The organism is Kitasatospora sp. NPDC096077 (assembly GCF_040303245.1).
Lineage (GTDB): Bacteria > Actinomycetota > Actinomycetes > Streptomycetales > Streptomycetaceae > Kitasatospora.
Genome location: NZ_JBEOSV010000077.1, coordinates 1 through 41,022 on the forward strand (window position 1 = coordinate 1; position 41,022 = coordinate 41,022).

Here is a 41,022-nt window from a genome sequence, read left to right on the forward strand (position 1 = left end):
GGCCTCGTACTGGACGTACTTGGGCGATTCGGGCGTGCGTCCAGGCGGGATGCCCGGCGTCGCGCGCCCGGCAAGATCGGCCGGACAGGGCCTAGGGTCGACGGCATGCGACTGAGCACCGTGATCCTCCCCATCCACCGGTGGAGCGAGGGACAGAAGATCTGGCGGCGGGCCGAGGACCTCGGTTTCCACGCCGCGTACACCTACGACCATCTGAGCTGGCGGTCGTTCCGCGAGGAGCCGTGGTTCGGGTCGGTGCCGACCCTGACGGCGGCGGCCTGCGCGACCGAGCGGCTGCGGCTGGGCACGCTGGTCACCTCGCCGAACTTCCGGCATCCGGTGACGCTGGCGAAGGAGCTGATCAGCCTGGACGACGTGTCCGGCGGGCGGATCACGCTGGGGATCGGGGCCGGCGGGACGGGCTACGACGCGACGGCGATGGGGCAGCAGGCGTGGTCGCCGAAGGAGCGGGCGGACCGCTTCGGGGAGTTCCTGCCGCTGCTGGACGAGCTGCTGACCAACGACGCCACCACCCGTGAGGGCACCTACTACTCGGCGGTCGAGGCCCGGAACATCCCCGGGTGCGTGCAGACCCCGCGGGTGCCGTTCTACGTCGCCGCGGCCGGTCCGCGCGGGATGCGGCTGGCGGCCGAGTACGGGCAGGGCTGGGTGACCTACGGCGACCCGAAGGGGCCGGCGGAGGTACCGGTGGAGCAGGCGCCCGGGGTGATCGCCGCGCAGATCGCGAAGCTGACCGCCGCCTGCGAGGCCAAGGGCCGGGACGTGGCGACGCTGGAGAAGATGCTGCTCCAGGGCTCGACCGCGGAGAAGCCGCTGGAGTCGCTGGACGCCTTCGTGGACTGGGCCGGGACGTACCGGGAGCTGGGGATCACCGAGCTGGTGATCCACTGGCCGGTGCCGGACTCGATCTACGCCAACGACCTCGCGGTGTTCGAGCGGATCGCGACCGAGGGCCTGGCGCAGCTCGGCTGAGCACGGTCGGACGTCGGCCGGGGGTCAGGGGTGCGGGGTCAGGGGTGCGGGCGGGTGCGCTGGGCCGGGAGGCTCGGGGCCGGGTCCGGGGTGCGGCGGGCGAGCTCGGCGAGGGTGTGGAAGAGGACCTCGCCGAGCAGGACCGGCTCGCGGGAGGCGGTCCGCGGGCCCGGGGCGTCCCGGGCGTCCTGGACGTCCTGGGCGGGGTCCGGAGGAGGGAGGGTCGGGTGCGGCTCGTCACGGAGTTGGCGAGTGGGCATGGCTCTTCCTGCCGACGGGGTGGCCGACCGGAGTCCTGCCCGCCGGGCCGCACCGACACCCCGGAGCGGGGCGAATCGGCCGGAAACGGCGGACGAAGGGCCGGAACCCGTCCCTACGGTCATCGCCGCCCGCGGCGGTGACCGGGCGGGCGCGATGGGCGAAGATGGACCGGTGACCGAACCCCGCACCGCTCCCCGTCTCATCGCCACCGACCTGGACGGCACCCTGCTGTGCTCCGGCGGCACCGTCAGCGATCGCACCGCCGCGGCCCTGGCGGCGGCCGAGGCGGCCGGGGTGCAGGTGGTGTTCGTGACCGGGCGGCCGCCGCGCTGGATGCAGCAGCTGAGCCCGCACATCGGCGGTCACGGGGTGGCGATCTGCTCCAACGGCGGCGCGATCGTGGACGTGCACCGCGGCGGCGAGCTGATCGAGTACTTCCCGATGGCGACGGAGACCGCGCTGGCCGTGGTCGAGACGCTGCGGGCCAAGCTGCCCGGCAGCGCGTTCGCCTTCGAGTACGCGGACGGCTGGGCCCGGGAGCCCGAGTACGCGGTGCCGATGTGGGGCGACGACGAGGTCCGCGCGATCGGCCCGGCGGAGGAGCTGCTCGGGCCCGACGGCCCGGTGCGGGGCCTGTTCAAGCTGCTGGCCAAGCACCCGGAGCTGGGCCCGGACGCCTTCCTCGCCGAGGCCCGGACCGCCGCCGGGCACCTGGCCGAGATCACCCGCTCCTCGCCGATCTCGCTGCTGGAGATCAGCGCGCCCGGCGTCACCAAGGCCAGCACGCTGGCCCGTTGGTGCGCCGAGCACGGGATCGACCGGTCCGAGGTGGTGGCCTTCGGCGACATGCCGAACGACCTGGAGATGCTGGCCTGGGCCGGAACCGCGTACGCCGTCGCCAACGCGCACCCCGAGGTGCTGGCGGCGGTGCCGCTGCACACGGTGAGCAACGAGGACGACGGCGTCGCGACGGTGCTGGAGGACCTGCTCCGGCTGCTCTAGGCCTCCGGCCGGTCCAGGACTCCGGCTGCTCCGGAACTCCGACTGCGCTTAGCCGAAGCGGCCGTTGACGTAGTCGGAGGTCCGCTGGTCGCGCGGGCTGCCGAAGACCTGCTCGGTCGGCCCGGCCTCGACGATCCGGCCCGGGGTGTCGTGGGTGGCCAGGAAGAACGCGCAGGTCTGCGAGACGCGCTGGGCCTGCTGCATGTTGTGGGTGACGATCACGATGGTGAGCCGCCCGCGCAGTTCGGCGATGGTCTCCTCGACCCGGCGGGTGGAGGTCGGGTCGAGCGCGGAGCACGGCTCGTCCATCAGCAGGATGTCCGGCGAGACGGCCAACGACCGTGCGATGCACAGGCGTTGCTGCTGCCCGCCGGAGAGTGCGCCGCCCGGGGTGTGCAGCCGGGTGGACACCTCGTCCCAGAGTCCGGCCCGGCGCAGGCTGGTCTCCACCAGGTCCCGGCGCTCGTCCTTGGAGACCTTGATCCCGGCCAGCTTGAGCCCGCTGGAGACGTTGTCCTGGATGGACATCGCCGGGAACGGGTTGGGCCGCTGGAACACCATGCCGATCCGGCGCCGCACCTCGGCGGGGCGCCGGCCGGGCCGGTAGACGTCGTCCCCGTCCAGCAGCACCTCGCCGGCCAGCGCGGCGCCGCGCACCATCTCGTGCATCCGGTTGAGGATCCGCAGGTAGGTGGACTTGCCGCAGCCGGACGGGCCGATCAGCGCGGTGACCTCCCCGGCCGGCATCGCCAGCGAGACCCGCTCCAGCACCTTGCGGCTGCCGAACCAGGCGGAGACGTCCCGGGTCTCCAGCCCGGGCAGCACCCCGTCCCGGGGGTCGGCCGCCGGGGGGACCGGCGGGAGGGTGAGGGTGTCGGCGGCCGGGTCGACCGCCGCGGAGTGCGGCTGCTGGGTGGTGTCGGTCATCGGTACGGTCCTCCGGGCGCGCGTCAGTAGAGGTTGGGCAGCAGGGCGGCGGCGTTCTCGTAGACCGCCCAGAGCAGCGCGCCGACCACCGGCGCGGAGCTCAGGTAGGCGGTCGAGCGCCGCCAGTACCGGGCCAGCAGCAGGGCCCCGGCCACCGCGCCCAGCAGGCCGAGCGACCACAGCTGCAGCGTGGCCAGCGCGCCCTTGTCCGCGGCCAGCGCCTTGTCGTACGGGACGGTGGCCGGGCGGCCGCCGGGGTTCTGCTGCGGGTCGCCCTCCAGTCGGGCGCCGATCATCACGGTGGAGCCGGGGATCCAGTCGGAGTCGCCGGTGACCAGGACCAGCCGGTTGCGGGCCGGGTCGGTGATCGGGTGGTCGCCGTCGCCGTACACGTTGACCACGTAGGTGGCCTTGCCCTGACCGGTGGTGGTCTCGATCCGGTCGCCGACCCGCAGCTTGGACAGCTCGGCGAACGGCGCACCGAAGGTGGCGCCCCGGCCGAACAGCACGGCCACCCCGCTCTGGCCGGGCAGCGCGGTGTCCCGGCGGTGGCCGGGGCCGCGCATCAGGTCCCGGCCGGTGGTGCCCTCGACCACCACGGCCTGGTGCAGCCCGATCGCCGGGATGTCCACCAGCGCCACCGGGTCGCCGTCGGCGGCCGAGCCGGTCGGGGCGACCGCCCGGGCGAGCTGGTCCTGGAAGGTCTTGTACGCCGTCGACTGGTAGTGCCGCTCCTGGATGTCCGAGAGCGTGAACAGGAAGCCGACGAAGCCGAGCACCAGCGCGGCCGCCAGGCTGACCGCCCAGGCGCCCTGGAGGAAGCGGCGCCGGGCCGGGCTGACCGCCGGGGCGGCCTTCGGCCCGGCGGCCGCGGGCGACTCCGCCCGGGCCGGGGCCTGCGGCTGGGCCGGGGCCTGGGCGAGCGACTTCTCCAGGACGGGAGCCGTCACGAGGCACCGCCCGAGCCCTTGCGCCGGCGCAGCAGCCGGCGGCCGAGCAGCGGCGGGACGAGCACCACGGCGAGCAGTTCCAGGGCGGTGAGGGAGGTCAGCATCCAGTCCTCCGGCTTGCCGCTCACGTCGACCACGTTGGCGGCGACGTCGGTGGAGCCGCCGCGGCCGCGCGCGACCACCTGGCCGGTCTGCGGGTCGACGGTGTCGGCGGAGCCGTCCCCGCCGTTCGGGTCGCCGGCCGCGGCGCCACCGGGCGCGTTGGGGTCGCCGGCCGCCGCGGCGCCACCGGCACCGCCGGCGTCGCCGTTGCCGCCCGAGCCACCGGAGCCGTTGCCGCCCGTGCCGCCTGACCCGCCCGAACCGCCGGCGCCGCCGCCACCGCCGCCGCCCGAGCCACCGGACCCGCCGGAACCGCTCGAACCACCGGACCCGCCCGAACCGGTCTTCACCGGCTGGCCGTTCTGCACGGTGCAGTCCAGCGGGGCGCCCTGCTTGTCACAGGGGCTCGGCTGCGGCGCGTTCTTGAGGACGGTCAGCTCGGTGCCCGTGAAGGTCGGGTTGTTGCAGTTGGCCAGGGTGTCGGGGTCGACCGGACTGGCGTTGCCGGGGATCGACTTGGTCTGCAGCAGCCCGCCGCGGACCAGGTTGCGCGGGATCGGCGAGTAGCCGAGGCCGTCCGCCTCGCCCTGGCCCTCGCAGAGCACGTAGGCGAGGAAGCGGCTGAGCGCGCTGCCCTTGTCGTTGTTGAAGCGGCCCGGCGGGGGCAGCGCGGCGCCGGCCCGCGGCACGATCACGTAGCTGTAGCTGGAGATCGGGTACGAGCGCGGGTCGTCCATGGTGTAGACGCCGTCGAGGTTCTGCTGCAGGTAGTTCGGGTCGCTGGACGGGGTGTTGTCGTCCACGCCGCGGATCTTGGCGGCGGTGAGCGCGATGGCCACGTTGGAGGCGGTCGGCAGCGAGTAGTAGCCGGCCGGGTTGAGCACCTTCACGACCGGCCAGTTGCTGCGCTTGGCGAAGGCGTACTCGTCGTAGCCGATGGTGCCGAGCCCGGAGGGCGCCTTGATGTAGCCGGCGACGACGTCGGAGCCGTTCTGGGCGACCATCCGGCCGGCCGGCGGGAAGAACTCGGTGTAGTCACCGCAGGTGGTGCCGTTGACCGAGGAGCAGTAGGCGTCCCACTGGTCCTTGTGGGTGTGCTCCATCCAGCGGGTGAACTGGGCGGTGGCGCCGGAGCCGTCCGAGCGGACCACCGGGGTGATCGGCAGGCTGGGCAGCTGCTTGCCGTAGTCGGCGGTGACCTTCGGGTCGTTCCAGTTGGTGATCTTGTTGGTGAAGATGTCCACGATGGTCTGCGGGGACAGCCGCAGGTCGCGGACCTGCTTGCCGCCGACCACCAGGTTGTACATGAAGGTCGTGCCGCCGGCGGTGATCGGGATGTAGGAGAAGCCGTAGGTGGGCTTCTCCGCGCCGCCGGTGCCGCTCTGCTGGCCCGAGGAGTTGACGCCGGAGTCCTGGGTGGTGCGGAACGGCACGTCGGTGGCGGTGAAGTCGTCCTGCCCGAGGGTCCAGGAGTTGCGGCCGGCCGCCGAGCCGATCGGGTTGAAGCTGATCTGGATGCCCTGCGGCCCGACGTCCTGGCGCCACTGGTCGATGGCCGGACCGGCCCAGCTGGAACCGTCGGCGCTCAGCGCGACGGTCGCCGCGAACGCCCGCGATCCCGGCCCCAGCATCGGGGCCGCCGCGAGCAGGAACAGCGACATCAGCAGGGCGAACCCGCGGGCCACGGGGCGGCTTGCGGCCTCCCACGACATGAGAACTCCTCTGGGACGGAGGGTGGTCGGTTGGGTCATCAGCTGTTCCCGGGGAGTGGGACGGTGGGGTGCGCGGAGAGCGGGACGGTGGGGTGCGCGGGGGTCGACGACGTCCGCGCCACGGCCGGCTGGACGGTGCCGGACGGCCGGGCGGCCCGGGCGTCGGCCTCGGCCCGGCGGGCCTCACGGTCGATCCGGCGCTTCTGGCCGCGGGTCAGCTCGCCGGGCTTGCGGCCGCCGATCACCCGGGCGGTGACGAACAGGATCAGCACCACGACCATCAGGGTCAGCCCGGCCGCGAAGGCGCGGGCGATCATGTCGGGGTAGGGCTGCTTGACGTAGTTCCAGATGTAGAGCGGCAGCGACACCTGGTGCTCGTGGAACGGGTCGGCGTTGAACTGCGAGGTGAAGCCCGAGGTCAGCAGCACCGGGGAGGTCTCGCCGACGCCGCGCGCCATGCCGAGCACCACCGCGGTCATCAGTCCGGGCCGGGCGGTCGGCAGCACCACGTTCCACACCGTCCGCCACTGGCTGCCGCCGAGCGCGTACGAGGCCTCCCGCAGCGTGCCCGGCACCAGCCGGATCACCACCTCGGCGGCCCGGGTGACGATCGGCATCATCATCACGGTCAGCGCCAGTGACGCCGCGAAGCCGCTCTTGTCGAAGCCGAAGGTGATGATGAAGATCCCGAGGATGAACAGACCGGCCACGATGGACGGCAGCGCGGTCATCGCCTCGACCAGGGTCCGCACCGGCCGGGCCATCCGACCGCCGACCTCGGACATGAAGACGGCCGCCGCGATGCCCAGCGGCACCGCGAACAGCGTTGCCATGCCCAGCTGTTCGAGCGAACCGACGATCGCGTTGAGCGCCCCGCCGGAGGTGATCGGGTTGAGCGGCCCGGTGCGCTCCATCGACTCGGTGAAGAAGTTGAGGTGCTGGGCGGCGTCCCAGCCGCGATCCGCCACGTAGTAGACCTGGTCGCCGATCAGCGCGACCACCAGCAGCCCGGAGCTCCAGGCCAGCACCGACACCAGCCGGTCGCGCACCATGAGCTTGCCCCACTGGAGCTGGCCGAGGGTGAAGTAGCCGGCCAGGAAGAGCACGTACCAGCAGACCAGGAAGCCGAACACGCCGCTGAACGGCAGCACCCGCTCGTACAGCATCCAGTTCAGCGCCAGCGAGCCGACCGCCGCGCCGACCACCGTGAACACGTCCTCGGGGGTGACCCCGCCGAGCCGCACCCTGGTCTCGGGGCGCGGCGACGCGGCTCCGGCGGGCGCGGCGGTGGTGGCGCCGGCGGTGGCACCGGCGGTGGCACCGGCGGTCGATGCGGGCGCGGCGACCGGCGGGCGGTCGAGCGTGGTCATCGGGTCGTCCCTTCCACGGAATGGGTCATGTCGGTGCGCCGCCTCAGTCCGCGGTGGAGGCCCCGGAGCGGGACCGGTTGATCACGAAGCCGGCCGCCACGTTGACCAGCAGGGTCAGCGCGAACAGCACCAGACCGGCCGCCATCAGGGCGGAGAGCGAGAGCGCGTCCGACTCGCCGAAGCGCAGCGCGATGAGCGCCGAGATCGAGTTGGCGCCGTTCTCCAGGACGTGGGTGATGGTCTTGAAGCTCGGCGAGATGATCAGCGCGACCGCGATGGTCTCGCCCATCGCGCGGCCGAAGCCCAGCATCACCGCGCCGATCACACCGCCCTTGCCGAACGGCAGCACCACCGTGCGCACCATCCCCCAACGGGTCGAACCCAGCGCGTACGCGCCCTCCCGCTCGCCCTGCGGGGCCTGGGAGAAGACCTCCCGGCTGAGCGAGGTGACGATCGGGATGATCATCAGCGACACCACCACGCCCGCGATGAAGGTCGAGGAGGTGTAGGAGGTGCCGATGTCCCCGGTGCGCACCTTCAGGAAGGGGATCGTGTCACCGAGGTGGTTGGTCAGCCAGCGGGCGAAGCCGATGATGCGGGGCTGGAGGAAGAACAGCCCCCACAGGCCGTAGATGATGCTGGGGATCGCGGCCATCAGGTCGACCAGGGAGACCAGCCACGAGCGCAGCCGGACCGGCGCGAACTCGGAGATGAAGATCGCGGTGAACAGCGCGACCGGGACGGCGATCACCAGCGCGATGACGGCGATCAGCAGACCGTCCGGCAGCACGGCGCCGATGCCGAAGTTGTGCGCGGCGGTCTGCCACTTCTGCTCGGTCAGGAAGGACCAGCCGACCGACCGGAGCGCGTCGGTGCCCCGCAGGATCAGGAAGAAGGCGATCAGCCCCATGATCCCGAACACCGAGAGCCCCGCGAGACGCAGCGCCCCCCGGAACACCCGGTCGCCGGGGGTCGCGGGGGCGGTGATGGTGCGCGGGACGTCCCGGTCGGGCCCGTGGTCGGGTCGGCCCGGCGCCCCGGCGGACGGTGCCGCGGGGTCGGCGGCGGATGTCATGGGTCTGCTCTCCGTGCTCGGCGGCGGGGGACGGACGGATCCGGTGCGTATCCATTCGGCCAGTCGGAGGTGGCCGGATCGGGTCGCCCATGTGTACGAGGGCCCAACGCGACGACTCTGTAGCGGAGTTGGGAACTCCGGAAGGACGGTGATCGCCTGCAAATGACATGTTCGCGGTGCAATTGACCATCAACTAGCCTTCCACGCACGGGATTTGGCGGCGATCGACCGTGTCCGGACCGCTGGCCGGTTTCGATCCGGAGATCAACGCGCGTGGATCTCGGTGCACTTGGCGGAGACGCGAAAGCACTCGGCGGAAACGAAAAAGACTCGGCGGGGCCGGAACGGCGGCCCCGCCGAGTCGTCATGCGGTCGGTCGGTACGTGGAGCTGTCCTACCTCAGCCCGTCACGGGCGGCGCCGGATCCTGGCCCAGCCCCGCTTCGTCTCCGCGAACAGCCGCTCCCCGGCCGGCGTACCGCCGAGGACCAGCGCCGCGGGACCACCGACCAGCAGCACCAGACCGCCGATCAGCGCGATCGGCAGCAGCAGCCGGGCCCCACCGGAACGGTCGGCCGCCGGAGTCCCGGCGGCCACCGGAGCGGCCGCCAGCGACTTGCCGGGCGCGCTCGGCGTGGCACCGGGCTTGGCACCCGCGGCGGTGGCCGCCGCACCGCCGGCCGCACCGCCCGCGGCGGTCCCGGCCGCCTCGGCGCCACCGGACCCGGTGCCGGAGCCACCGGTCGAGGCACCGCCGGTGCCACCGGCCGCCCCGCCCTCGCCGACCTGGGTCACCGAGGCGGCACCCTGGCCGCCACCACCCGTACCGGAGGCCGGGGTCGAGCCGTCACCGCCGGTCGCCGGCGGGTTCGGCGGCGCGGCCTGGTTGCCGGGCAGCTTGGCGTCCTGCGCCTCCAGGTGGCCGATGGCGTCCGCCGCCTGGGTCCGCTGGGCGGCGGTCAGCGCCAGGAAGCCCGGCGCCAGGTGGCCCGGCTCGTGGCCGTAGACCTGGCCGGTGGTGGTCACCGCGCGCATGAACCGGCTCATCGCGGCCACCTTGTCGGCCGCGACGTCCTTGGTCGGGAGCATCGCGTAGTCGACGGTGGTCAGCGGGTAGGCCTTCTGGTCGTGCGAGAACGCCGAGTCGGACACCCCGTAGGGCAGCGACTGCATCCCGGTGGCCGGGTCGACGGTCATGTCGGCGACGGCCGCCTGCAGGCCGGGGCCGTCCGGCGCCACGGCGCCACCCGCCGGGTTCACCAGCTGGGCCTCGGGCAGCGAATAGGCCTTCGCCTGACCGGAGTCCATGACGGCGAACAGCGTCCGCCGGCCCATGGCCATCGACGGACACAGATCGTGGGTACCGTCCGCCAGCTTGTCGGTGTTGACGCAGTTCGGCTTGTTCCACAGGACCTTGCGCACCACGTCACCCAGCCCGGTGGAGACGGGGTTCCACTCGTACGACTTCCACCGGTCGCTCGGATCGGTCGTCGCCCCGGCGTATCCGGAGGAGTCCTGTCGGATGAAGGAGTCGACCGGGTAGCCGGAGAACGCCGGGCGCAGGTAGAAACTGTCCACGTGCATGCCCCACGGATCGGGCTCACCGTCGAGGAACCGCACCGCATCCGGGTCGGAGGCGATCCAGGACGTCAGCTGGTAGGTCATGTCCGCCGCGCCGCCGAACAGCGTCGGACTGAGGTTGCTGTAGAGGCACCCCGTCGGCCAGGACATCCCGCTCCCGGCGGGCACCGGGTTGAGAGCCTTGAACTCAGGGTCGTCGAAGAAGCAGTACGGATTGCCCTTCACCGACGGGACGTCGCCCGGCGAGTTGTACGACTGCGTGAGCAGCTTGGCCATCAGTCGCGCGTTGAGCTTCATGCTCCTGATCTGCAGGTGCGTGTTCGGATCGTCCACGACGAAGACCACGGAGATCCCGGTACTCGCCACCGGTGCGTACACGTAGGGCCGTGGTGGCGGCGACTGGGTGTCCGGCCGGGCCGCCAGCGCCATGTCCTTGCCACCGGCCAGGAAGTCCGTGCGCGACGGGCCGTCGCCGTTGGCGAAGCCGTAGGACAGGGACATCGGGCTGTCGCCCTGACAGAGGCCGGTCTGCCACTGGTCCATCGCCCGCTTCAGCGGTTCGAGACCGGCGGCCGAGAAGGAGGAGTGCTGCACCGGGCAGGCGCCCGCCGTCGGCGCGAAGGACAGCGGGATGACGGTGCGACGGTCCCAGGAGCACTGTTCGCCAGTCTTGAACCTCGTCCACTTGTTGAGGTTGCCCTCCAGCGCCTGGTCGCCCGCCAGGTTCAGGGCCTGGTCGAGGGAGTGGTCTGCGCAGTTGGTCAGGCCCTTCCTCGTGGTGTCCGTGAACCCGAGGGAATCGCCACCGTAGTTGGGTTCGACCACCAGCGAACACGGGTTCTTGTCGTCACAGGCCAGCGTGGGACTCTGGTCCGCCGTGAAGAGCTCGATGTCCGCGTAACCGGAGCCGTCCGCGCCGGTGACGGACATGACCATGTTGGACGGGAAGTCAGGGGCCGTCGAAAATCCGACCGGCAGCTTCTGCTGGAAGCCGGCGGCGGGATCAGGCGCGTTGTACAGGGTGCTGTCGTAGCAGTCCGTGATCTTCGGGTCCGCGCCCCGGCACTGGTACACCCGGACCTGGTAGTACGGCTGGTTCGCCCTCCTCACCGGGCCGTTCGCCCAGGGGATGCCGATACCGTCAGTCGTTGGAGTGAAACCCTTCCAGCTGACGTGGACCACCTGGTTGACCAGGTTCTTGGTCTGCGCCACCGTGACGCTTCCGTTGGGCCCGGACGTCTTGTCCTTCGGGTTCCAGACCGGCGGCCCCTGCTTGGTGACGGAGGAGTCCTCGGCCACCGCCTGCGGCACGGCGCCCAGTCCGATCGGCACCACGCCGACCGCCACCACCACCCCCCACACCAACGCGATCGCCGGCATCCGACGACGCCACCACCCCGGATGTCTCCGGTCGGGCAGGCGGACTCTCATGGCGGGCACCTCCGTGCGATTGCGCGCCGCCGAGAAGCGCGGCGCAGGGGGATCAGACTGCGAGCGGCCGGCGATTCCGGTACACAACCATTCGGCCAGCCGCAGGTGGCCGAATCCGGTCGCCCGCATGTACGAGGGCCCAACGCGGCAACTCCGTAGCGGAGTTGGCGCTTCCACACGGACAGGCCCGCACCTCGCGGCGCGGGCCTGCGGTTCAACCGGCTTGCAGAGATCAGCCGTTGAAGGTGAAGGAGAAGGAGCCGACCGCCTGGCCACCGGTGAAGAAGGTGGTGTTCAGCTGGGCGTCCAGGAACTGGGCGCCGGTGGCGTCCAGCGCGAGACCGCTGGAGGTCAGGGTCTGGGTGGTGCCCGTCCGCGAGTTGCGCACGGTACCGACCGGCTTCAGCAGCGAGACCGGCGCGGTGCCGCCGACCGGCACGCCGGTGACGCGCCAGCGGTCGGCGCTGAAGGCGAGCTGCTTGAACAGCACGCTCTTGCCGGTCTGGACGTCGACGAAGAGCAGGCTGCCGTCGAGCGTCGCGTTGCCGTAGAAGCCGCTCAGGTTGATGCTGCCGCCGGTCACCGGCAGGGTGGTCGCGAGACCGGTGGTGCTGTCGTAGGCCACGCTGGCGTTCGGCAGCGGGACGATGAACACGCCGTTGTTGGCCGCGCTCGCCAGGAAGGCGTTGTTCTCGGTCACCACGGCGCTGCCGGTCGGAGCAGCAGCGGGAGCGGTGTCGGCCGCGGCCACGCCGCTGAAACCGGTCGCGGCGAGAACGACCGCGACGCCGCCGGCGAGGAACCGGGCGGTGGTACGGGACATGCGAGTCTCCTTGGGAGAGGAAGGTTTCGCTTCGAGGTGGAACACCGGTCCGAGGACCGGTCGACGGGGACGGCCGGAGCCGTCCCCGAGGCTCAGGTGAGGGTCGCGTAGCCGCAGGCGAGGAGGGGCTGGAAGCCGTAGCTCGTCAGGTCGGCGGCGGCGACCGGGTCGTTGCAGATCCAGCCGGACGGGCCGAAGACGTCCTGGATCGTGGTGCCGTGGGCGTCGGTCGCGTTCCAGTCCGCATCGCGGAAGACGTTGTAGATGGCACGGCCGAACGGGGAGTTGGAGAAGACCGCGTCGAGATGGTTGTCGGTGACCGGGGACAGGGTCGTCCCGTTCATCACGATGCTGCGCAGGGTCAGGGCGCCCGGTGTCTGGGTCGCGGTGGCGTGACCGCCGACCGTCTGGCCGAGGTATTCGCCGACCGAGTACGGGAAGACCACGTTCGGGTCCTGGAGGGCCGGGTCGGTGCCCTCGTTCTCCTCCGGGCCCGTGGTGACGCACGCGGTGTTGACGGCCAGACCGCCGAACGCGGTGAGGAAGGAGGCGCGGGTGCCGGAGTCGGCCTGCGGCAGGTACGGCCTGATGGTGGCGTTCGGCAGGCTGGGATCGATCTGCTGCCAGTTGGTGATGTTGCAGGTGTAGATCCCGCTCAGCTGCCGCTGGGTCAACTGCGCAGGCGCGTTGCCGTCCTTGGCGGCGGACCAGGTCACCGCGTCCTTGGCCAGGACGACGAAGTCCAGCCCGTGCGGGTCGCTCACCTGCGGCCCCCTGTCGGAGCGGGTGTAGTCGATCGTCGTGGCCGTGCGGGTGTTCAGTGCCCGGATCCCGGCCGCAGCCCCGTCGGGCCGCACGATCGTGTCCGCACCGGTCTTGGGGGTGAGCGGCGACGGGCCGGTCGCATCCCAGCCGTAGAGCCGCGGCGAGGCCGTGTCGCCCTTGCCCGCCAGGTAGGCGTTGTAGTCGACGGAGAGCCGGCTCATCAGCCCCTGCGTCGTCTCCGCCCCCACGCCCACCAGGTCACGTGCCTGCGGCAGCACCGCGGGGTCGGCCGACGCGCTCCCCGCCGACAGCGAGGCCGTCAACACGGCCGCCGCACCCACCATGAGCCGTCTGAAGCCGTTCCCACGCATGCCCGATCCCTTCGAGAGGTCCAACCAGCGCCCGGCTCAGGTGAGGCTGGCGACACCGCAGGCCGGGGTGGAGAGGAAGCCGTAGCTCGCCAGGTCGACGGCGGCGACCGTGTCGTTGCAGATCCAACCGGTCGGGCCGAAGACGTTCTGCAGGGCCTGGGCGTGGGCGTCGGTTCCGCTCCACTCGGCGTCCCGGAAGACGTTGTAGACCAGGTGGCCGAACTGCGAGTTGGCGAAGTTGATGTCGATCTGGTTGTTGGTGACCGGGGTCAGCGTGGGGCCACCGACCACGACGTTGCGCAGGCTCAGGCTGCCGGGCGCGTCGGTGGTCGTGCTGTGGCCGCCGGCCGTCTGACCCAGGTAGCGCCCGACCGAGTAGGGGAAGACCACGTTCGGGTCCTGGAGAGCCGGGTCGGTGCCCTCGTTCTCCTCCGGACCGATGGTGACGCAGCCGCCCAGGGCCGGGTGGCCGATCGCGTTCCAGAAGAACGTTCCCGTGCCGGAACAGATTCGCGGCAGGTAGGGCTTGATCGGTGCGTTCCGCAGACTCTGGCTGATCTGCTGCCAGTTGGTGATGTTGCAGGTGTAGATCCCGAACAGCTGCCCCGGGGTCAACTGCGCCGGCGCGTTTCCGTTCGCCGGGGACGACCAGGTCACCGCGTCCTTGGCCAGGGCCACGAAGTCCAAGCCGTGCGGGTCGGTCGCCGCGGATGCGCGGTCCGACCGGGCGAAGTCGGTCGTCGTGACGCCGGTCGCGACCAGTGCAGTGATCCCCGCACTGGGGCCGTAGGGGCGGTAGATGGCATTCGCACCGGCCTTGGTCTGGATCGGCGACGGACCGGTCGCGTCCCAGCTGTACATCCGCGGCGATGTCGTGTCGGATCCCAGCGAGGCGTTGTAGTCGGCGGAGAACTGGCTCAGCAGTGCCTGCGTCGTCTGCGCCCCGACCCCCACGATGTCCTGCGCCTGCGGCACTGGCGTCGGGTCCGCCGACGCGCTTCCCGTGGTCAGAGGTGCCACCATCAGTGCGGCTGCCGTGGCGACCACGAGCGACTTGAACCCGATCCGCATGACCAGATTTCCCTTCAGGGTTCCGGCTGTTGGGCCGGCGGCCACGGGCAGGACGCCCGTGGCCGCCGGATGGTGCGGGGTGGATCAGGTGAGGGTGGCGGTACCGCAGGCCGGGGTGGAGAGGAAGCCGTAGCTCGCCAGGTCGGCGGCGGCGACCGGGTCGTTGCAGATCCAGCCGGTCGGGCCGAAGACGTTCTGGATCGCGGTGCCGTGGGCGTCGGTCGCGGTCCACTCGGCGTCACGGAAGACGTTGTAGACCACGCGGCCGAACTGCGAGTTGGCGAAGTTGGGGTCGATCTGGTTGCTGGTGATCGGGGTCAGCGTGGTGCCACCGACCACGACGTTGCGCAGGGTCAGGTTGCCGGGCGCGTCGGTGGTGGTGCCGTGGTTGCCCACGGTCTGGCCCAGGTAGTGGGCGACGGAGTACGGGAAGACCACGTTCGGGTCGTTCAGGCTCGGGTCGGTGCCCTCGTTCTCCTCCGGGCCGGTGGTGACGCAGTTGCCCAGGGTCGGGTTGCCGATCGCGGTGAGGAAGAAGGCGCGCGTGCCGGAGTCGGCCTGCGGCAGGACCGGCTTGATGGTGGCGTTCGGCAGGCTCGGGTCGATCTGGTTCCAGGTGGTGATGGTGGTGCAGCTGTAGATCGCGTTCAGCTGCGCCGGGGTGAGCTGCGCCGGCGCGTTGCCACCGGACTTGGCGGACCAGGTCACCGCGTCCTTGGCGAGCGCGACGAAGTCCAGGCCGTGGGCGTCGGACGCCGCCGGGCCGCGGGAGGAGCGGGCGAAGTCCACGGTCGCGCTGGTGTTGGCGACGAGGGCCTTGATGCCGGCGCCGGAGCCGTTCGGACGCGGGATCGAGGTGGCACCGGTCTTGGTGGTGATCGGCGAGGAGCCCGTGGCGTCGTAGCTGTACAGGTGCGGCGCGGTGGAGCCGGCACCCAGGGAGTTGTTGTAGTCGGTCGAGAACTGGTTCAGCACCGACTGGATGGTGTCGGAGCCGACACCCACCAGGTCCTGGGCGGCCGGGGTGACGCCGGCGGCCGGGTCGGCGACGGCGGTGCCGGAGACGACGGTGGCGAGGGAGGTCGCCAGCGCGGCGGCGACGAGCAGCTTGGCAGCGGTCTTACGCATGTTCCTCTTCCTCCGAGGGAGAGACGTGCAGCGCGTGAGCCCGTACTCCGGGGGGAGTTCGGGGCCGGTGGGCCGCGTCCGCTGCGGCCGCTCCGGCAGTGCAGATCCTGTCCGGCCGGGAGGTTCCGCCGGAAGGGTGGTCAGGTCCGGCTCGGGAATGTCGACTCATCGGTTCGACGAGGTTTAGGCACTGGTCAGCAGGGACGTGACAGGGGCGGAACAGGCGGTCCGAACCCGGTCGACGTTCTTCTCCAGGAGACGGCTCGGGGTGTTGCCGGAAACCTGCGCTTCACCGGGACAGCACGAACGGAGATCCGGTCGCGAGGGATCCGATCACAGCGGCCAGCGGCCGTCCCGGCCGGACCGCCGCAGCTCCTGCCCCACCCACTGCAGTCCGGACAGGAAGCCCTCGACGCCCGCCTGGCACTGGTCGCGCCGCAGGTAGCCGCGCGCACTGCGGGCGACCGGGACGGTGGAGGCAGCACCCGGCCGGGTGCTGCGCACCGGCAGGTACGCGGACCAGACCCACTGGCGCCCCTCGGCCTGCGCCGTGGAGCACCGCAGGGCGGCCCGTTCGATGATCAGTTCCCGTACCGCGTCGGAGAGTTCGTCCTCGCTCCGGTACGTCCGCACGCCGACGCCCAGCGGCCGCCCGTTGGCGGCGCGCAGCGCCCAGCCGACGCAGCGGTCGGCCGCGGGAACGATCAGCAGTCGCGGCCCGCGCCGCTCAGCGGCCATCGGGGCGTCTCAACGACACTGCTCTCCCGGGACGTTCACGGGGTGGCAGTTCACGGGGTGACATTTCACGGGACGACGCGTCGCGCCCGGGCGGCGCATCACGCCCCACCGGTACGTCACGCCCCACCGGCTCGCGCGGCGTCTGCTTGGCCAGCAGCACCACGAAGCGCCGGAACGCGTTCTGGCACGTCGCGTACCGTTCGTACGCGCGGCTGGATCGCACTTCGGGCAGGTTGCGTGATCCGGGGATGACCCAGATCCATCCGATCCCGTCGCGGACATGGGTGATCCGCGCGGTCAGTTCGGCGGCGCCGGCCCGCAGTCCGTCGAAGCCCCGCTCGGCTTCGCCGGGCGTCTCGAACAGCGCGGAGGTGATCGCCACCACCCGGCCGTTGGAAGCCTTCAGCTGCCAGCGGTAGCGCCCGTCCGGTGCGCGCTCGGTCCGGAACCCCCCTCGACTTGCCCCTGCTGCGGTGTGACCGCGGCCGGAAGCGTCCACTGCCCCCTCCGTCCAGTGGTGCAGAACAGCGTCGTCCCCCTCCGAGACGGGAGCCAAGCTATGTGTGTACACGGAACCGCCGAAAGCCCAGAACGTTCACAACTTTCGCCGTTGGGCGGGAAGTTCTCCCTTGTTCAGCTTTCACCTATCGGTGTAATAGGAGTGGTGCGGCGGGCCCTCAGAGCCGGGCCGTCCAGCGCACCATGGCGCCCTTCCGGTACGGCCCGCGCTCGTGCCAGGCGGCCCCGCCGAGCGCCTCCGCCCGCCGGGTGAGGTTGAGCAGTCCGCTACGCCGGCCGCCCTGCGGAATGCCGACGCCGTCGTCGGTGACGGTGAGCAGCACCCCGGGCCGTCCGGCGCGGTCCAGGGACTCCGGGTCGCCGCCGACCGGGCGGCCGTCGTCGCCGAGGTGGACGGTGGCGTCGATCTCCACGCCGACCCGGGAGGCCCGGGCGTGCCGGGCCGTGTTGGAGAGCATCTCCCGCAGCGCGGCGAGGAGTTGGCGGCCGGTGTTCTCGCCGACCAGGCTCTCCACCGGCCCGACGAAGCTCACCGAGGGCTTGAAGCCGAGCGCGGCGGCGGCCTGGCTGGCCTCGCGCAGCACCCGGGTGCGCAGGGTGTCGGGGGCGTCGCCGTGGTTGTCGTGCTGGAGGGCGTAGATGGTGGTGCGGACCTCCTGGATGGTGGCGTCCAGTTCGTCCACCGCGTTGCCGATGCCGACCTTCACCTCGGGGACGACGGACCGGCGGGCCGCGCTCTCCAGCATCATCCCGGTGGCGAACAGCCGTTGGATCACCAGGTCGTGGAGGTCGCGGGCGATCCGGTCGCGGTCCTGGAAGACGGCCAGCCGCTGCTGGTCGCGCTGGCCCTCGGCGAGCCGCAGGGCGAGGGCGGCCTGGGAGGCGAAGGTCTCGGCGAGCTGCTTCTCGGAGTCGGTGAACGGCAGCGCGCCGCGCGAGCGCCAGACGCAGAGCCCGCCCAGCACCCGGCCGGCCGCGACCATCGGGACGGCCATGGACGGGCCGAAGCTGCGGGCGAGCCGCAGCACCACGGTGGGGTCGCCGGACATGTCGTCCAGGTGGACGCTGTCCCCCTGCAGCAGCTCGGCGGCGAAGCTCTCCTTGGGCAGCAGCTCGCCGCGGACGAACTCGGCGGCCTCGCCGGAGGCGTGGGCGACCCGCATCTGGCAGTCCCCGTCCCCCACCGGGCCGGTGGGCAGCAGGATCATCCCGAGCGCCGCGCCCGCCAGCTCCCGGACCTGCTCGGCGGCGACGGTCAGCGCGCCCTCGGCCTGCTCGGTGGAGAGCAGGGCGGTGGTGACGGCGGCGGCGCCGGCGATCCAGCGTTCCCGGCGGCGGCCCTCCTCGTACAGCCGGGAGTTCTCGATCGCGACGCCGGCGGCCGCGGCGAGCGCGTGCACCACCTGCTCGTCCTCGGGGGTGAAGGCGCCGCCGCCCTTCTTCTCGGTGAGGTAGAGGTTGCCGAAGACCTCCTCGCGGACCCGGATCGGGACGCCGAGGAAGGTCTTCATGCACGGGTGGTGCGGCGGGAAGCCGCTGGAGCGCGAGTCGGCGCGCAGGTCGGTCAGCCGCAGTGGTTCGGGGCGGTCGATGAGGGCGCCCAGGATGCCGCGGCCGGCGGGCAGTTCGCCGATCTCGGCGGCGTTCCCGTCGTCGATGCCGACGTGGATGAAGTCGGCCAGGCCCTGCCCGCCGGGGGCGATCACACCGAGGGCGGCGTACCGGGCGTCGACGAGTTCGGCGGCGCCGGTGGCGATCCGGTGCAGGGTGGCGTGCAGGTCGAGCCCGGCCCCGATGGAGACCACCGCCTCCAGCAGCCGCTGCATCCGGTCGGTGACCGCGGCGGCGGACTGCAGGCGTTCCGCGACCTCGGTGACCAGGGTGTCCAGCCCGAGCGAGGCGATCTCGGGCACCCGGTGGGGTGTCGGCTCGGGGGCGGCCTCGGGGAGGTCTGGCGTGGGGTCCATGGAGAAAGCCTACGTTTGTACGGTTTTCAGCCGACGGAAAGACGCCGCCGTCGGAGCGGCTCCGGCAGTCGGCCGCGGCGACCGGCTCCAGCAACCGGACGCGGCAGGCGGCAGGCGGCAGGCGGCAGCCGGCAGCCGGCCGAGGCAGCCAGCCGCGGTCAGCGCGCCTCCGCCTCCAGCAGCCCGTCCGCCAGCCCGTCCGCCTCCCGCTCCCGCCGCCACATCGTGGCCAGCCGCCCGTCCGGATCGGCCAGCAGCGCGGACCAGCGGCCGCGCTCGACCACCCGGCCGCCCTCCAGCACCAGCACCTCGTCCACCGTGTCGTCGTCCAGCCCGGCCAGCCGGTGGGTGATCAGCACCGTGCTGCGGCCCGCGGTGGCGGCCAGCAGGTCGGCGGTGAGCGCGTCGGCGGTGGGCAGGTCGAGGTGCTCCGCGGGCTCGTCCAGGACCAGCACCGGGAAGTCGGCGAGCAGCGCCCGGGCGAGCGCGAGGCGCTGGCGCTGGCCGCCGGAGAGCCGGGCGCCGTGCTCGCCGACCATGGTGTCCAGGCCCTCGGGCAGGGTGTCCGTCCAGTCCAGCAGGCGGGCGGCGGCGAGCGCGGCGCGCAGCTCCTCCTCGTCGGCGCCCGGCCGGGCCAGCCGCAGGTTCTCCCGCAGCGAGCTGTCGAAGACGTGGGCGTCCTGGGCGCAGAGGCCGATCACCCGGCGGACCGACTCGCCCGCGAGCGCCCGGCTGTCCACCGCCTCGGGGCTTCCGGCGGCCAGGGTGACGGAGCCGGCGTCGGGCTCCAGGAAGCGCAGCAGCGCCTGGGCGAGGGTGGTCTTGCCGGAGCCGGAGGGGCCGACCACGGCGATCCGGCGGCCGGGGACGAGGTCCAGGTCGACCCCGACCAGCGCGTCCACGGCCTGCCCGGGGTGCCGGACGGTCAGCCCGCGCACCGCGACCGGCAGCGGCCGCTCGGGCAGCGCGACCGGCTGCGCAGGCTCCTCGACGGGCACCGGCGCGGTCAGCACCTCGTCCAGCCGGGCCCGGGCGGCGCGGCTGCGCTGGCGGGCCTGGACGGCGAGCGGCAGCCCGGTGACGGCCTCGAAGGCGGCCAGCGGGGTCAGCACCACGACGGCCAGGCAGACCGGCGCGAGCGCGCCGCCGCGCACCCCCTGGACGCCGACGGCGGCCGCGCCGACCACCGTCAGCCCGGTGAGCAGCGTGATCAGCCCGGTGCCGAGCGCGGTGGTGGTGGCGGAACGGGCGGCGAGCCCGGTCAGCGCGGCGTCGGCGCGCCGGACGGCGGCCAGTCGGCCGGGCAGCGCGCCGGCCACGGTGAGCTCGGCGGTGCCGGTGAAGGCGTCCACCACGGTGGTGGCCAGCCGCCCGCGGGCGGGGGCCTGGCGCCGCTCGGCGCCGGCCGACCAGCGGGCGGTGAGCGCGGGCACCAACACCCCGGCGAGCAGCAGTCCGAGGCCGAGCACCAGCCCGGCGGAGGGCAGGAAGGCGCCCATCGCGACGGTCGAGGCCAGCCCGACCACGGCCGCGACGGCGGCAGGCAGCCGCCAGCGCAGGTAGTGGTCCTGGATCGCGTCGACGTCGGCGACCAACCGGGAGAGCAGGTCGCCGCGCCGGAAGGCGGGCAGTCCGGCCGGGGCGAGCGCGGTCAGCCGGCGGTACACGGCGGCCCGCAGGGTGCCGAGGGTGCGCAGCACCGCGTCGTGGGAGACCAGCCGTTCGGCGTAGCGGAACACGCTGCGGCCGATGCCGAAGGCCCGGACGGCGGTGACGGCCATCATCAGGTAGAGCACCGGGGGCATCTGGGAGGCCCGGGAGATCAGGTACCCGGAGGTGGCCATCAGGGCGACGGCGCTGCCGAGGGCGAGCGCCCCGAGCAGGACGGACAGCGCCAGCCGCGGCGCGACGGGCTCGCTCCCGGGCTCCTCCGGCTCCCCCGCCCCCGACGCCAAGTCCGAACCCGAGCCCGGCCCCGCCGACGGCTCCGGTGTCGGCTGCCCGCTGTGGGCGAGCGGGGCGACCGTCTCCGGGGCGTCGACGGCGGCGGGCCCCGCCAGCCGGATCCGCTGCTCGGCGACCGCGAGCAGGGCGGGCCGGTGGGCGACCACCAGCACGGTGCGCGCCGGGTCCTCGGCGAGGGTGCGGACGGCGTCCACGACGGCCGCCTCGGAGGCGCCGTCCAGGTTGGCGGTGGGTTCGTCCAGCAGCACCAGGGGCCGGTCGTCGGCGAGCAGCACCCGGGCGAGCGCGAGGCGCTGGCGCTGCCCGGCCGAGAGCCCGGCGCCGTCCTCGCCGAGCGGGGCGTCCAGGTCGGTGACGAAGTCGAGCGCGTGGGCGGACCGCAGCGCCGTCCAGAGCTGTTGCTCGGAGGCCTCCGGCCGGTAGAGCCGCAGGTTGTCGGCGACCGTCCCGGCGAACAGGTGCGGGTGCTGGGGCACCCAGGCGATCTGCCGGCGCCAGCTCCCGGGCTCCAGGTCGGCGAGGTCGTACCCGCGGCCGTCGGCGGCGGTGATCCGGACGGTGCCGGCCGCGGGGGCGGTGAGGCCGAGCAGGACGGCCAGCAGGGTGGACTTGCCGGCTCCGCTCGGGCCGGTGAGGGCGGTGCTGGAGCCGGGCGGCAGGGTCAGTGCGGCGCCGTCCAGGGCGGGCAGGGCGCGCCCGGGGTGCCGTACGGTCAGCGCCTCGGCGGTGATCACGGCCCCGGCGAGCGCCGGCGCGGGCACGGTGCCGGCGGCGGGCAGCGGGGTCTCCAGCACCTGGAAGATCTCGTCGGCGGCGGTGAGGCCCTCGACGCTGGAGTGGTAGAGCGCGCCGACCTGGCGGATCGGGAAGTACACCTCGGGGGCGAGGATCAGGATCAGCAGCCCCGTCTCCAGGTCGAGGCTGCCGTCCACCAGCCGGAAGCCGATGGTGACCGCGACCAGGGCCACGGAGAGGGTGGAGAGCAGTTCCAGCGCGAAGGAGGAGATGAAGGCGATCCGCAGGGTGCGCAGGGTGGCCCGGCGGTAGTCGGCGGTGATCCGGGCGATGGTGGCGGCCTGGGCGCGGGCCCGGTTGAACACCTTGAGGGTGGGCAGGCCGGCGACCACGTCGAGGAAGTGGTGGGAGAGCCGGGCCAGGGTGCTCCACTGACGGTCCATCCGGGACTGGGTGGCCATCCCGATCAGCGCCATGAACAGCGGGATCAGCGGCAGCGTCCCGGCGATGATCGCGGCGGAGGTGAAGTCGGCGCCGACGATCCGCAGCAGCACGATCACCGGGACGACCACGGCGAGCGCCAACTGGGGCAGGTAGCGGGCGAAGTAGTCGTCGAGGGCGTCGACGCCCCGGGTGGCGAGGGTGGTCAGCTCGCCGGTGCGCCGGCCCGCCAGGTAGGACGGGCCGAGCGCGGTGGCGTGGTCGAGCAGCCGGCGCCGCAGGGTGGACTTCACCCGGGCGACGGACCGGTGCGCGGTGAGTTCGGTGAGCCAGCCGACCAGCCCGCGGCCGACCGCGGTCAGGGCGAGCAGCACCAGCGGGGTGGTGAGTTCGCCGAGGCCGGCCCCGCGCTGGAAGGCGCGGACCACGATCTCGGCGAGCAGGCTCGCCTGGGCGACCACCAGGGCCGCGCCCGCCCCGCCGAGGAGCACGGATCCGGCGAGGAAGGCACGGGTGGTTCGGGCGTACCCGAGGAGTCGGGGGTCGACCGGCTTCACGTCGTCAGGCCTGCTCGGACGGGGCGGACGGGGCGGTGGGGGCGGGCGGCTGGTGGGCGCCCGGGATGTGCTGCACCCCGATCCGCTTGCGGAACACCCAGTAGGTCCAGCCCTGGTAGAGCAGCACCAGCGGGGTGAACACGGCGGCCACGATGGTCATCAGCTTGAGGGTGTACGGCGAGGAGGCCGCGTTGCCGACGGTCAGGCTCCAGTCCGGGTTGAGCGTGGAGGGCATGACGTTCGGGAAGAGCGCCAGGAAGAGCATCGCGACCGCGGCCACGATGGTCGCCCCGGAGAGCACGAACGCCCAGCCCTCGCGGCCCAGTTGGTTCGCCGCCAGGGCCCCGAGCAGGGCCAGTACGGCGATCACCATGGCGACCAGGCTGCGGCCGTTGCCGCTGTCGGCCTGGGTCCAGATCAGGAAGGCCAGGGCGAGCACCGCGGTGGCCAGGCCGGCCAGCAGGGCGGCCCGGCGGGCCCGTTCGCGGATCTCGCCGACCGTCTTGAGCGCCGCGAACACCGCGCCGTGGAAGGTGAACAGGGCGAGCGTCACCAGGCCGCCGAGCAGCGCGTACGGGTTGAGCAGGTCGGCGAGGCCGCCGACGTAGTTCTTCTGCGCGTCGATGTCCACGCCGCGGACGATGTTGGCGAAGGCCACGCCCCACAGGAAGGCCGGGAGCAGGGAGGTCCAGAAGATGGCCTCCTCCCAGTTCCGCTGCCAACGGGCGCCGTCGCGCTTGGCCCGGTACTCGAAGGCCACGCCGCGGACGATCAGGCAGACCAGGATGACCAGCAGCGGGATGTAGAAGCCGCTGAACAGGGTCGCGTACCAGTCCGGGAAGGCCGCGAAGGTGGCGCCGCCGGCGGTGAGCAGCCAGACCTCGTTGCCGTCCCAGACCGGGCCGATGGTGTTGATCAGCACCCGGCGTTCGGCGGTGTTGCGGGCGAGCGGCTTGGTGAGGATGCCGATCCCGAAGTCGAAGCCCTCCAGGAAGAAGTAGCCGATCCACAGGACCGCGATCAGTACGAACCAGACGTCGTGGAGTTGCATGACCCTTGGTCTCCTTTCCGTGGGTCGGTACGTCAGTACGCGAAGGCGAGCGGCTTGTCGGCGTCCTCGTCCGAGGACGGGCCGCGCAGCGTCGGGTCCTTGGCCGGGGGTTGCTCGGTCACCACCGGGCCGGCCTTGGCGTACTTGACCAGCAGTCGCACCTCGACCACGGCGAGGATCGCGTACAGCGTGGTGAAGGTGGCCAGGGCGCCGATCTGGGTGCCGATTCCGACGTTCGGGGAGACGGCGCTGGCGGTGGTCATCAGGCCGAAGACGGCCCAGGGTTGACGGCCCATCTCGGTGAAGATCCAGCCGAAGCTGTTGGCGATCAGCGGGAAGCCCATGGTCAGGATGCCGATCCGCCAGCTCCACTTGGTGAGCAGCGGCCCCATCTCCCGCTTCGGGGTGAGCATCAGCCGGGGCACCTCGGTCTCGCCGGTGCGGAAGTCCGGGTGCAGCAGGAACTTCCGGCGGGTGGTCCAGAGGCCGATCAGGGCGGCGACGAAGGAGGTCATCCCGAAGCCGATCATGAAGCGGAAGCCCCAGTAGGTCACGAAGACGCTCGGGATGTAGTCCTTGGGGTCGCCGCCGTGCGCGGCGGCCTCGGCGGCCGCGGTGTCGTTGATGCCGGGGACGGAGGAGCTGAAGTCGCTGTGCGCGAGGAAGGAGAGTATCCCGGGGATCTCCAACTCGACCGAGTTGTGGCCCTTGCTGACGTCGCCGACCGCGAAGATCGAGAACGGTGCGGGCGACTGGGTGTCCCACAGCGCTTCGGCGGCGGCCATCTTCATCGGCTGCTGCTCGAACATGACCTTGCCGAGGGTGTCGCCGCTGAGCGCGGTGCCGGCGCCGAAGACCACGGCGAGCACCAGGCCGAGGCGCAGCGAGGTGCGCATCACGGCGGTCTTCTTGGGGTCGGCGGTCTCGGGCTTGCGCTTGGCCTTCCAGAGGTGGAAGGAGGCGATGCCGACCATGAAGGCGGCGCCGGTGAGGAAGGCGGCGGTCAGGGTGTGGAAGACGACGGTGAGGGTGGTGTTCTGGAACAGCACCTTGGTGATGTCGGTGAGCTGCGCCTTGCCGGTGGCGGGGTCGATCGCGTAGCCGACCGGATGCTGCATCCAGGAGTTGGCGGCCAGGATGAAGTAGGCGGAGAGCACGGTGCCCAACGAGACCATCCACATGCAGGCGCAGTGGATCTTCTTCGGCAGCTTGTCCCAGCCGAAGATCCACAGGCCGATGAAGGTGGACTCGAAGAAGAAGGCGATCAGCGCCTCCATCGCGAGCGGGGCGCCGAACACGTCGCCGACGAAGCGGGAGTAGTCGGACCAGTTCATGCCGAACTGGAACTCCTGCACGATGCCGGTGACGACGCCCATCGCGATGTTGATGAGGAAGAGCTTTCCCCAGAACTTGGTCGCGTGGAAGTACTTCTCCTTGTTCGTACGCACCCAGGCGGTCTCCAGCCCGGCCACGATCGCGGCCAGGCTGATGGTGAGCGGTACGAAGAGGAAGTGGTAGACGGTGGTGACTCCGAATTGCCATCGCGCGATGGTCTCGTGAGCGATTGCCAGTTCCACGTCGCCCTCTCTCCAACCAGCCCTTCCTCAGGGCGTTTTCGGGACAAACTTCATCTATAGCCGTAGACCGTTGCACAACCGCGCAAGCTTGTCCGCTTGTGAACGTGAACACGTTCACAAGCACAGTATCCACCATCCTTACGGGGGAACCGCAGGTGGGGTGGGGTTGACGCGGCGTGGCGGGGCGTGACGGTGCGCACAGTCTGCGGGCCACGCCCGCGGCCGACAACGATCGGACCGGGGCGGGCGGGCCCCGGATCCTGGCCGAACCGGCGCTTGACAGCACCGCGCCCCGCTCGCGACGGCGAGCGGGGCGTGCTAGACGGCCCGACCGGCGGGCGTGCGGGACGGCGGTCAGCCGCGGGGCTCCCCGGTGATGTCGGGGCCGATCACGAAACCCTTGGCCGGGCCCTCCGGGATCACGGCCTCCTTGCCGTACGGGGTCCGGGTCGAGGAGGCGTAGGCGCCGCGTGCCCGGTCCGGGCCGGTGAGGACCGTGACGGCGCCGCCGTCGTCGTAGTCGTCGATGATCACGTACACCGGGATACCGGCGGCGGCGTAGGCGCGGTGCTTGCGGACATGGTCGCGCTCACGGGCTTCGGCACCGGGCGAGACGGTCTCGACGACCAGGGGGATTCCGGAGGCGAGCAGGCCCAAACCGTCAGGGTGCTCGATCTCCTCGTCGTCCTCGGGTGTCACATACACGTCCGGGATGAACACCTTGAGCCCGTCGATGACATTGCAATCGGCTCCCGGCGCCCACCCGGAACCTTCCAGGTGGCCGACCAGGGCCACGAGCAACCGCCTATTGATGCGGGCATGGCGGATGTTTCCGGTGGGTGACAACGTGATCGGCCCCTCGATGATCTCCGCACGGAAGCCCTCGGGCACATCCATGGACTTCCATGCCTGCCACAGTTGCTGGTCCAGGTTCACGACGGTCTCCTCGACGACGAGCACGCTCACGAGACACCTCTTTCCCGTCCAGTGTGATCAGCCCGTGCGAGGTCGCACAAGCAACGGCTGCACGGTCGCACACGACCGGAGGGCCGATCGGGTGAACAACGTCCGGTTCACCCGATCGAGGTGTTTCAGACGGGAGAAGGTCAGCGCTGGCGCGGGAGTTCGACCCGGAAGGTGGCGCCGACGCCGGGGGCGGTGTCCAGGGTGAGGGTGCCGCCGTGGGCGCGGGTGAGGGCGGTGGCGATGGCGAGGCCGAGGCCGCCCCCGCCGCCGTTGTCGCGGCTGCGGGAGGCGTCGACCCGGTAGAAGCGGTCGAAGACCCGCTGGGCCTGCTCCTCGGTGAGGCCCGGCCCGGTGTCGGCGACCTCCAGCAGGCAGACCCCGTCGGACCCGGCGCCGACCCCGATCCGCACCGGGGTGCCGGCCGGGGTGTGCTTGACGGCGTTGCCGACCAGGTTGGTGACCACCTGCCGCAGCCGGGCCTCGTCGCCGAGGACCGGCGCCGCACCGGGCGCGCCGGTTCCGGCCGGGCCGGTGAGGGCGACCGGGCGGCTCGGGTCCAGGGCGGTGAGGTCGTGCAGGGCGTCCGCGGCGAGGGTGCGCAGGTCCATCGGGGCGAGGTCGAGCGGGCGTTCCTCGTCCAGCCGGGCGAGCACCAGCAGGTCCTCGACCAGCGCGCCCATCCGGACCGCCTCGCTCTCGATCCGGGCCATGGTCCGGGTGACGTCCGACTCGGTGGGCAGCGCGCCCATCCGGTACAGCTCGGCGAAGCCGCGGATGCCGGCCAGCGGGGTGCGCAGCTCGTGCGAGGCGTCCGCGACGAAGCGACGCATCCGGGCCTCGGACTCGGCACGGGCGGCGAAGGCGGCCTCGATCTGGGTGAGCATGCCGTTGAGCGCGATGGACAGCCGGCCGACCTCGGTGCCCGGGGAGAGTTCCGGCATCCGGTGCGACAGTTCGCCGGCCGCGATCCGGGCGGCGCCGGCCTCGATCCGCCGCAGCGGCCGCAGTCCGGCCCGGACGGCGAAGAAGCCGAGCGCGGTGATCAGCAGCAGCACGCCGCCGCCGATCGCCAGGAAGGAGTTGCTCAGCCGGCGGGTGGTGGCGTCGATGTCCTCACGGGAGACGGCCACCATCACATAGGTCGGGGTGGTGGCGGGTGCGGCGTACGCGGTGGTGCCGGGGGTCGCCGTGCGGGGCGCCTGGATCGGCAGCACCAGCACCCGCCAGCTGTGGTGGCCGCGCTGGTCGGGCAGGTCGAAGGGGGTGTCGGGGGCGGTCTGGGTCGGGTCCAGCCCGGCCAGTTGGGGCGCCGGGTCGCTGTCCGAGACGGGCTGGCGCAGGGACCCCTGGACCTTGCCGTCCGAGGACAGCCACTGCACCAGGTACTGGCTGGGCAGGCTGATCCGGCGTCCGGAGAGGACCGGCTTCCCGCTCCCCGGCACGGACAGCTGGGTCGGCGCCTTGCGCGACAACGGCACGCCGTAGCGCTGGAGTTGCTCGTCCAGCTGGTCCACCAGCTGGGTCCGGACCGCTCCCAGCACGAAGGTGTCGCTGACCACCAACCCGGTGGTCACCAGGACCAGCGCGAGGATCAGCAGCCGGGCGCGCAGCGACAGTTGGGAGGTGAAGCGGGTGAACACGGGCCGGACCGGTCAGCCCTGCGGCGGGCGGCGCAGCGCGTAGCCGATGCCGCGCACGGTGTGGATCAGCTTGGGGCCGTGCGCCGGGCCGGAGTCCAGCTTGCGGCGCAGGTAGGAGATGTAGGACTCGACGATGGAGAGGTCGCCGCCGAAGTCGTAGGCCCAGACGTGGTCCAGGATCTGCGCCTTGGACACCACCCGGCCGACGTTGGCCAGCAGGTAGTGCAGCAGCTTGAACTCGGTCGGGGAGAGCGCGACCGGGGTGCCGGCCCGGGTCACCTCGTGGGCGACCGGGTCGAGGGTGAGGTCGGCCACGACCAGCCGGCCGTCCTCGGCGGGGCCGCCGGCCCGGCGCAGGATCGCCCGGATCCGGGCGATCAGCTCCTCCAGGCTGAACGGCTTGGTGACGTAGTCGTCCGCGCCCGCGGCCAGGCCCTGCACCTTGTCGCCGACGCCGTCCTTGGCGGTGAGGAACAGCACCGGCAGGTGGTCGCCCGGGTGCCCGTGCGCGGGCCCGGCGATCTGGCCCCGGCTGGTGCGCTCGCGCAGCTTCTCGACGACGGTGAAGCCGTCGAGGTCGGGCAGCATCACGTCGAGGACCACCAGGTCCGGCCGCTCGGCGGCGATCAGCTCCAGCGCCTCCGTCCCGCTCGCGGCGGAGGCGACCCGGAAGCCGGAGAACCGCAGCGAGGCGGCGAGCAGTTCGCGGATGTTCGGCTCGTCGTCCACGACGAGGAGGAACGCCTCGCCCTGGCCTCCGGTCACAGTGGGGCCGCCCGGTGTGGTGACAGTGCCTTGCACGGGGGTTTCGCCTCCCGGTCGGACGTTGACGTTCAGCATGAGGCTAGCCCCCGGAGGCTACGCGGCATCGATGAATGTTGGATTAACACCTTAACGGTCGGTTTTTGCGCCACAAACCCTTGGGGGTGAGGCTCGGTGGTGTGCGTACGGGACGTCCGACGGTGACGACCGCGGCCGGCCGGGCGGCGGGATCCACCCGGCCCTCCGCGGCGGTTCCTCCCGGTCCGCGCCGGGCGGATCCGCGGTCAGTGCCGGGCGAACTGGCCCGGCCGGTAGGAGCCGGCGGGCTGGCGGATCATGACGTTGGCCCGGTTGAACGCGTTGATCAGCGCGATGGTGCCGACCAGCGCCGCCAGTTGCTCCTCGTCGTAGTGCTTCGCCGCCTCCGCCCACGCCTCGTCCGTCACCCCGCCGCCGTCGGCCGGCCGACTGCCCTGCTCCGCGAGCTCCAGGGCGGCCCGCTCGGCGTCGGTGAAGACGGTGGCCTCGCGCCAGGCCGCGACCAGGTTCAGCCGGGTCGCCTCCTCCCCCGCGTGCACGGCGTCCTTGAAGTGCATGTCGACGCAGAACCCGCAGCCGTTGATCTGGCTGGCCCGCAGTTGGACCAACTCCTGGGTCGCATACGGCAGGGTCGAGTCCGCGATCGGCTGGTGGGCGGCGATCAGGTGCTGGTAGATCTTGCCCAGGACCGGGCTGGCGAAAGCGTTCAGTCGGGCTTCCATCGGATGCTCCTCGGATCGGTTGTGCGCTGCTGCCCCTTGAGACCGGACAGCCGGGCGGGTTGTGACATCCGGGCGCCGATGTGGCCCGGATCACCCCGCCGCGTCGTCCGTCTCCGCTGTCTTCTCCGTCTTCTCGGGGTCGCCGCCGAGCGGCTTGGCGTGCAGGACCTCGCGCCCGTGCTCGGCGGCCCGGGCGATCGCCTCGGAGATGAAGTCGAGGAAGCGCGCGATGTTCTCCAGCCGGTTGCCGGCCGGGGTGTCGGCACCGAGGACGCCGACGCCCTGGCGGGTGGTGTCCACCAGCCGGGCGGTGGCCTGGGCGCTGACCACCATCGAGCGGTACCAGATGTCGTCGTCCACGAAGTAGCGCTCGCGACGGCGTTCGTCCCGCTCCCGGGTCACCATGCCCTGGCTCTCCAGGAAGGAGATCGCCTTGGAGACGGTGGCCGGGCTGACCTGGAGGCGCGCGACGAGTTCGGCGGCGGTGAGGCTGCCCTCGTCGGTGAGGTAGAGGCAGGCCAGCACCCGGGACGCCATCCGGCCCATGCCGGACTGCATCAGGGCGATGGTGAACACCTCCTCGTACGCGCCCACTGTCTCGGCGTCGCGGCCGTGCGGCTGCGGGACGGCGTTCGCCGCCCCGGCCGCGGGCTGGCCGCGGCGCTGGGCCCGTCGGCCGGTGGCGCGGTGGGCGAGGTCGGCCCGGTAGGCGGTGGGGCCGCCGTTGCGCATCACCTCGCGCGTCACGGTCGAGGTCGGCCGGTCCAGGCGCCGGGCGATCTCCGCGTAGGCGAGGTCGTCGGCCAGTCCCAGCGCGATCTGCTGGCGTTCCTGCTGGGTGAGTCTGCCGCCCGGCATCGCGGTCTCCTTCGGGATCCGTGGTCGCTGCCCGCAGAATAGCGTTCACCCACAGTCCATTGCAACGAATGACCGCCGGGTCGTTGCATTCCCTTCAGGGCCGTTGCAATGAATTCCCACTCCTAACCTGCACTGATGCGATTTCTGCGCAACGACATCGTTGCCAACACACTGAACGCAACGTAGCTTTTCCCTCATCAGAAAGCAGCGGCCGAACCGCGGACCGCCGCCGGAGAAGGAGCAGAACCGATGCAGCAGCCCACCGCCACCACCGCCGCCACCACCACCGCCCGCACCGCCGCCGTCCCCGCCTGGAGCGGCATGGTGCGGGTCGACGACACCGCCCTGGCCGTCACCGACACCGGCGGCACCGGCACCGCGGTGGTCTACCTCAACGGCAGCTACGCCGACCGGTCGCACTGGCGGCGGGTGATCGCCGACCTCGGCGACGGCTACCGCCACATCAGCTACGACGAGCGCGCCCGCGGCAAGTCCGCCACCGCCTCCGACTACTCCTTCGAGGCCACCGTCCGCGACCTCGACGCCGTCCTGGACGCCCGCGGCGTCCAGCGGGCGGTCCTGGTCGGCTGGTCGTACGGCGCGATGATCGCCGTGCACTACGCCGACCGCCGCCCCGAGCGCGTGCTCGGCGTGGTCCCGGTGGACGGCGCGATGCCCGTCGAACCGCTCGACGAGGAGGCCAAGGCGAAGGTCCGCGGCCTCTTCCGCCGCCTCAGCCCGCTCTTCCCGGTGTGCCGACGGCTCGGCATGGCCGCCCGGATGAGCGCCCCGCAGCACGCCGAGATCAACCTCGAACTGATCGACCTCTCCGCCCCCGACACCCTGCTGCCCGTGCTGGACCGGATCGCCGTCCCCACCCGCTACGTACTGGCCACCGGCGGCAACCTCGGCGCCGACGAGAAGACCATGGAGGGCCTGCGCGCCGTCGTCACCGAGCTCGCCGCCCACCACCCGCACCTCCGGATCGCCGCCAAGGTCCCCGCCAACCACTCCAAGATCCTCCGCCGGGAGCACGCGGCCGTCGCGGCCACCGTCCGCGAACTCGCCGACGCCACCGCCCCGCAGGCCGCCTGAAACAGCTGCGTCGGCTCAGCTGGGTCGGCTCGGCCGAACCGGCTCGGCGACCGGCCTTGACCTTGACCCGAGGTCAACGCTCACGCTGAAGGGCATGAAGACGAACGCGAACGCGCGGCAGCACCCGACCACCCCCGCCTGGACCGGCCTGCTACCGGTGGAGGACACCGCCCTGGCGGTCACCGACACCGGCGGCGACGGCCGGCCGGTGCTCTACCTCAACGGCTCCTACTGCACCCAGCGGGACTGGCGCGGCGTCATCGCCGAACTCGGCGACGACTACCGGCACATCACCTTCGACGAGCGGGCCCGCGGCAGGTCGGCGAAGTCCGCCGACTACAGCTTCGAGGCCTGCCTGCGCGACATCGACGCCGTCCTCGACGCCACCGGCGCGCAGCGCCCGATCATCGTCGGCTGGTCCTACGGCGCGGCCCTCGCCCTCCACTGGTCCACCCGCAACCCCGACCGGCCGGCCGGCGCCGTCATGGTCGACGGCGGCTACCCCTGGGACTACCTGGCCACCGTCGAGGGCGGCCGCGAGGCCGGCAAGGAGCAGATCCGCAAGCTGTTCCGGCGGTTCGCCCCGATCATGCCGCTGGTCCGCCCGTTCGGCCTGGCCGCCCGGATGTCGGCCGCCGACCACGCCGAGATCAACATCGAGCTCAACGAGATCGTCGCCGACAGCGCCCCCGTCTTCGACCTCGTCACCTTCCCGATGCGCTACCTCGTCGCCACCGGCGCCAGCCTCGGCGGCAGCGCCGAGGGCCTCGCCGCGATGCGCGCCACCCTCGACCCGGTGCTGGCCCGCAACCCCAACGTCAAGGTCAGCGCCACCGTCCCGAGCAAGCACACCACCATCGTCCGCAAGGACGCCCGCGCCGTCGCCGACGCCGTCCGGGAGGTTGCCGAGCTCGGCTGACCGCTGGTCAACTGCTGCCATGACAGCGGGAGTGACCATCGGCCAGGCCGCGGCCTTCGTCGGCATCACGGTGAAGACCATCCGGCACTACCACAAGAACGGCCTGGTCGAGGAGCCCGAGCGGGACCGCTCCGGCTACCGCCGCTACGGCAGCGGCGAACTGCTCCGGCTGGTCCAGGTCCGCACCCTGGCCGCGGCGGGCGTACCGCTCGCCGAGATCGGCCCCGTCCTGGACGCCGACCCCGAGACCTTCACCGCCACCCTGGCCGACGTCGAACAGAGCCTCACCGACCGGATCGACGACCTGGTCGCCCGCCGCGACACCCTGCGCCGACTCGCCACCGGGGACCGGGTCCTGCTCCCCCCGCGGGCCTGCGCCCTGCTCGACCGGATGCCCGGCCTCGGCTTCGACGCCGACGACGTCAGGACCGCGCACGAGGCCCTTGTCCTGGTCCGGGCCCTGATGCCGGAAGGCTTCGAGGAGTACCTCGGCCAGATCGAGCACGGCCTGGCCGACCCCGGGCACGTCGCCATGACCAAGCTGACCTGGAGCGCCGGGAAGTGGGCCGCGGACGACCCCAGGATCGAGCAGCTCGCCGAGCAGGTCGCCGCCCACTTCATCGCCGACCCCTCCCTGCTGCCCACCCTCGACGCCCTCCGCACCCGCACGGACGGCGACACCCGCCACCAACTCCTCACCCACCACGGCGAGGACGAACGCCCCGGCTGGACCCGGCTGTCCGCCCTGATCCAGCAGAGGCTCCGCGCCGCCGGGCTCGACCTCCCGTAGGGCCTGTCCTCGAACTCCCCGCCTGCGGGAAGCCCGTCAGGCCCACCCGGGGAAGGCCGTGGCCAACGGCGCCCGACGGGTGAGGACCGCGACGGCGACCAGCGGGAGTGCGGCCAGGCCCTCGACGGCCGCGAACCAGACCGGGGACTCGCCCGGCAGCAGGTCGACGCCGATGACCGCGATCGGCATCACGGTGGCAAACCTGCGGACCCGCTGGAAGGCCTGCCGGTCGCCGTCGGCGGCGCGGGTGGTCAGCCGGACGAGCAGGGGCGTGAGCGCGACCAGGATCGCGGCGCGGATCCACACGAAGGAGGGCGTCCCGTGACCGGCCGCCGCCAGCACGGCGACGGTCGCGAGGGCGACGGCGTTGCCCACGCCGCAGAGCCCGACGCACTTCTTCACCGTGGCGAAGGCTTCCTGGGTCGCGGTGTCGGCCATGATGTTCCTCCCCGTCGTTCTCCTGGCGCCAACAACCCTACGGGGAAGCGCACTTGGCCGGTACCGGCCTCGCCGTACGGCGGGGTGGGTCCAGCCCCGCTCCGGGCCCGCGCCGGGGGGGGATCCGGGCGTCACGGCTTGGGGATGGCCGCCGTCACCGCCTTGCCGCGGGTGAGGAAGGCGACCGGGAGGAGCGCGAGGGCGGAGAGGCCCTGGAGGACGGCGTACCAGGCCGGGCAGATGCCGGGGATCAGGTCGACGGCGAGGACGGCGATCGGCATCACGGTGGAGACGGTCCGGATCCGGTCCAGGGCCTTGTACTCGCCGCCGGCGGCGCGGGCGGCGATCCGGAGGAACACCGGGGCGAGGGCGGGGAAGATCACGCCGCGGATCCACATGAACGGGGTGGTCTGGTGGCCGGCGGCGGCCATGACCGCGACGGTCGCGAGGGTGATCAGGCCGATGGCGCCGAACAGGACGATGCACTTCCTCGCCGTGGAGAAGGCTTCGTCGGTACGGGAGTTGCCGAGGGTCGCGGTCGTCGTGGTCGCCATTGTTCCGTCCTCCGTGTCGTGGTGGGAACGAATCTACGGAGACGGCGGTCGGGTCGACACCGGTCTGGCCCCACACCTGGGGTGGGGCCAGACCCACCCCCGGTCAGCCGCCGGACGGGTTCCTCGGGGCGCCCCCGCCCCCGCCGCCTCCGCCACCGCCGAAGCCCCCGCCACCGCCACCGAAGCCGCCCGCCGCGCCCTCGACGAGCTGGCTGGCGGCATAGCCGCCGTTCGCGTCCGGCGTGCCGACGACGGTCACGCTCTGCCCGGGCTGGAGGTCGGCGACCTTGCCCTCCTTGTTGAGCTGGACCTTGGTGGAGTCCGCCGTGGTGACCTTGACGGTGTTGCCGTTGGCGTCGGTCAGGTAGACGGTGCTGCCGTCGACGGCCTTGACCGTCCCGCGCGTGAACCCGGCCTGCCCGGCGCCCTGCCCACCGCCCTGACCCTGTCCGCCGCGGCGCCCGCCGCCGCCGTTCTGCCCGTACCCCCCGGCCGGAGCCGCGGCCGCCCGGGCCGGGGACTTCGCGCCGGAGGCGGTCCCGTCGTTCTGCTGGTACCAGACCCCGCCCGCGAACGCCCCGGTCGCGATCACCCCGCCCGCCAGGACCAGCGACAGCCAGGGCAGCTTCCGCCGTGGCGGTGCGGCCAGTTCCGCGCTCACGTCGCGCGCGTCCGGCGGGGTGGCCAGCAGGGCGACCTGCTCGTCGTGCTCCATCGGAGAAGTGCTCCTACTCATGCCGGAGGGCGTCGATCGGCCGCAGCGAGGCGGCCCGGTTGGCGGGGTAGCTGCCGAAGAACAGTCCGATGGCGACGGCGATGCCGAACGCGCCGAGCACCGACTCCGGGATCACCACCGGTCTGATGCCGACGATGCTGAAGTGCGAGCCGATGATCCCGGCCGCCACGCCCAGCCCGGCGCCGATCACCGACAGCAGCGTGGACTCGGTGAGGAACTGCCCGAGGATCACCGCCCGGGGGGCGCCGAGCGCCTTGCGGATGCCGATCTCGCGGGTCCGCTCGGTGACCGTCACCAGCATGATGTTGGTGATCCCGATCCCGCCGACCAGCAGCGAGATCGCCGCCACCGCGCCGAGCAGCACGGTGAAGGTCTTGGTCGTGCTCTCCCGGGCCGTCAGCAGCGAGGCCTGGTCGGTGATCCGGAAGTCGGCCTTGGTCGGGTCCGCGATGGCGTGGGTCCCGAGCAGCACCCGGGTGATCTCCGCCTGCGCCGCCGTGGTGGTGTCGGCGGAGGCGGCCTGGACCAGGATCTGGTTGACCGGTCCGAAGCCGGTGAACGCGTTCTGCACGGTCGGCAGCGGGGCGATCACCACGTCGTCCGGGTCGGTGAACCCGCCGCCGCCCTTGGCCGCGAGCACGCCCACCACCGTGAACGGCGTCCCGCCGAGCACGATCCGCTTCCCGACCGGGTCCTCGGTGTCGAACAGCTGCTTGGCCGTCGTCGCACCCAGCACCGCGACCTTGCGCGAGCCCAGCACGTCGTCGTCGGTGAAGTACTCCCCGTGCGCCACCTTCTGGTTGGCGGTCTCGAAGTACCCGGGGTACGTGCCGACGACCGACCCGGGGCTGTACGAGACGTTCCCGTACAGCGCCGTCGTGCTCGTCGTCACCACCGGCGACACCGACTTGATGTCCGCGGAACCCGACGCGTCCGCGTCGCTCGCCAGCGCCTTCGCGTCGGCGACCGTCAGCTTCTTCACCGAGGAGGTCGCCCGCGATCCACCGAAGGCCGAACCGGAGCTGATCGTCAGCGAGTTGGTGCCGAGCGAGGTGATCGAGTCCTTCACCGCCACCGACGACCCGTTGCCCACCGCGAGCAGCAGGATCACCGAGGCGACGCCGATCAGCACCCCCAGCATGGTGAGCGCCGAGCGCACCTTGTTGGCGGCCAGGCCGCCGACCGCGAAGCGGAGCGTCTGCCAGAGGATCATGCGGGCACCCCCGTCGCGTCGCCGAGCAGCGCGGGCGGCGGCCCGTCCGCGGCCGCCTGCCGGACGTCGTCGACGATCTGTCCGTCGACCAGCCGCAGCACCCGCTTGGCGTGCCGGGCGACCTCGTCCTCATGGGTGATCAGTACGACGGTGCGGCCGGTGGCGTTGAGCCCGTCGATCAGGCCGAGCACCTCCTCGGTCGAGCGGCTGTCCAGGTTGCCGGTCGGCTCGTCGGCCAGCAGCATGGCCGGCGCCGTGACCAACGCCCGTGCCACCGCGACGCGTTGCTGCTGACCGCCGGACAGCTGGTTGGGCTTGTGCCCGGCCCGTCCGCCCAGTCCGACCAGCGACAGCGCGGCCATCGCCCGCCGTCGGCGCTCCGCCGCCCGGACACCCGCGTAGGCGAGCGGCAGCTCGACCTGGGCGAGGGCGGTGGTGCGGGGGACCAGGTTGAAGGACTGGAAGACGAAGCCGATCTTGCGGTTGCGGACGAGCGCGAGCTGCTGCTCGTCCAGGTGGCCGACGTCGGTGCCGTCCAGCAGGTAGCGGCCGGAGGTGGGGACGTCGAGGCAGCCGAGGATGTTCATCAGGGTGGACTTGCCGGAGCCCGAACTGCCCATCACGGCGACGTAGTCGCCCTGTTCGATGTCCAGGTCGACGCCCGCCGGCTCGTCCGTCCCGGGCCGGGACGGGCCGCGCAGGGCGTGCACGGTGGCGTCTCCGTGCCCGTACGACTTGGTGAGCCGGCGGATCCGGATCACCGGTACGGGGTGCGCGGGGACGCGGTTGTCGATGACGTGCTGCATGCTCAGCCCTTACCGCCCCGGCCGCCGCCGGCGCCGCCGCCGCCGGGGATCCCGACCGCACCGCCGCCGCCCCGGCCGCCACCGCCGCCACCGCCGCCGAGGCCCGGGAAGGAACCGTTCGGGAAGCCGTTGGTGCCGCTGGTGGTGGGGAGTTCGACCTTGTCGCCCTCGTTCAGCCCGGAGAGCACCTGCACGGTGCTGTCGCCCTCGACACCGACGCCGACGTCGACCCGCGCGGTGCTGCCGTCCTGGTGCACCACGGTCGCGGTCCGGGAGGACCCGGTGCCGGACAGCGCCGAGGTCGGCAGCGAGAGCGCGCTGTCCGCCTCACCGGTGATCACCTGGACGGTGGCGCTGAGGCCGGTGCGCAGGGTGCTGGTGTCCCCGCCGAGCTGCAGGGTGGCCGCGTACTGGACCGCGGCGGAGCCGACCGCGCCGCCGGAGGAGCCGCCCGACGGCAGCGAACTGACCGACAGGACGGTGGCGTTGAGCTTGGTGTCGGACTGGGCGTTCAGGGTGACGCTGGCCGCCTCGCCCTTCTTCAGCTTGAGCGAGTCCAGCTCGGAGAAGTTGGCGGTGACCTGCATCCCGGTCGGGTTGGTGAGCACGATGAAGCCGCTCGGGCTTCCCGAACCTGCGCTCGTGGTCGTGGACTTGGTGGTGGAGGAGGCCCCGGAGGCGCTCGCCCCCACGGTGTCCCCGACCTTCGCCGAGACCGAGGCGACCGTCCCGTCCACCGAGGCGGTGAGGGTGGTGCCGGCCAGCGCCGCCTGGGCGTTGGTGAGGGTGGTCTGCGCGCTGGCGACCTGCTGCTGGGCCTGGGCCACCGCCGCGTCGTCGACCTTGGTGGTGGTGATGGTGGTGGTCTGCGGGGCGGGCGTACTGCTCCCGCCCGCCCCGCGACCTCCTCCTCCGCCGCCGCTGTTCGGCGAAGGAGCCTGCGGCGCCGCGGCACCGGGCAACGGCTCGGTGGTCGTCGTGGTGACCCCGGCCTGGGCCTTGGTGAGGTTCGCGTTCGCCGTGGTGAGGGCCGACTGGGCGGCGTCCACCTGCTGTTGGGCCGCCGTGGTGTCGACCGTCGCCAGCACCTGGCCCTTCTTGACGGCGTCCCCGACCGCGACCTTGACGGCGGTGAGCCGCCCGCCGGTGGCGAAGTCCTGGGCGGCGTCGGTGGGGGAGGCCAGCGTGCCGGTTCCGGACACGGTGGCCAGGACCGTCCCCTTGGTGACGGTCGCGGTACGGGTGACCGGCTTGGCCGCCGCCGTGCCGCCGCTGCCGTCGACCGTGGCGTACACCAGGGCGGCACCGCCCAGCAGGGCCACGCCGAGCGCGGAGTTGACGAGGACGGCGCCGCGCCGTCGTGGGAGCACCTTCATGGCGGACAGCTTCGCCGGGCGCTCTTGCGCTGCCCTGGGCACCGGCTGGGAGAAGACTGACCGGCCGGATCCGGGCATTCCGCCCGAATCACCCGGCTCGCGCGGGCACCTTGGCCGGGTTGTGGGCGAGCGTTGGGCGAACTCCCAGCGCCCTCCCAGCGATCCCCAGCCATCCGGGAGCGAACCACGGCGCCCGATCGAGCAGCACCCGATCCCACGGCGCCCGATCCCCCAGCACCCGATCGAGCGCACCGGCCGGGAACGCCGTAGGGGCGCACCCCCGACGGAGTGCGCCCCTACGAGCAGGGGGAGCCGGCCGACCTCAGCCGTCGAGCTCCTCAGCCGTCAAGCTCCTCAGCCGTCGATCTCCTTGCGGAAGCCCTCCGCCACCGCCAGGAAGATCGAGTTGCCCTCGGCCTCGCCGATCGAGATCCGCACGCCCTCCGGGAACGGCCGGACGATCACCCCGGCCGCGGCGCAGGCCGCGGCAAAGTCCGCCGAGCGCCCGCCGAGCCCCAGCCAGACGAAGTTGGCCTGCGAGTCCGGGACCTCCCAGCCCTGGGCGCGCAGCCCGGCGACGACCCGGTCGCGCTCCCCGACCAGCGCCTCGACCCGCTCCAGCAGCGCCTCCTCGGCGCGCAGCGAGGCGACGGCGGCGTCCTGGGCGAGCTGGCTGACGCCGAACGGCACGGCGGTCTTGCGCAGCGCGGCCGCCACCGGCTCGTGGGCGATCGCGAAGCCGACCCGCAGCCCGGCCAGGCCGTAGGCCTTGGAGAAGGTGCGCAGCACGCAGACGTTGGGGCGGTCGCGGTAGAGGTCGACGCCGTTGGGGACCTCGGGGTCGCGGATGAACTCGATGTACGCCTCGTCGACGACCACCAGGACATCGCCGGGGACGGCGTCCAGGAAGCGCTCCAGCTCGGCGCGGTGGATCACGTTGCCGGTGGGGTTGTTGGGGTTGCAGACGAAGATCAGCCGGGTGTCCGGGGTGACCGCGGCGAGCATCGCGTCCAGGTCGTGGTCGCCGTTGTCCTTGAGCGGGACCGGGACGGGCGTGGCACCGGCGATCTGGGTGATGATCGGGTAGGCCTCGAAGGAGCGCCAGGCGAAGATCACTTCCTCGCCCGGGCCGGCCGTGGCGAGCACCAGCGACTGGGCGACGCCGACCGAGCCGGTGCCGAGGGCGATGTGCTCGGTGGGAACGCCGAAGCGCTCGGCCAGGACGGCGGTCAGCTCGCTGACGCCCATGTCCGGGTAGCGGTTGAACGAGCCGGCCGCCGCGACCGCCGCCTCCAGGACGCCGGGCAGCGGGTCGTTCGGGTTCTCGTTCGAGGACAGCTTGTAGGCGTCGGCGCCGGCCGGCTTGCCGGGCTTGTAGGTGGGAATGCCGTCCAGGCTCGGGCGCAGGCGCGGGCCACGCGCCGAGGTACCACTGCTCACGGTCGTACTCCTTCGTGTTCTCTGCCGGTCCGCCCGCCCTCGCACGGTCGGGATCGCCGCCGTGCCCCGGGACCTGGCTCCGCCCCCGGATTACGCGGGACTCGCCCGGACCACCCCGGTCGGGTGCCTTGCACGATACCGACCGCCCTCACCCGTAGGAGTGAGATGCCCGGACGGGTTACAGGCGCAGATCAGCCATTCTGCCCGGTTCCTTTGGCACATGTCAGAGGTAAGAGGCCTGGTTTCGGAGGGGGATCGAAGGGGCGCACCCCGGCTCACTCGTGGAGAAACGTATCTCCGAAGGCTCCCGATGCGCCGGTCACAGACCCTTGTCAGGAGCCATACGATCGGTCCGCCATGACAGCAGCAGCCAACCAGAGCGGTCGGCGTCCCACCACCTCAAGGCGTCTGGAACGGGCCGGCATCCGGGATGTGGCAGCAGCCGCCGGAGTGTCGATCACCACCGTCTCCGACGCGCTGAACGGCAAGGGCCGCCTGCCCGACGAGACCCGCAGCCGGGTGCGCGAGGTCGCCGAGCGCCTCGGCTACCGCCCCTCGGCGGCAGCCCGCACCCTGCGCACCGGACGGTCCGGCCTGATCGGGCTGACCGTCACGACCTACGGCGAAGAACCCTTCACCTTCACCGAGTTCGCCTACTTCGCCGAGATGGCCCGGGCCGCCACCAGCGCCGCCCTGGGCCGCGGCTACGCGCTGGTGGTGCTGCCCGCCTCCTCCCGCCACGACGTCTGGGGCAACATCGCCCTGGACGGCACCGTGGTGATCGACCCGCCGGACCAGGACCCGCTGGTCAGCGAGCTGTACCGGTCGGGCGTGCCGGTGGTCAGCGACGGCAAGCCCGGCAACTGCCCGGTCACCGCCTGGGTCGACAACGACCACGAGGCCGCCGTGCTCGGCATCCTCGACCACCTCTCCGAGGCCGGCGCCCGCCGGATCGGCCTGCTCACCGGCACCAGCACCGACACCTACACCCGGCTCTCCACCGAGGCCTACCTCGCCTGGTGCGCCAAGGTCGGCCAGGAGCCGGTGTACGAGACCTACCCGGCCCACGACCCCGCCGCCGGGGCCGTCGCCGCCGACCGGCTGCTCGCCCGCCCGGACCGCCCGGACGCCGTGTACGGCCTGTTCGACCCCAACGGCACCGACCTGCTGGCCGCCGCCCGCCGGTACGGCCTGCGGGTGCCGGACGACCTGCTGCTGGTCTGCTGCAGCGAGAGCGACGTCTACGCGACCACCGAACCGCCGATCACCACGCTCTCGCTCAAGCCGCGCAGGATCGGCACCACCGTGGTCAACCTGCTGATCGACGCCATCGAGGGCGTCGACTCCGGCACCGGCGTGGACATCGCCCGGCTCTTCCCGCCGCGCTACCGCACCGCCGGCAACGGCCCGCCGCCGGGCACCCTGATGCCGACCGAGCTGATCGTCCGCGCCTCCTCCCAGCGCCGGAGTCCGCGCACCACCGTCAGCCCGCCCCGGCCCCCGGGCGAGGTCTAGGGGGCTGCCGGTGCGGTGGACGGGGTCCGGACCCCGTCCACC

The 41,022-nt window shown here is 72.4% G+C and carries 35 protein-coding genes; 6 read left to right on the forward strand and 29 right to left on the reverse strand.

Annotated elements, in window-relative coordinates; genetic code table 11:
• Positions 1–105: 105 nt before the first annotated feature.
• Positions 106–993, forward strand: a complete 888-nt coding sequence (locus ABTZ03_RS37855; RefSeq protein WP_350517742.1) for an LLM class flavin-dependent oxidoreductase — start codon at positions 106–108, stop codon at positions 991–993.
• Between the two features lie 38 nt (positions 994–1,031).
• Here ABTZ03_RS37855 and ABTZ03_RS37860 read toward each other — a convergent pair whose 3' ends face one another.
• Positions 1,032–1,253: a hypothetical protein gene (locus tag ABTZ03_RS37860; RefSeq protein WP_350517743.1), complete on the reverse strand. Its 222-nt coding sequence runs from the start codon at positions 1,251–1,253 to the stop codon at positions 1,032–1,034.
• A gap of 154 nt (positions 1,254–1,407) precedes the next feature.
• On the opposite strand from ABTZ03_RS37860, the gene ABTZ03_RS37865 reads away from it, so the two are divergent.
• Entirely contained in the window at positions 1,408–2,256 is an 849-nt protein-coding gene (locus ABTZ03_RS37865; protein WP_502894726.1) for an HAD family hydrolase, read from the forward strand.
• 48 nt (positions 2,257–2,304) lie between these two features.
• Here the strand turns inward: ABTZ03_RS37865 and ABTZ03_RS37870 are convergent, their stop codons facing one another.
• The 21 genes from ABTZ03_RS37870 to ABTZ03_RS37970 form a co-directional block, all read right to left on the reverse strand.
• Positions 2,305–3,081, reverse strand: a complete 777-nt coding sequence (locus tag ABTZ03_RS37870; protein ID WP_350517776.1) for a phosphate ABC transporter ATP-binding protein — start codon at positions 3,079–3,081, stop codon at positions 2,305–2,307.
• Between the two features lie 125 nt (positions 3,082–3,206).
• Positions 3,207–4,133 carry a sortase gene (locus tag ABTZ03_RS37875; RefSeq protein ID WP_350517745.1) on the reverse strand — a complete coding sequence of 309 codons (927 nt, stop codon included), beginning with the start codon at positions 4,131–4,133 and terminating at the stop codon, positions 3,207–3,209.
• Positions 4,130–5,947 carry a substrate-binding domain-containing protein gene (locus tag ABTZ03_RS37880; protein WP_350517746.1) on the reverse strand — a complete coding sequence of 606 codons (1,818 nt, stop codon included), beginning with the start codon at positions 5,945–5,947 and terminating at the stop codon, positions 4,130–4,132. The genes ABTZ03_RS37875 and ABTZ03_RS37880 overlap by 4 nt, the downstream gene beginning before the upstream one ends.
• Positions 5,948–5,985: 38 nt before the next feature.
• The gene (gene pstA / locus ABTZ03_RS37885) at positions 5,986–7,317 is read right to left on the reverse strand and encodes a phosphate ABC transporter permease PstA (RefSeq protein WP_350517747.1); all 1,332 of its coding nucleotides are present in this window, start codon (positions 7,315–7,317) and stop codon (positions 5,986–5,988) included.
• Between the two features lie 43 nt (positions 7,318–7,360).
• The gene (gene pstC, locus ABTZ03_RS37890; protein ID WP_350517748.1) at positions 7,361–8,392 is read right to left on the reverse strand and encodes a phosphate ABC transporter permease subunit PstC; all 1,032 of its coding nucleotides are present in this window, start codon (positions 8,390–8,392) and stop codon (positions 7,361–7,363) included.
• A 407-nt stretch (positions 8,393–8,799) separates the two neighbouring features.
• Complete coding sequence (locus ABTZ03_RS37895; protein WP_350517749.1) at positions 8,800–11,352, reverse strand: hypothetical protein; 2,553 nt, start codon at positions 11,350–11,352, stop codon at positions 8,800–8,802.
• Positions 11,353–11,635: 283 nt separating this feature from the next.
• On the reverse strand, positions 11,636–12,226 hold the full coding sequence (locus ABTZ03_RS37900; protein WP_350517750.1) for a hypothetical protein: 591 nt from the start codon (positions 12,224–12,226) through the stop codon (positions 11,636–11,638).
• A gap of 92 nt (positions 12,227–12,318) precedes the next feature.
• The gene (locus tag ABTZ03_RS37905) at positions 12,319–13,362 is read right to left on the reverse strand and encodes a PstS family phosphate ABC transporter substrate-binding protein (RefSeq protein WP_350517751.1); all 1,044 of its coding nucleotides are present in this window, start codon (positions 13,360–13,362) and stop codon (positions 12,319–12,321) included.
• Between the two features lie 36 nt (positions 13,363–13,398).
• The gene (locus tag ABTZ03_RS37910) at positions 13,399–14,433 is read right to left on the reverse strand and encodes a substrate-binding domain-containing protein (RefSeq protein ID WP_350517752.1); all 1,035 of its coding nucleotides are present in this window, start codon (positions 14,431–14,433) and stop codon (positions 13,399–13,401) included.
• Between the two features lie 84 nt (positions 14,434–14,517).
• Complete coding sequence (locus ABTZ03_RS37915; protein ID WP_350517753.1) at positions 14,518–15,561, reverse strand: PstS family phosphate ABC transporter substrate-binding protein; 1,044 nt, start codon at positions 15,559–15,561, stop codon at positions 14,518–14,520.
• Positions 15,562–15,894: 333 nt separating this feature from the next.
• A complete protein-coding gene (locus ABTZ03_RS37920) occupies positions 15,895–16,299 on the reverse strand; it encodes a hypothetical protein (protein WP_350517754.1) in 405 nt (134 codons plus the stop codon).
• Positions 16,289–16,870 carry a DUF1508 domain-containing protein gene (locus ABTZ03_RS37925; protein ID WP_350517755.1) on the reverse strand — a complete coding sequence of 194 codons (582 nt, stop codon included), beginning with the start codon at positions 16,868–16,870 and terminating at the stop codon, positions 16,289–16,291. Before ABTZ03_RS37925 ends, ABTZ03_RS37920 begins: the two co-directional genes overlap by 11 nt.
• A 106-nt stretch (positions 16,871–16,976) precedes the next feature.
• Positions 16,977–18,785, reverse strand: a complete 1,809-nt coding sequence (locus ABTZ03_RS37930; protein WP_350517756.1) for a GAF domain-containing sensor histidine kinase — start codon at positions 18,783–18,785, stop codon at positions 16,977–16,979.
• Positions 18,786–18,943: 158 nt separating this feature from the next.
• Complete coding sequence (gene cydD, locus ABTZ03_RS37935; protein WP_350517757.1) at positions 18,944–22,483, reverse strand: thiol reductant ABC exporter subunit CydD; 3,540 nt, start codon at positions 22,481–22,483, stop codon at positions 18,944–18,946.
• A 4-nt stretch (positions 22,484–22,487) separates the two neighbouring features.
• Positions 22,488–23,534 (reverse strand): cytochrome d ubiquinol oxidase subunit II, encoded by a 1,047-nt coding sequence (cydB, locus tag ABTZ03_RS37940; RefSeq protein ID WP_350517758.1) that lies wholly within the window; start codon positions 23,532–23,534, stop codon positions 22,488–22,490.
• Between the two features lie 32 nt (positions 23,535–23,566).
• The gene (locus tag ABTZ03_RS37945) at positions 23,567–25,111 is read right to left on the reverse strand and encodes a cytochrome ubiquinol oxidase subunit I (RefSeq protein ID WP_350517759.1); all 1,545 of its coding nucleotides are present in this window, start codon (positions 25,109–25,111) and stop codon (positions 23,567–23,569) included.
• 354 nt (positions 25,112–25,465) lie between these two features.
• A complete protein-coding gene (locus ABTZ03_RS37950; protein ID WP_350517760.1) occupies positions 25,466–26,077 on the reverse strand; it encodes a Uma2 family endonuclease in 612 nt (203 codons plus the stop codon).
• 140 nt (positions 26,078–26,217) lie between these two features.
• Positions 26,218–27,717, reverse strand: a complete 1,500-nt coding sequence (locus tag ABTZ03_RS37955) for a sensor histidine kinase (RefSeq protein ID WP_350517761.1) — start codon at positions 27,715–27,717, stop codon at positions 26,218–26,220.
• Between the two features lie 12 nt (positions 27,718–27,729).
• Positions 27,730–28,482 carry a response regulator transcription factor gene (locus tag ABTZ03_RS37960; protein ID WP_350517762.1) on the reverse strand — a complete coding sequence of 251 codons (753 nt, stop codon included), beginning with the start codon at positions 28,480–28,482 and terminating at the stop codon, positions 27,730–27,732.
• Between the two features lie 281 nt (positions 28,483–28,763).
• Positions 28,764–29,240, reverse strand: a complete 477-nt coding sequence (locus tag ABTZ03_RS37965) for a carboxymuconolactone decarboxylase family protein (protein WP_350517763.1) — start codon at positions 29,238–29,240, stop codon at positions 28,764–28,766.
• A 90-nt stretch (positions 29,241–29,330) separates the two neighbouring features.
• The gene (locus ABTZ03_RS37970; RefSeq protein ID WP_350517764.1) at positions 29,331–30,098 is read right to left on the reverse strand and encodes a GbsR/MarR family transcriptional regulator; all 768 of its coding nucleotides are present in this window, start codon (positions 30,096–30,098) and stop codon (positions 29,331–29,333) included.
• A gap of 249 nt (positions 30,099–30,347) precedes the next feature.
• On the opposite strand from ABTZ03_RS37970, the gene ABTZ03_RS37975 reads away from it, so the two are divergent.
• From ABTZ03_RS37975 to ABTZ03_RS37985, 3 genes are all read left to right on the forward strand, one after another.
• The gene (locus ABTZ03_RS37975; protein WP_350517765.1) at positions 30,348–31,193 is read left to right on the forward strand and encodes an alpha/beta fold hydrolase; all 846 of its coding nucleotides are present in this window, start codon (positions 30,348–30,350) and stop codon (positions 31,191–31,193) included.
• Positions 31,194–31,287: 94 nt separating this feature from the next.
• Complete coding sequence (locus ABTZ03_RS37980; protein ID WP_350517766.1) at positions 31,288–32,112, forward strand: alpha/beta fold hydrolase; 825 nt, start codon at positions 31,288–31,290, stop codon at positions 32,110–32,112.
• A gap of 19 nt (positions 32,113–32,131) precedes the next feature.
• Positions 32,132–32,902 (forward strand): MerR family transcriptional regulator, encoded by a 771-nt coding sequence (locus ABTZ03_RS37985; protein WP_350517767.1) that lies wholly within the window; start codon positions 32,132–32,134, stop codon positions 32,900–32,902.
• A 36-nt stretch (positions 32,903–32,938) separates the two neighbouring features.
• On the opposite strand, the gene ABTZ03_RS37990 is transcribed toward ABTZ03_RS37985, so the two are convergent.
• The 7 genes from ABTZ03_RS37990 to hisC form a co-directional block, all read right to left on the reverse strand.
• Positions 32,939–33,340 carry a hypothetical protein gene (locus tag ABTZ03_RS37990; protein ID WP_350517768.1) on the reverse strand — a complete coding sequence of 134 codons (402 nt, stop codon included), beginning with the start codon at positions 33,338–33,340 and terminating at the stop codon, positions 32,939–32,941.
• 131 nt (positions 33,341–33,471) lie between these two features.
• Positions 33,472–33,894 (reverse strand): hypothetical protein, encoded by a 423-nt coding sequence (locus ABTZ03_RS37995; protein ID WP_350517769.1) that lies wholly within the window; start codon positions 33,892–33,894, stop codon positions 33,472–33,474.
• A gap of 103 nt (positions 33,895–33,997) precedes the next feature.
• On the reverse strand, positions 33,998–34,609 hold the full coding sequence (locus ABTZ03_RS38000; protein WP_350517770.1) for a DUF5666 domain-containing protein: 612 nt from the start codon (positions 34,607–34,609) through the stop codon (positions 33,998–34,000).
• 13 nt (positions 34,610–34,622) lie between these two features.
• Positions 34,623–35,843: an ABC transporter permease gene (locus ABTZ03_RS38005; RefSeq protein WP_350517771.1), complete on the reverse strand. Its 1,221-nt coding sequence runs from the start codon at positions 35,841–35,843 to the stop codon at positions 34,623–34,625.
• Entirely contained in the window at positions 35,840–36,649 is an 810-nt protein-coding gene (locus ABTZ03_RS38010; protein WP_350517772.1) for an ABC transporter ATP-binding protein, read from the reverse strand. The genes ABTZ03_RS38005 and ABTZ03_RS38010 overlap by 4 nt, the downstream gene beginning before the upstream one ends.
• A gap of 2 nt (positions 36,650–36,651) precedes the next feature.
• Complete coding sequence (locus ABTZ03_RS38015; protein WP_350517773.1) at positions 36,652–38,025, reverse strand: efflux RND transporter periplasmic adaptor subunit; 1,374 nt, start codon at positions 38,023–38,025, stop codon at positions 36,652–36,654.
• A gap of 354 nt (positions 38,026–38,379) precedes the next feature.
• Complete coding sequence (gene hisC / locus ABTZ03_RS38020) at positions 38,380–39,465, reverse strand: histidinol-phosphate transaminase (protein ID WP_350517774.1); 1,086 nt, start codon at positions 39,463–39,465, stop codon at positions 38,380–38,382.
• A 357-nt stretch (positions 39,466–39,822) separates the two neighbouring features.
• On the opposite strand from hisC, the gene ABTZ03_RS38025 reads away from it, so the two are divergent.
• On the forward strand, positions 39,823–40,980 hold the full coding sequence (locus ABTZ03_RS38025) for a LacI family DNA-binding transcriptional regulator (protein ID WP_350517775.1): 1,158 nt from the start codon (positions 39,823–39,825) through the stop codon (positions 40,978–40,980).
• The last annotated feature ends 42 nt before the right edge of the window (positions 40,981–41,022 follow it).

Bases quoted from the DNA above. Each gene is read 5' to 3' on its own strand.
- ABTZ03_RS37930 (WP_350517756.1), bottom strand. From the start codon at position 18,785: ATGGACCCCACGCCAGACCTCCCCGAGGCCGCCCCCGAGCCGACACCC.
- ABTZ03_RS37880 (WP_350517746.1), bottom strand. From the start codon at position 5,947: ATGTCGTGGGAGGCCGCAAGCCGCCCCGTGGCCCGCGGGTTCGCCCTG.
- ABTZ03_RS38005 (WP_350517771.1), bottom strand. From the start codon at position 35,843: ATGATCCTCTGGCAGACGCTCCGCTTCGCGGTCGGCGGCCTGGCCGCC.
- ABTZ03_RS37980 (WP_350517766.1), top strand. From the start codon at position 31,288: ATGAAGACGAACGCGAACGCGCGGCAGCACCCGACCACCCCCGCCTGG.
- pstC (WP_350517748.1), bottom strand. From the start codon at position 8,392: ATGACATCCGCCGCCGACCCCGCGGCACCGTCCGCCGGGGCGCCGGGC.
- ABTZ03_RS38010 (WP_350517772.1), bottom strand. From the start codon at position 36,649: ATGCAGCACGTCATCGACAACCGCGTCCCCGCGCACCCCGTACCGGTG.
- cydB (WP_350517758.1), bottom strand. From the start codon at position 23,534: ATGCAACTCCACGACGTCTGGTTCGTACTGATCGCGGTCCTGTGGATC.
- ABTZ03_RS37860 (WP_350517743.1), bottom strand. From the start codon at position 1,253: ATGCCCACTCGCCAACTCCGTGACGAGCCGCACCCGACCCTCCCTCCT.
- ABTZ03_RS37865 (WP_502894726.1), top strand. From the start codon at position 1,408: ATGGGCGAAGATGGACCGGTGACCGAACCCCGCACCGCTCCCCGTCTC.
- ABTZ03_RS37855 (WP_350517742.1), top strand. From the start codon at position 106: ATGCGACTGAGCACCGTGATCCTCCCCATCCACCGGTGGAGCGAGGGA.
- ABTZ03_RS38015 (WP_350517773.1), bottom strand. From the start codon at position 38,025: ATGAAGGTGCTCCCACGACGGCGCGGCGCCGTCCTCGTCAACTCCGCG.
- ABTZ03_RS37915 (WP_350517753.1), bottom strand. From the start codon at position 15,561: ATGCGTAAGACCGCTGCCAAGCTGCTCGTCGCCGCCGCGCTGGCGACC.
- ABTZ03_RS38025 (WP_350517775.1), top strand. From the start codon at position 39,823: ATGACAGCAGCAGCCAACCAGAGCGGTCGGCGTCCCACCACCTCAAGG.
- ABTZ03_RS37920 (WP_350517754.1), bottom strand. From the start codon at position 16,299: ATGGCCGCTGAGCGGCGCGGGCCGCGACTGCTGATCGTTCCCGCGGCC.
- ABTZ03_RS37975 (WP_350517765.1), top strand. From the start codon at position 30,348: ATGCAGCAGCCCACCGCCACCACCGCCGCCACCACCACCGCCCGCACC.
- ABTZ03_RS37995 (WP_350517769.1), bottom strand. From the start codon at position 33,894: ATGGCGACCACGACGACCGCGACCCTCGGCAACTCCCGTACCGACGAA.
- ABTZ03_RS37895 (WP_350517749.1), bottom strand. From the start codon at position 11,352: ATGCCGGCGATCGCGTTGGTGTGGGGGGTGGTGGTGGCGGTCGGCGTG.
- ABTZ03_RS37990 (WP_350517768.1), bottom strand. From the start codon at position 33,340: ATGGCCGACACCGCGACCCAGGAAGCCTTCGCCACGGTGAAGAAGTGC.
- ABTZ03_RS38000 (WP_350517770.1), bottom strand. From the start codon at position 34,609: ATGGAGCACGACGAGCAGGTCGCCCTGCTGGCCACCCCGCCGGACGCG.
- ABTZ03_RS37910 (WP_350517752.1), bottom strand. From the start codon at position 14,433: ATGCGGATCGGGTTCAAGTCGCTCGTGGTCGCCACGGCAGCCGCACTG.
- ABTZ03_RS37965 (WP_350517763.1), bottom strand. From the start codon at position 29,240: ATGGAAGCCCGACTGAACGCTTTCGCCAGCCCGGTCCTGGGCAAGATC.
- ABTZ03_RS37985 (WP_350517767.1), top strand. From the start codon at position 32,132: ATGACAGCGGGAGTGACCATCGGCCAGGCCGCGGCCTTCGTCGGCATC.
- ABTZ03_RS37970 (WP_350517764.1), bottom strand. From the start codon at position 30,098: ATGCCGGGCGGCAGACTCACCCAGCAGGAACGCCAGCAGATCGCGCTG.
- ABTZ03_RS37905 (WP_350517751.1), bottom strand. From the start codon at position 13,362: ATGCGTGGGAACGGCTTCAGACGGCTCATGGTGGGTGCGGCGGCCGTG.
- pstA (WP_350517747.1), bottom strand. From the start codon at position 7,317: ATGACCACGCTCGACCGCCCGCCGGTCGCCGCGCCCGCATCGACCGCC.
- ABTZ03_RS37900 (WP_350517750.1), bottom strand. From the start codon at position 12,226: ATGTCCCGTACCACCGCCCGGTTCCTCGCCGGCGGCGTCGCGGTCGTT.